The organism is Paraburkholderia sp. BCC1884 (assembly GCF_900996225.1).
Lineage (GTDB): Bacteria > Pseudomonadota > Gammaproteobacteria > Burkholderiales > Burkholderiaceae > Paraburkholderia.
The window spans coordinates 1-57,671 of the sequence record NZ_CAAJGL010000156.1; the positions used below are offsets into that span (position 1 = coordinate 1).

Annotated in this window: 46 protein-coding genes (1 of these 46 running past the window's edge); 18 read left to right on the top strand and 28 right to left on the bottom strand. The window is 63.4% G+C overall.

The window, feature by feature from the left end:
* Positions 1-344, bottom strand: a 344-nt coding sequence (locus tag FQ705_RS32570; RefSeq protein ID WP_313955694.1) for a citrate/2-methylcitrate synthase, incomplete at its 3' end; no start/stop codon positions are given.
* Positions 345-560: 216 nt separating this feature from the next.
* Here FQ705_RS32570 and prpR point away from each other — a divergent pair.
* The 4 genes from prpR (at position 561) to FQ705_RS32590 (ending at position 6,284) form a co-directional block, all read left to right on the top strand.
* Positions 561-2,522, top strand: a complete 1,962-nt coding sequence (gene prpR / locus FQ705_RS32575) for a propionate catabolism operon regulatory protein PrpR (RefSeq protein ID WP_144148959.1) — start codon at positions 561-563, stop codon at positions 2,520-2,522.
* A gap of 95 nt (positions 2,523-2,617) precedes the next feature.
* Positions 2,618-3,712, top strand: coding sequence for a tartrate dehydrogenase (locus tag FQ705_RS32580; RefSeq protein WP_144148961.1), 1,095 nt, complete (start codon positions 2,618-2,620; stop codon positions 3,710-3,712).
* Positions 3,713-3,767: 55 nt separating this feature from the next.
* Entirely contained in the window at positions 3,768-4,757 is a 990-nt protein-coding gene (locus FQ705_RS32585) for a M14 family metallopeptidase (RefSeq protein ID WP_144148963.1), read from the top strand.
* Between the two features lie 168 nt (positions 4,758-4,925).
* Positions 4,926-6,284: an MFS transporter gene (locus FQ705_RS32590; RefSeq protein WP_144148965.1), complete on the top strand. Its 1,359-nt coding sequence runs from the start codon at positions 4,926-4,928 to the stop codon at positions 6,282-6,284.
* 51 nt (positions 6,285-6,335) lie between these two features.
* Here FQ705_RS32590 and FQ705_RS32595 read toward each other — a convergent pair whose 3' ends face one another.
* The 3 genes from FQ705_RS32595 to FQ705_RS32605 are packed head-to-tail and all read right to left on the bottom strand — an operon-like array spanning position 6,336 to position 7,835.
* Positions 6,336-6,749 (bottom strand): hypothetical protein, encoded by a 414-nt coding sequence (locus FQ705_RS32595; protein WP_144148967.1) that lies wholly within the window; start codon positions 6,747-6,749, stop codon positions 6,336-6,338.
* Positions 6,736-7,314, bottom strand: coding sequence for a lysozyme (locus FQ705_RS32600; protein ID WP_144148969.1), 579 nt, complete (start codon positions 7,312-7,314; stop codon positions 6,736-6,738). Before FQ705_RS32600 ends, FQ705_RS32595 begins: the two co-directional genes overlap by 14 nt.
* Positions 7,314-7,835 carry a PAAR domain-containing protein gene (locus tag FQ705_RS32605; RefSeq protein WP_144148971.1) on the bottom strand — a complete coding sequence of 174 codons (522 nt, stop codon included), beginning with the start codon at positions 7,833-7,835 and terminating at the stop codon, positions 7,314-7,316. Before FQ705_RS32605 ends, FQ705_RS32600 begins: the two co-directional genes overlap by 1 nt.
* 374 nt (positions 7,836-8,209) lie before the next feature.
* Between FQ705_RS32605 and FQ705_RS32610 the strand changes: the two genes are divergently transcribed.
* On the top strand, positions 8,210-8,545 hold the full coding sequence (locus FQ705_RS32610) for a hypothetical protein (protein WP_144148973.1): 336 nt from the start codon (positions 8,210-8,212) through the stop codon (positions 8,543-8,545).
* A gap of 54 nt (positions 8,546-8,599) precedes the next feature.
* On the opposite strand, the gene FQ705_RS32615 is transcribed toward FQ705_RS32610, so the two are convergent.
* The 5 genes from FQ705_RS32615 to FQ705_RS32635 all read right to left on the bottom strand — a co-directional run bounded on the left by FQ705_RS32615 (position 8,600) and on the right by FQ705_RS32635 (position 14,962).
* The gene (locus FQ705_RS32615) at positions 8,600-10,564 is read right to left on the bottom strand and encodes a beta-galactosidase (RefSeq protein ID WP_144148975.1); all 1,965 of its coding nucleotides are present in this window, start codon (positions 10,562-10,564) and stop codon (positions 8,600-8,602) included.
* Between the two features lie 37 nt (positions 10,565-10,601).
* Positions 10,602-11,453, bottom strand: coding sequence for a carbohydrate ABC transporter permease (locus FQ705_RS32620; protein ID WP_144148977.1), 852 nt, complete (start codon positions 11,451-11,453; stop codon positions 10,602-10,604).
* 19 nt (positions 11,454-11,472) lie between these two features.
* Positions 11,473-12,378, bottom strand: coding sequence for a carbohydrate ABC transporter permease (locus FQ705_RS32625; RefSeq protein ID WP_144148979.1), 906 nt, complete (start codon positions 12,376-12,378; stop codon positions 11,473-11,475).
* A gap of 65 nt (positions 12,379-12,443) precedes the next feature.
* Entirely contained in the window at positions 12,444-13,697 is a 1,254-nt protein-coding gene (locus FQ705_RS32630) for an ABC transporter substrate-binding protein (RefSeq protein ID WP_144148981.1), read from the bottom strand.
* Between the two features lie 125 nt (positions 13,698-13,822).
* Positions 13,823-14,962 (bottom strand): ABC transporter ATP-binding protein, encoded by a 1,140-nt coding sequence (locus FQ705_RS32635; protein ID WP_144148983.1) that lies wholly within the window; start codon positions 14,960-14,962, stop codon positions 13,823-13,825.
* A 203-nt stretch (positions 14,963-15,165) separates the two neighbouring features.
* Between FQ705_RS32635 and FQ705_RS32640 the strand changes: the two genes are divergently transcribed.
* Both FQ705_RS32640 and FQ705_RS32645 read left to right on the top strand, forming a co-directional pair.
* Positions 15,166-16,182, top strand: coding sequence for a LacI family DNA-binding transcriptional regulator (locus FQ705_RS32640; protein WP_144148985.1), 1,017 nt, complete (start codon positions 15,166-15,168; stop codon positions 16,180-16,182).
* Positions 16,183-16,317: 135 nt separating this feature from the next.
* Entirely contained in the window at positions 16,318-17,238 is a 921-nt protein-coding gene (locus FQ705_RS32645) for a LysR family transcriptional regulator (protein ID WP_144148987.1), read from the top strand.
* Positions 17,239-17,241: 3 nt separating this feature from the next.
* Here the strand turns inward: FQ705_RS32645 and FQ705_RS32650 are convergent, their stop codons facing one another.
* The 12 genes from FQ705_RS32650 to FQ705_RS32705 all read right to left on the bottom strand — a co-directional run bounded on the left by FQ705_RS32650 (position 17,242) and on the right by FQ705_RS32705 (position 32,983).
* Positions 17,242-20,421: a winged helix-turn-helix domain-containing protein gene (locus FQ705_RS32650; RefSeq protein WP_144148989.1), complete on the bottom strand. Its 3,180-nt coding sequence runs from the start codon at positions 20,419-20,421 to the stop codon at positions 17,242-17,244.
* A gap of 237 nt (positions 20,422-20,658) precedes the next feature.
* The gene (locus tag FQ705_RS32655) at positions 20,659-21,189 is read right to left on the bottom strand and encodes a DUF3331 domain-containing protein (protein WP_144148991.1); all 531 of its coding nucleotides are present in this window, start codon (positions 21,187-21,189) and stop codon (positions 20,659-20,661) included.
* A 91-nt stretch (positions 21,190-21,280) separates the two neighbouring features.
* Entirely contained in the window at positions 21,281-22,270 is a 990-nt protein-coding gene (locus FQ705_RS32660; RefSeq protein WP_409934759.1) for an MBL fold metallo-hydrolase, read from the bottom strand.
* A gap of 77 nt (positions 22,271-22,347) precedes the next feature.
* Entirely contained in the window at positions 22,348-24,078 is a 1,731-nt protein-coding gene (locus tag FQ705_RS32665) for an FAD-dependent oxidoreductase (RefSeq protein ID WP_144148995.1), read from the bottom strand.
* 51 nt (positions 24,079-24,129) lie between these two features.
* Positions 24,130-25,725 (bottom strand): alginate export family protein, encoded by a 1,596-nt coding sequence (locus tag FQ705_RS32670; RefSeq protein WP_260854698.1) that lies wholly within the window; start codon positions 25,723-25,725, stop codon positions 24,130-24,132.
* Positions 25,715-26,665, bottom strand: coding sequence for a VOC family protein (locus FQ705_RS32675; RefSeq protein WP_144148997.1), 951 nt, complete (start codon positions 26,663-26,665; stop codon positions 25,715-25,717). Before FQ705_RS32675 ends, FQ705_RS32670 begins: the two co-directional genes overlap by 11 nt.
* A gap of 74 nt (positions 26,666-26,739) precedes the next feature.
* Positions 26,740-26,991: a DUF1427 family protein gene (locus FQ705_RS32680; RefSeq protein WP_144148999.1), complete on the bottom strand. Its 252-nt coding sequence runs from the start codon at positions 26,989-26,991 to the stop codon at positions 26,740-26,742.
* A 41-nt stretch (positions 26,992-27,032) separates the two neighbouring features.
* Positions 27,033-27,674: an HD domain-containing protein gene (locus tag FQ705_RS32685; RefSeq protein ID WP_144149001.1), complete on the bottom strand. Its 642-nt coding sequence runs from the start codon at positions 27,672-27,674 to the stop codon at positions 27,033-27,035.
* Between the two features lie 81 nt (positions 27,675-27,755).
* Positions 27,756-28,577: an alpha/beta fold hydrolase gene (locus FQ705_RS32690; protein WP_144149003.1), complete on the bottom strand. Its 822-nt coding sequence runs from the start codon at positions 28,575-28,577 to the stop codon at positions 27,756-27,758.
* Positions 28,578-28,716: 139 nt separating this feature from the next.
* Positions 28,717-30,186 (bottom strand): mechanosensitive ion channel family protein, encoded by a 1,470-nt coding sequence (locus tag FQ705_RS32695; RefSeq protein ID WP_144149005.1) that lies wholly within the window; start codon positions 30,184-30,186, stop codon positions 28,717-28,719.
* 62 nt (positions 30,187-30,248) lie between these two features.
* Positions 30,249-32,117: an amidohydrolase gene (locus FQ705_RS32700; RefSeq protein ID WP_144149007.1), complete on the bottom strand. Its 1,869-nt coding sequence runs from the start codon at positions 32,115-32,117 to the stop codon at positions 30,249-30,251.
* A 173-nt stretch (positions 32,118-32,290) separates the two neighbouring features.
* Positions 32,291-32,983: a hydrolase gene (locus FQ705_RS32705; protein ID WP_144149009.1), complete on the bottom strand. Its 693-nt coding sequence runs from the start codon at positions 32,981-32,983 to the stop codon at positions 32,291-32,293.
* A gap of 504 nt (positions 32,984-33,487) precedes the next feature.
* Here FQ705_RS32705 and FQ705_RS32710 point away from each other — a divergent pair.
* From FQ705_RS32710 to FQ705_RS32720, 3 genes are all read left to right on the top strand, one after another.
* Positions 33,488-34,309, top strand: a complete 822-nt coding sequence (locus tag FQ705_RS32710; protein WP_144149433.1) for an alpha/beta fold hydrolase — start codon at positions 33,488-33,490, stop codon at positions 34,307-34,309.
* A 393-nt stretch (positions 34,310-34,702) separates the two neighbouring features.
* Positions 34,703-35,620, top strand: coding sequence for a helix-turn-helix domain-containing protein (locus FQ705_RS32715; RefSeq protein WP_144149011.1), 918 nt, complete (start codon positions 34,703-34,705; stop codon positions 35,618-35,620).
* A 193-nt stretch (positions 35,621-35,813) separates the two neighbouring features.
* Positions 35,814-38,723, top strand: coding sequence for an ATP-binding protein (locus tag FQ705_RS32720; protein WP_144149014.1), 2,910 nt, complete (start codon positions 35,814-35,816; stop codon positions 38,721-38,723).
* A gap of 13 nt (positions 38,724-38,736) precedes the next feature.
* Here FQ705_RS32720 and FQ705_RS32725 read toward each other — a convergent pair whose 3' ends face one another.
* Both FQ705_RS32725 and gcvA read right to left on the bottom strand, forming a co-directional pair.
* On the bottom strand, positions 38,737-39,519 hold the full coding sequence (locus FQ705_RS32725; protein WP_144149016.1) for an SDR family oxidoreductase: 783 nt from the start codon (positions 39,517-39,519) through the stop codon (positions 38,737-38,739).
* 63 nt (positions 39,520-39,582) lie between these two features.
* Entirely contained in the window at positions 39,583-40,473 is an 891-nt protein-coding gene (gene gcvA / locus FQ705_RS32730; protein ID WP_144149018.1) for a transcriptional regulator GcvA, read from the bottom strand.
* A 135-nt stretch (positions 40,474-40,608) separates the two neighbouring features.
* Between gcvA and FQ705_RS32735 the strand changes: the two genes are divergently transcribed.
* The 7 genes from FQ705_RS32735 to FQ705_RS32765 all read left to right on the top strand — a co-directional run bounded on the left by FQ705_RS32735 (position 40,609) and on the right by FQ705_RS32765 (position 49,497).
* Complete coding sequence (locus FQ705_RS32735) at positions 40,609-41,454, top strand: transketolase (protein ID WP_144149020.1); 846 nt, start codon at positions 40,609-40,611, stop codon at positions 41,452-41,454.
* Positions 41,451-42,449 carry a transketolase family protein gene (locus FQ705_RS32740; RefSeq protein ID WP_144149022.1) on the top strand — a complete coding sequence of 333 codons (999 nt, stop codon included), beginning with the start codon at positions 41,451-41,453 and terminating at the stop codon, positions 42,447-42,449. The genes FQ705_RS32735 and FQ705_RS32740 overlap by 4 nt, the downstream gene beginning before the upstream one ends.
* A gap of 94 nt (positions 42,450-42,543) precedes the next feature.
* Positions 42,544-43,305 (top strand): SDR family NAD(P)-dependent oxidoreductase, encoded by a 762-nt coding sequence (locus FQ705_RS32745; RefSeq protein ID WP_144149024.1) that lies wholly within the window; start codon positions 42,544-42,546, stop codon positions 43,303-43,305.
* Positions 43,306-43,441: 136 nt separating this feature from the next.
* Entirely contained in the window at positions 43,442-44,485 is a 1,044-nt protein-coding gene (locus FQ705_RS32750) for a TRAP transporter substrate-binding protein (RefSeq protein ID WP_144149026.1), read from the top strand.
* A 4-nt stretch (positions 44,486-44,489) separates the two neighbouring features.
* Entirely contained in the window at positions 44,490-46,349 is a 1,860-nt protein-coding gene (locus FQ705_RS32755; RefSeq protein ID WP_144149028.1) for a TRAP transporter large permease subunit, read from the top strand.
* Positions 46,350-46,504: 155 nt separating this feature from the next.
* Positions 46,505-48,514, top strand: coding sequence for a transketolase (gene tkt, locus FQ705_RS32760; RefSeq protein ID WP_144149435.1), 2,010 nt, complete (start codon positions 46,505-46,507; stop codon positions 48,512-48,514).
* A 17-nt stretch (positions 48,515-48,531) separates the two neighbouring features.
* Positions 48,532-49,497 (top strand): D-2-hydroxyacid dehydrogenase, encoded by a 966-nt coding sequence (locus FQ705_RS32765; RefSeq protein WP_144149029.1) that lies wholly within the window; start codon positions 48,532-48,534, stop codon positions 49,495-49,497.
* A gap of 8 nt (positions 49,498-49,505) precedes the next feature.
* Here FQ705_RS32765 and FQ705_RS32770 read toward each other — a convergent pair whose 3' ends face one another.
* From FQ705_RS32770 to FQ705_RS32780, 3 genes are all read right to left on the bottom strand, one after another.
* Positions 49,506-51,404, bottom strand: a complete 1,899-nt coding sequence (locus FQ705_RS32770; protein ID WP_144149031.1) for a potassium transporter Kup — start codon at positions 51,402-51,404, stop codon at positions 49,506-49,508.
* Between the two features lie 130 nt (positions 51,405-51,534).
* Positions 51,535-52,908 carry a sensor histidine kinase gene (locus tag FQ705_RS32775; RefSeq protein WP_144149033.1) on the bottom strand — a complete coding sequence of 458 codons (1,374 nt, stop codon included), beginning with the start codon at positions 52,906-52,908 and terminating at the stop codon, positions 51,535-51,537.
* Positions 52,905-53,645: a response regulator gene (locus FQ705_RS32780; RefSeq protein WP_144149035.1), complete on the bottom strand. Its 741-nt coding sequence runs from the start codon at positions 53,643-53,645 to the stop codon at positions 52,905-52,907. Before FQ705_RS32780 ends, FQ705_RS32775 begins: the two co-directional genes overlap by 4 nt.
* Positions 53,646-54,111: 466 nt before the next feature.
* Here FQ705_RS32780 and FQ705_RS32785 point away from each other — a divergent pair, with 466 nt between their 5' ends.
* Positions 54,112-55,281 (top strand): porin, encoded by a 1,170-nt coding sequence (locus FQ705_RS32785; RefSeq protein ID WP_144149037.1) that lies wholly within the window; start codon positions 54,112-54,114, stop codon positions 55,279-55,281.
* Positions 55,282-55,352: 71 nt separating this feature from the next.
* On the opposite strand, the gene hemB is transcribed toward FQ705_RS32785, so the two are convergent.
* Complete coding sequence (hemB, locus tag FQ705_RS32790; RefSeq protein ID WP_144149039.1) at positions 55,353-56,327, bottom strand: porphobilinogen synthase; 975 nt, start codon at positions 56,325-56,327, stop codon at positions 55,353-55,355.
* 250 nt (positions 56,328-56,577) lie between these two features.
* Positions 56,578-57,671, bottom strand: the 3' portion of a protein-coding gene (locus tag FQ705_RS32795) for a TIGR00366 family protein (protein WP_144149041.1). 298 nt of this gene lie beyond the right edge of the window; the window shows 1,094 of its 1,392 coding nt (coding positions 299-1,392); the start codon falls outside the window, past its right edge — the gene reads right to left on this strand; the stop codon is at positions 56,578-56,580.

The following is a 57,671-nucleotide window of genomic DNA, read 5'->3' on the forward strand; positions in this document are numbered from 1 at the left end:
GAGACGCCGGTGCGCATCACGTCCATCGGATGCGCGGCGGCCGGAATCCATTCGAGCGCGGCTTTCACGTTGGCGGGCAGGCCGCGCATACCCTTGAGCTTCGCCTTGTACGCGCTCAGCTCGGCCTGCGTGGGCAGCTTTTCGTGGACCAGCAGATACGCAATCTCTTCGAATTCGCAGGCGCCCGCGATGTCGAGAATGTCGTAGCCACGGTAGTGCAGATCGTTGCCGGTCTTGCCGACCGTGCACAGCGCGGTGTTGCCCGCGGTCACGCCGGACAGGGCGACGGACTTCTTCGGTTTGAATGCGCCAGCGGCCGGCGTGCTGTTGTCTGCTTCGCTCATATCTTCGTCTCCAGAGGCATTGGGGGTGTTTTTGGACGATGCCTGAAATGCAAAGAACGGGCCAGCCGCGCGCCCCACGGCTAAGTGCCTGATTTGACAAAAAACATCCGTTCGGCAACTCGAGGAGTTAATTTCATAAATGAAATCACAATTTCACAATAGAAACCGAACCGCGCATAATGGAGGGACGTTCCACCCAAGCAGCGAGCGTCCGCCTTGAGCACCTCTCCTTTCGAACCCGTCCAGCGGCCGCGCATCTGGGCGATGAGCATCAGCCGCCTGCGCGATCTGTTTTTCGACATCGCAGGCGAATATGTCGAACGCGCCGATTTGCGCATCGTCTCGCATGGCTTCGAAGACGCCGTCCGCGAGATCGACTCGGCCGACGCAAGCCGCCCGGACGTCGTGATCGCCGGCGGCTCCAACGGCGCGTATCTGAAGACGCGCGTCCCCGTGCCGGTGGTGCGCATCAACGCGACCGGCTTCGACGTCATGCATGCACTGGCGCGCGCGCGCCGCGACGGCGCGAAAGTCGCGCTCGTCACGCACGGCAACACGCCCGACGAAGTGCGGCGCTTCATTTCCGCCTACGCCCTCGACGTGACGTTCGCCTCGTACGATTCGGCGCAGGACGCGGAGAGCGTGGTGCTCGACCTGCGCGATCGCGGCATCGACGTCGTAGTAGGGCCTGGCCTCGTCACCGATCTCGCCGCGAGCGCCGGCATGGGCGCCGTGTTTCTCTACTCGCGCGCGTCGATCCGCGCAGCCTTCGACACCGCGCTCGAAGTCGCGGAGGCCACCCGCCGCGAAACCGTGCGGCGTCAGCGGCTCGACAATCTGCTGCAGCATCTGCGCGACGGCGTCGTCGCGCTCGACGCGCAAGGGCGAGTCGAAGCGATGAACCAGCGGCTCGCCAGCGTGCTCGGCATCGACGCGTCGCGCGCCGTGGGCCGCGTCCTGCTCGATCTCGCCCCCGATCTCGCGGGCAGTCTGCCGGACGCAGACGGCGACAGCTTCTGCACGGTGCGCGGCGCGAGCTACGTCGTGCATCGCGGGCCGCTCGCCAGCAGCGGTGGCGCGGCCGGCACCGTGCTGACGTTTCAGGAATCGCGCGCCGTCGAACGGCTCGACCGTACCTTGCGCTCGCGTCAACGGGTCCAGCAGTTCAGCGCACGTTACCGGCTCGACGATATCGTCGGCGCGTCGGAATCGATCGGACGGGTGCGTACGCTCGTCACGCGCTATGCACGCTCCGACGCCACCGTGCTGATCCTCGGCGAAAGCGGCACGGGCAAGGAGATGGTCGCGCAGAGCATGCATCAACTGAGCACGCGGCGCGACTTCGCCTTCGTCGCCATCAATTGCGGCGCCTTTCCCGAGGCATTACTGGAAAGCGAATTGTTCGGCTACGAGGAAGGCGCCTTCACCGGCGCGCGCAAGGGCGGCAAGGCGGGGCTGATCGAAGTGGCGCATCGCGGCACGCTGTTTCTCGACGAGATCGGCGAGATGCCGCTGTCGCTGCAAAGCCGCTTATTGCGCGTGCTGCAGGAACGCGAGGTGGTTCGGCTGGGTTCGACGGAACCGACGCGGGTCGATATCCGGGTCGTCGCGGCAACACATCGCGCGCTGACCGAAGGGATCGAAGCGGGCCGCTTTCGCGCTGACCTTTACTATCGGTTAAATATTCTGAGCATTGCGTTGCCGCCGCTGCGCGAGCGCTCTGCCGACCTGTTGCCGCTCGCCGTGGAACTGCTGCTGCAAGCCGCCTCGCGTGACCCGAGACTTGCCGCGCGCCTGCCCGACGCAGCCGCCGCCGAACGCGTGCTGGCCAGTCTGAACGAACCGTTCAAGCATTACGCCTGGCCCGGCAACGTGCGTGAATTGCAGAACGTGATCGAACGGATTGCCGTCGAACTCGCCGATGCCGACACGCCGGCCGACGCAGCGAGCGGCGCGGTCTTCATCCGCGAGATGCTGCGCGGCGTGGCGCCCGAAATCGCCGAGCCGCCGGCACGCGCCAGGAAAACCGCCCTCACTTTGCGCGAGCGCAGTCGTCATGTGGAAGCCGACGAAATCCGTGCCGCGCTTGCCGCTCATGACGGCGACCGTGATGCGGTGTGCGACGCACTCGGCATCAGCAAGACGACCTTATGGCGCAAGCTCAACGCCGCGCAATAACGCGGCCTCGCAGCGGCCAAAGCGACCCGCTACGAGCAGCAGGACTACACTCGTCGTGATTGAATCGACGAACGTCCCCACCAAGGAGCAGGAACATGTCGAAGACCTATCGGATCGCGGTCATTCCCGGCGACGGCATCGGTGTCGAAGTCATGCCCGAAGCGCTGCGCGCGCTCGACGCGGTGCAACGGCGCTTCGGCCTCGAACTGGAATACGAGCACATCGAGTGGGCGAGTTGCGACTACTACGCGAAACACGGCAAGATGATGCCGGACGACTGGAAGGCTCAACTCCAATCCGCCGACGCGATCCTGTTCGGCGCGGTAGGCTGGCCCGACACCGTGCCCGACCATATTTCCCTATGGGGCTCGCTGCTGAAATTCCGCCGCGAGTTCGACCAGTACATCAATCTGCGACCCGCACGCCTGTTCGCCGGCGTGCCCTCGCCGCTCGCCGGACGCAAGGCCGGCGACATCGACTTCTGGATCGTGCGTGAGAACACCGAAGGCGAATATTCGTCGGTGGGCGGCGTGATGTTCGAAGGCACGGAACGCGAATTCGTCCTGCAGGAATCGGTGTTCACACGACATGGCAGCGAACGCGTGCTGAAGTTCGCGTTCGATCTCGCGCAACGCCGCGAGCGCAAGAAAATCACGGTGGCCACCAAGAGCAACGGCATCGCGATCAGCATGCCGTGGTGGGACAAATGCGCGGCCGGCGTCGCCGCGCAGTATCCCGATGTGGCCTGGGACAAACAGCACATCGACATTCTGTGCGCGCGCTTCGTGCTGAACCCGGATCGCTTCGACGTAGTGGTCGCCACCAATCTGTTCGGCGACATCCTCTCCGATCTCGGGCCGGCCTGCACCGGCACGATCGGTCTCGCGCCCTCCGCGAATCTCAATCCCGAGCGCAGGTTTCCGTCGCTATTCGAACCGGTGCACGGTTCGGCGCCCGACATCGCCGGCAAGAACATCGCCAATCCGGTTGCGATGATCTGGTCGGCCGCGATGATGCTCGATTTCCTCGGCAATCATGCGGGCAAGGAGCGCGAGGCGCACGACGCGATTCTCGCGGCAATCGAAGCCACGTTACTCGCAGGCCCGCATACCGGGGACCTCGGCGGCAAGGCGAGCACGACGGAAGTGGGCGAGGCCATTGCCGCCAGACTCACGACTTCGATCGCCTGAGCCGGGCCACCCCCGCCTGCCGTTCAACTCTCTTACGCTGCCAGGACTTACTCGCATGAGCATGGATGCCTACCCCATCGAAGTCGCCTTCCCCGATATCACGATGCACGAACATTCGTCGTCGGGTGTTGCTTATGTCCACACGTTCGACTCGGGGACGCCCGGCCCGCACGTGATGATCAATGCGCTGACGCACGGCAATGAAGTGTGCGGCGCGATCGTCGTGGACCAACTGCTGCGCGGCGGGCTCAAGCCACGGCGCGGGCGTCTGACCTTGTCGTTTGCCAACGTGGCCGCTTACGGGCGCTTCGATCCCGCGAAGCCCGATGCCGCCCGTTTCGTCGATCAGGATTTCAATCGCGTGTGGACCGCGAAAGTGCTCGACGATACCTCGCTCATGTCGAGCGAACTGACGCGCGCCCGCGCGATGCGGCCCGTGATCGACAGCGTCGATCTTCTGCTCGATCTGCATTCGATGCACGAGAAGAGCAAGCCCTTGATCGTCGCGGGGCCGCTGCAGAAAGGGATCGACCTCTCCGTGCAAGTGGGCACGCCCGCCACGGTCATCTGCGACGAGGGCCATCCCGAAGGACGCCGTATGCGCGACTACGAAGGCTTCGGCGACCCGTCCAATATGGAGAAGAACGCCTTGCTGATCGAATGCGGCCAGCACTGGGAGCAAAGTGCGGTTGCCGTGGCTCGCGACACCACTGCGCGTTTCCTGCTGCTCAGCGGTGTCATCGACGAAGCCGATCTGCCGCCGGACTGGCTCGCGCCATTACCGCCGGTTCAGCACATCGTGCGCGTGACGCAGCCAGTGGTGGCGACCAGCATGGATTTCCGCTTCGCGGCACCCTACACCGGCCTCGAAATTTTCGCCGACGCCGGCAGTGTGATCGGCTGGTCGAACGGCGAAGCGGTGGTCACGCCCTACGACGATTGCATGCTCGTCATGCCTTCCTTGCGACAGTTGCGCCCGGGCGTCACCGTGGTGCGATTGGGCAAGATCGAACAGACCGTGACCCGCGCCAGCACCGGCGGATAAGGCCGCGATTCGCGCCAACACCATCCGTCGATGTGCATCCGCCACAGGCGCGGGTAATCCCGCGTTGACCCTTCATTGTCGATTTACTTACAGTGACGTCGGTTCGCACACAGAATCATGGTTCTACATACGAACAAAACTGCATTTTTTTGCAGTCAGGAGACGACAATGAACCGCAGCACCGCTGTGAACGTTCAAACCTTCATCAACGAGCACCCCTTTTCGCCGTTCCAGTGGCTGATCTTCTTCATGTGTTTCGTCATCGTCCTGTTCGACGGTTTTGACACGGCGGCGATCGGCTTCATTGCGCCTTCGTTGATTGCCGAATGGGGCATCACCAAACCGGCGCTCGCGCCGGTATTGAGCGCGGCGCTGTTCGGCCTCGCCTGTGGCGCGCTCGGGTCGGGACCGCTATCCGACAAGCTCGGGCGTCGCTCGATGCTGCTGGGTTCGGTGCTGCTGTTCGGCGTCGCCTGCCTCGGCTCGGCCTTCTCGGGCAGCATCGAACAATTGACCGTGCTGCGCTTCATCACCGGCGTCGGCCTCGGCGCGGCCATGCCGAACGCCGTGACGATGATGGGCGAATACTGTCCGGATCGCCGTCGCGCGACCGTGATCAACCTGATGTTCTGCGGCTTTCCGCTCGGCGCCGCGTTCGGAGGGTTTCTCGCCGCGTGGATGATTCCGCATTTCGGCTGGCGCAGCGTGCTACTGCTCGGCGGCATCACGCCGCTTCTGTTGCTGATTCTGTTGCTGATCAAGATGCCCGAATCGGTTCGCTACCTGGTCGCCAATCGCGCGAGCATAGAACGGATTCGCGCGGCGCTTGCGCGCATTTCGCACGAAGCGGCGCAAGCGGGCACCTTCGTCATGACGGAGACTGCGCCGCAGACTGGCGGCAAGGGTTTGGGCGTGGTGTTGTCGCGTTCGTACATCGTCGGGTCGGTGATGCTGTGGGTCGCCTACTTCATGGGCCTCGTGATTTTCTACGCGTCGATCAACTGGATGCCGATTCTGCTAAAGGACGCCGGGCTCACGCCGCAACGCGCGACGCTGATTTCCGCGCTGTTTCCGCTGGGCGGCGTCGGTGCCGTGCTGTGCGGGATGCTGATGGACCGCTTCAACGCGAACCGGATCATTGCGGCATGTTATGCGTTGACCGCCGTGAGCGTGTACTTCATCGGCCAGGCGGTGGGCAACGTGGGCGCGCTGGTGTTCAGCGTGTTCGTCGCCGGTGTGTTGATGAACACCGCGCAATCGTCGATGCCGGCGCTCGCCGCCGCGTTCTATCCGACCGAAGGTCGCGGCACGGGGGTGGCGTGGATGCTGGGAATTGGGCGCTTTGGCGGGATTGCGGGATCGTTTCTGGTGGCTGAACTGACGCGCCGTCATTTCACGTTCGCCGGCATCTTTGCGATGGTGGCGGTGGCAGGGTTGCTCTCGTGCGTGGCGTTGCTGATCAAGCAGGCGGCGCGGCCACATGTCGCTGCGTCGGGGGCGGCGAAAGCGGAGTCGTTTGGGCATTGAGGGGGGAGGAGCAAGGGCTTTAGCGTCAATGCCCTCCTCGACTGCCGCCCGCTATTCTCTCGTGCTGTCGAGCATGGCGCGCAGAAATTTATTCTCCTGTTTTCGTAGATCAAAAACACACTCTGCATAAATGCCGGGGTACATCGTTCCATCGGGAGCAGGGTCCCAGGACGCCTCGGCATCTCTTGCCAGTTTGCAGAATTTCTCTGCTTGGTCCTGGGCTGACATGTATTCGTTCAAGAGACGCAGATGTTCGTTCCCTCCCGGGATCGTCTTGCGAATCTTGTTGTAAATGCTCTTATTTTCCGCAACGACGTCGTTCGCAAGGCCGCCGTAACAGTCCGCATCCGACAGTCCACCGCCCAAATGCTTCAGGCAGATCGGATCTGTTCTGGCGTTCGCGGGCCCAACTGCAAGCAGAGTCATACTTGCAGAGAACAATACCAACAGCTTAATGCGACGCATCGTAGACTCCAGAGACAAACAGCCGCGCCTCCGCAAACCGCCTGTTTCGCAAGTTTGGATTGTTGTGCGTGCGGTGCTGATGGATAAAGTCGAACATTGAATCGTATGCCCCCGCATTTATTCTCTCCATGATTCCGACCGCACCATTGCCTGCCCCACAGTTGTAAATGACGCTAACCAACGCATCGTATTCGAATTGATAGAGAGGCACTCTCGCATCCCGGTTTATCGCATTTTCCGCTCTCGCTATGTCCACCTTCATCAGCCCACGCGCGCGTTCGAGGTCGATAGTTTCTCCGAGCGCAATGCGGTCATTAGGGACAATCAGATGTCCGGCCCCGACCGTAGGATAACCGCGGTTATCACGGTATGCCTTCAAAATGTACCCGTCGGTGACTACTTGCCCTTGAAAATTGATTCCATTGAGCGTTCCTGACTCCCATACACCCAGAAAAACCAATGCTTCCGTGGAAACACGCCATGGCTTTGACCGTCGTCGGGTGTATGCCGTTACGCATGATTCGGGAAAGGTGTTGGTGGTTGCAATGCAAAGTGGTGTAGGCATTAAAAATCCAGATGGCCGAGCGATATCGAAATAGGCTGCGCTTCGCTTGTGGAATAGCGAGCTGTACGGCCGTGCAAGTCCGTGATGCCATGTCGCAATGCCCCGGATAGTAGTCTCACGGTGTAGTGCGTATCAGCTAAGGGATTGTCGTTGCCGTCGCACAAGACGAACTGCTCGTCGTAAGCAGGCGACGGGTTCTGAGAAGTGCCAAGATTTGCGACCACTAAATCGGGTCGGCCTTCGTCGGATTCGAAAAACACACCCGGGTCGCGCCCGACAATGACTCTGTTCTCGCCGCAAGGACACGCTACCTGATCGCCGTCGAGAACAACGAGCCGACCCATCTCGGTCATCCTGTAGGCGGTTCCGATAATTTCGTATGCGCCGGTGCAATTTCCACAAGTTGCCTTGTCTCCGCTCAGGGCAATTTTTTTACCCCCGTCATGAATTGTCGATGACTCAGCGATAACTACGCCGCCTGTAGTTGTCGGGTCACCATGCCGTACCGCTGCTCTACGCATGACTAAACCTGCATTGCGTATGTCGCGGCGTTATATGGCGCACCGTAGCGTCCATCTGTTTTGTCATTCAACCGTCCCCCTGGTGTTCGATTTTCCCGAGACGACGCAGGTCACGCTTTCAGGCAACTCGCAGCGTGAGCGGCATCGCAAGACGGATCATCGTCGCTCGACACCGCTAACGCTGATAGGAGAAATTTGAAAAGCAGAAGGGAATCTTCTGAGGTTTCAGGTCGTCTGATTGATGAGTCCGGCGACGAAAAAAGCGTGGCGGAGCACTTCCCGATAAACTACGCCGTTATTTCCGCGTCGGCATGCCGCGCAGTGTGCCCGCCCGCTCTCGCACCGACGCCCAAACGAACCCAGGACTTCAGGTCATGAAACGCGCAGTTATCTCCGCCATACTCACCATGGCGTGCTTCGCTCAACCGGCCGCCCAGGCCGTGGCGCAAACCGTCAACAATCAATGTTTCGCGCTCGGCGACATCGCCGGCCAGGTAGCTTCATGGCGCGCGCACAAAAAGACCAAAGCGCAGGCGCTCGATCAAGCCGCGAAATACTATAAAGACTCGGCCGACCAGCAAGCGGTCAATGCCATCATCGAGAAAATCTACGCACCCGGCGCACCCCACATGACGCCCGATCAGGCCAGCATGGCGATCACGCAGGACTGTGCGAACCAGCATCAAACGCAGGCGCCCGCCGCACAGTAGCGCCCGCTGGATGCTCAAATGATTTTGCGCACAGGCGCATGGGCGAACAGGCGTTCAGCCGTTGCGCCACACGCACACGTCACCGGTGTGCAACTGAGCGCCGCCGAGCACGAAGCGCGCATCGGCAGGCGCCGGAGCCTGCGCTTGCTGTGGGCCGAAATTGAACGCAAAGGTCAATTCACCACGACGTCGAATGCGTACCCCATCGGGAAGCAGTTGCGTGTCGATACCCGCTTGCCGCGCGGCCTGTTGCAGGACCTCGCGATGCAACGCATGCGACAACCATCCCGCCACATAACGAAGCTTGCCGTGCGCGAGAATCGCCGGCCAGGTATCGTCGAACTGTGCGGCGACACGCGTGTCGCCGTTAGCGCGAACGTGCTCGCGCCAATGCATCGCCACACCGTGAGTGTCACCCACTGACAGCGCGGGCGCGAGCGTCGGGCGAAGCGATTCGATTTCGAGTACCTGCATCGGCAGAACCCGCTGCAACGCGCCGGGCGGCAGATTGCCCGGAATGGCAAACGCGTCGGTCTTTGACCCGCTGCGCGGCCCAAATACCCACTGCGCACTACTGCGTTCGATCTGATCCACGAGCGCATCGTCGATAACAGCAAGACTCGGCACGACCACCAATCGATACGCAGACAGATCCGCGCTGCGCGACACGATATCGACATCGAGCCCAAGCTCGCGCAGCGATTCGTAATAGTCGAACACCAGCGTCTGATAGTCGAACGTTTTGCCGTGCCGCTGGATCTCGAACATCCACTGCGTCTCGTAGTCGAACACGATCGCCACCGACGCAGGCGACGGCGCCCCCAACGCCGAGAGCGCCGCACTTGCCGCAATCTCACGCGCCGCCTGCTGCACTTCCAGTCCGCCCGGCGACAATTCGTTGTTGGGCAGATTCAGACCTGAATGCATCTGCTCCTGCGCATACGGACACTGACGCCAACGGAAATACGACACCAGCTCCGCGCCGTGCGCGAACGCTTCATACGCCCACAGCCTGACCATGCCCTTCGCCGGCACCGGATTCCACGGCGCCCAGTTGACCGGTCCCGCCTGCTGCTCCATTACCCAGAAACGCCCCCGCCCAATAGCACGGTAGCGATCATGATCGAAGGCAGACACATCGGGATGCGCGGTGCGTGCATAGCGCGCCTTCTGCTCCTCGGGCAGCGCGATCGATTCGGTACGCGCAATCGGATAGCTGTCCCATGCCGCCACATCGAGCGCGTCGCCGTCGGCAAAACGGTAGTGATCGAAGGTCGTGAAAAAGCCCATGAAGTTATGCAGGATGTCCGCGTCGGGCGCATGGCGCCGCAGCACCTCGACCTGCCCGGCATGAAAGCTCGCTACCTCGTCCGACACGAAGCGCCGGAAGTCCAGCAGATGAATCGGATTGGCATCGGTCGGCGTCAAATTCGGCAGACCGATCGCCTCGAACGACGGATACTCCATGCTCCAGAACACGTTGCCCCAGATTTCGTTCAACGCCTCTATCGTTTCGTAGCGATGGCGCAGCCATCGATGAAACCGCGCAAGCGCGGCGTCGGAATAACTCGGCACCGTATCGTGGCAGCCGAGTTCGTTATCCGTCTGCCACGCTACGATTGAAGGATGGCGCCCATAGCGCTCCACCATCGCGGTGACGATGCGCACGCATTCGCGCCGATATGTCTCGCTCGAAACGTCGTAATGGCGCCGCGAGCCGAAGTTCCACCGTGTGCCGTCGGCGCGCACCGGCAGCACCTCCGGACAGGCATCGATCAGCCACTTCGGCGGCGACGCGGTCGGCGTGCCCAGCACGATCTTCAGCCCGGCAGCGGCCAATGTCGCGACCGCTTCGTCGAGCCACTCCCACACGAATTCGCCGGCGCGCGGCTCCATGCGGCTCCACGCGAATTCGGCGATCCGCACATGCGTGATGCCGAGTTCGACCATCCGCTTTGCGTCGTCGGCCCACATCGTGCGGGGCCACTGTTCCGGGTAATAGCAAACACCAAGTTGCATGAACGTATCTCGTGAGTAGTTGAAGACAGGCAGGCGTTCAGCCTTTGCTCGCCCCGAAAGTCAGGCCGGCGACAAAATGCCTCTGCATCAGAAAAAACATCAACACCGAAGGCAGCGCGGCCAGCACCGAGCCCGCCGCGACCAGGTTCCACGCCGTGGTCCATTGCCCTTTGAGTGCGGCGACGCCGACGGTGATCGGTGCGGCGTCATCGCCTTGCGTGAGGCACAGCGCCCAGAAGTAGTCGTTCCATACGAACGTGAAGACGAGAATGCCGAGCGCAGCAAGCGCGGGCCGGATCAACGGCAAAACAATGCGCCAGTAGACGGTCCATTCGCTCGCGCCTTCCACACGCGCCGCTTCGATCATCTCGAACGGCAATTGCTTGATGAAGTTGCGCAGAAACAGCGTGCAAAAGCCGGTTTGAAACGACACGTGAAAAATCACCAGCGCCCACACGCTATTGAACAGGCCGACTTTCAGCGCCATGTCGCGCACGGGGATCATCAGAATTTGAACCGGCACGAAATTGCCGGCCACGAATGCGAACAACACCACCGTATTACCCGGAAAGCGATAAGTCGCCAGCGCAAAGCCGGCCATGGAGGCCAGCACGATCGCGCCGAGCACCGACGGCACCGTGATCAACACGCTATTGGTGAAGTAATGCAGCATCGGCGTTTGCGTAAGCGCCGTGCCGTAGTTTTCGATCAGGGCAAAATGTTCCGGCCAGCCCCAGTAATCGCCTCGCGAGAGTTCATCGGACGAGCGGATCGACGTGACGAGCACGGCCAGCATCGGCAACAGCCAGATCAGCAGGGCAATGGGCAACGACACTTTGTACAGCGTGCGGTTGAGCGGTTTCCAGCGTTCGACGGGAAGCGGATACATGGCAGGTGTCTCCTGGCAATCAGGTTTCTTCGCGCAACATGCGGCGCAGATGGAACACGATGTAGACGAGCATGATGGCGAACAGCACGACGGCGATCGCCGCGGAATATCCCTCGCGGTAGTACTTGATAGCCTGGTCGTACATGTAATAGGCAAGCACGGTGGAACTGTCGAATGGGCCACCGCCGCTCATCACCGCGATCAGGTCGAAGCTGCGCAGCGCGCCGATCACCGTCAGCACGATCGCCATGAAAGTGGCGGGCCGCAGTTGCGGCAGGATCACATGCCACAACAGACGCACACCCTTCGCGCCTTCCATGCGCGCCGCCTCGACCACTTCGGGATTGATGCCGGTGAGGCCGGTGAGATACAACACCATGCAGAACGGCGTCTGCGGCCACAACGCGGCGAACACGATGCCGAAGGTCACCGTATGCGGATCGCCGAGCACGGGAATGCCGTGACCGACGATCAAGCGCAACAGGCCGAAGCCCGGATCGTAGAACCAGCTGAACACGAGCCCGACCACCACGCCGGAGAGCACGAACGGCGCGAAGAACAGCGACTTCACGACCCGCATGCCGCGGACATGCTGGTTCAGATACAACGCAAACAGCAGGCCGAGCGGCGGCGCCAGCAGAAACAGCGCGAGCCAGATCAGGTTGTTCTTGAGCGCCGTGTAAAACGTATCGGCATGAAACAGTTCGATGTAGTTGCCGAAGCCCGCAAACGTCTTCGGCGTCATGCCGTCCCAGTTGTAGAAGCTGAGCGAGATGCTGCTGATAATCGGGTAGATCACGCACAGGCAGAACAGCGTACAACCCGGCAACAGGAAGAAAAGCGCGGCGCGATGCTGATGACGGCGCGTCGTCGAGACGTGACGGTGCCGCGCCGCGGGTAAGCGGCGCGCTGCGGATTGAAACATGGATCGGGCCTCGTCGAAGATCGAAGGCAAGCGCCGGCCGCCAGAGCGAGCCGGCGCTCCGGGATTTACTTCTGATAGATGCGCTTGCGGGTCGCCTCGAGGCGCGTGAGCACGGCGTCGAGTTGCGACGGATCGCTATAGAACTGCTGCATCGCTTTCATGCCTTCGTCGGCCATTTCTTTCTGCATGTCGCGATCGTAGAACTGCGCGATGCCGCCCTTGGTGTTCGCGAGGGTCTGGAAGCCCACCTTCGAAATTGCGTCTTCAGGTTCGGCTGCCTGACTGTTCGACGGCAGTTGGCCCCAGCCATGCGCGAGATCCGCGTTGATTTGCGGCGTTTCCATGAAGGCCAGCAGCTTGCGGGCATCGGCTTTGTTCTTTGCTTTCGCGGGAATCAGCAGCACGTTGACCGGACCGTCTTCGGCCATCGGCACGTTGGCGTCGATCACCGGGAAGCGGAAGAAGCCGGTTTGCGGTTTGAGTGTCGCCGGAATGCTCGCCGAGAAGAATGTGCCCATCAGCATCATCGAGGCCTTGCCGTTCACGAGAAACGGCGCGATCGAATCGAGGTCGTACGACAGTGCGTTGTCGATGAAATAGTGATCGTCGATCAGCGTTTTCCATGCAGCGTAGACCTTCTTCACGCGCGGATCGGTGTACGGAATTTCGCCCGCCATCAATTGCTGATGGAACGCGTTGCCGTTGATACGCAGATCGAGATAGTCGAACCACGCGGCCAGCGTCCAGCTATCGCGCGCGGCCACGGCGATCGGCGCCACGCCGCTGGCCTTCAACTTCTTGCAGGCGTCGAGAAATTCATCCCACGTTTTCGGCTCGCTCTTAATGCCGGCCTTCTCGAACAGGTCCTTGCGATAGAAGAACCCATAAGCGTCGTAGCCGAGCGGCGCCGCGTACTGTTTGCCCTTATAGGTGGACGCCTCCTTGACCGACGCGTACTGTTGCGTCCAGCCATTTTTCGTCCAGTCCGACGAGAGGTCTTCGAGCAGACCGCGTTGTGCGTAATACGCCATGCGTTCGCCGTCGTGCCATGACACGACGTCGGGCGGATCGGTGGCCAGCCAGCCGCTCATCTGCACCTTGTACGCTTCTTCGGTGATGTAGGTCACTTTGAGGTCGATGTCGGGGTTGGCTTTCTTGAACTTGTCGAACGCGTCCTGCCAGGTCGAACGCTGGTTGCCACGCGCTGAAACGTTGACGTTCAGCGTGGCGGCGTCGGCCATGGCACTACCGAGTACGCCCGCAACCAGAGCGGCTGCAAGCGACGCGTAGGCAAAACGGCGAAGGCGAAGCGCAATCATCTTGTGTCTCCTTGATACCTTGTTGGCTGACAGCGAGCGGCTGGCAGCGGTGTAACCCGCTCTGTGGCGGAATTCGGTCTGGTGAATCAGTCAATACCTGTGCAGCTCAGTTCCTCGTAGCAGGCTCAGGCGGCGACGCGCTCGGGCTCGAAGGTACTGCGCCGCAATGCCATTCCATCCGCGTCGAACAGATGACACGCAGCAGGCGGAACATGAATGCGAAGGCGCTCGCCCGCGCCGATCGGCGTATCGCCCGCGGCCTTCGCGACGAGCGAGCCTGCCGCATGATCCGCGTGAATATAGCTGTGCTCGCCGAGCCGCTCCGACAATACCGTCGTGGTTTGAATGGATTGCTCGTCGCCGTCGAGACGCAGATGTTCGGGCCGCACGCCGAGCGTAACCGGCTGCCCCCGTTGCAGTCGCTGGCCGTCGACGTGCGCGATCAATTTTTCGTCGCTGGTCGGTAACGTGACCGTCACGTGGTGCGGCTCGATCGAATCGACTACGGCGTCGATGAAATTCATGCGCGGCGAACCGATGAAGCCCGCCACGAAACGCGACTTGGGATGGTGATACAACTCCAGCGGCGCGCCGCTCTGCGCAATGCTGCCGAAACGCTCCGCGTCAGCACCGGCATGCAACAGCACGATGCGATCGGCGAGCGTCATCGCTTCGACCTGATCGTGCGTCACATAGACCACGCTCGCATTGGCAAAGCGCTGATGCAGACGCGCGATCTCCACGCGAGTCTGCCCGCGCAGCGCAGCGTCGAGATTCGACAGCGGCTCGTCGAACAGAAACACACCGGGCTCGCGCACGATCGCGCGGCCGATCGCCACGCGCTGACGCTGTCCACCCGACAGCGCCTTCGGATAACGGTCGAGATAGTCGTCCAGTTGCAGAATGCGCGCGGCTTCCCGCACCTTCCGTTCGATCACGTCCTTGGGTTGCTTCGCGAGCTTCAGACCGAACGCCATGTTGTCGAACACGGTCATGTGCGGAAACAGCGCGTAGCTCTGAAACACCATCGCCACACCGCGTCCGGCAGCGGGCACGTCGTTCATGAGACGCCCGCCGATCTGCAACTCGCCTTCGCTCAAATCTTCGAGCCCGGCGATCATGCGCAGCAAGGTCGACTTGCCACAACCGGAAGGGCCGAGAAACACGCAGAACTCGTGCTGCCCGATGTCGAGATTCACGCGCCGGATCACCGGCGGATGGTCGCCATACGACTTCTGCACGTTCGTCAAACGAATTGCCGCCATGCTGCCTCCGTCGATTTAACCGCTTAAATTTTTGAAAAAAATTACCGGCCGGCTCTTGTGCGGCAGGCATTTAATCGCTTAAATTCGAGGTCGAGGGAAAAAGTCATGGCAGGTGTCTCCGGTATGTTTTCCAGCAAGTTATCAACCTCGCCGACGGCTTGCAACATTTGAATCGCATTCCCTAAATATGGGATAAGAAGAACATGGTCACCCTGTCCGAAGTGGCGAAGCGTGCGCACGTTACCGCCGCCACCGTCTCCAACGTGCTGCGCAATCGCGAGAAAGTGCGGCCCGAAACTGCCGACCGCGTGCTCAAGGCGATCGCGGAACTCGGCTATCGGCCGAACCTGAACGCGCGTGCGTTGGCCGAGGGTCGCTCGTCGACACTTGCCCTGATGCTGTCGAATATCTCGAACCCGTTCTACCCCGAGTTCGTGCTGGCCGCCGAACGCGCCGCGCGCAAAGCGGGCTACTTCCTGATGGTCTGCAACACCGACGACGACGCCGAGATCGGCCGCGCCTATCTGAACCAGATCGCGGGCACGCTCGCGGACGGCGTTCTCGTGATGAACACGGACATCGCGATCAACGACCTGTGTGCCTCCGCGACTCACAGCGCGCCGATTCTGCTCGCGATGTGGGAACACCCGGAGACGCCACCTGCCCTGCCCTGCATCGCCGTGGATTTCGCGCGGGCCGGCGAGCTGGCCGCGCATCATCTGCTCGAACTCGGCCATCGCGAGATCGGCCTGCTGATCGGCGACGGTTGCGGCGGCTTGCAGGATGCGCGCTCCAACGGTTTTCGCGCGGCGATGCGCGCAGCGGGTATCGAAGCCGACGCCGCCGCGGTCTTGCAGATTCGCGATTCGATCGACGCCGGTTACGCCGCCTGCATGCAATTGATGGCGAATCGCCCGCACCTCACGGCGATCTTCGCCACCAACGATCTGCTGGCGATCGGCGCCGCCCAGGCGTTGATCACCTTGGGCCGCGCGGTGCCCTCCGATGTCTCGGTGATCGGCATCACCGACATTCAACTGGCGCACCAGGTGCACCCTGCGCTGACCACCGTCGCGATCCAGACGACGTCGATTGCGGAGTTGTCGGTGGAGAGTCTGATCCGGTTGATTCAGGCACCTGGCCAGCAAGCGTCGATGGTGCTCGCGCCACCGCCTCAGCTGGTAGTGCGGGCCTCGACAGGACCGCGACGCAGCCATTGAACCTGGCCCTGTCGCAACACGTGGATGACCTACGAGCGAGGGAAAATTTTCACCTCCATTCAGGTCATCGCGCACGGCACGAAATCCAGTATCCTGACCGTTCCACTGTCCCCCGACGGCTCAGGCTCTGTTCACATGAATCTATCTTTCGAAGTCCTGCAAGCGCTCGATGCAATCGACCGCACCGGCACGTTCGCGAGTGCGGCTGAAACGCTGCACAAGGTGCCCTCGTCGTTGTCGTATCTGGTCCAGAAGCTCGAGCTCGACCTCGACGTCAAACTGTTCGACCGCACGGGCCGACGCGCCACGCTTACGCACGCGGGCCGCGTGGTCGTCGAAGAAGGACGCCGTCTGCTGCAGGCAGCGGAAGATCTCGAATGCAAGGCAAAGCGGGTGCAAAGCGGCTGGGAGTCCGAGCTGCACGTCGCGATCGACGAAATCATTCCTTTCGAGCTGCTTTGGCACCACGTCGAGGCGTTTTACGATCTGAAGCTGGACACGCGGCTGTGTGTATCGAAAGAAGTGCTCGGTGGGTCGTGGGACGCGTTGTTGACGCGCCGCGCCGATCTGATCGTCGGCGCAGCGGGCGAACCGCCGCCCATTCCGAATCTGGTCGCGCGGCCGATCGGCTCGCTGCGTCACGTGTTCGTGGTGGCGCCGGACCATCCGCTCGCCAGCGCACGCGAGCCGCTGATGATGGACGAGGTCGCGCGCCATCGCGTGGTCGCGATCGGCGACACGTCACGCAAGCTCGCGCCGCGTACCATCGCGATCGCCCCCAATCAGGAAGTGCTCACGGTGCCCACGCTCGAGGCCAAACTCTCCGCACAGATCAGAGGGCTCGCGGCGGGCACGATCCCCGAGTGTCTCGCCCTCGAACCCATCAAGCGTGGCGAACTGGTCAGAAAGGAAGTGATCGGTATGCGTGACGTCACGCATTTCTATCTGGCGTGGCGCGACGACGAAGGTGGCAAGGCGCTGAACTGGTGGGTCGAACAACTGGACCAGCCGGACCTCATCGACAAGGTCGTGCAGCAGCGCATGGTGCACGGCTGAAGCTCAGCCTGGGCAGCGCTCGCCGATCTCTTCCGAAGGCGGCTCGCCGAATGGGCCGGCGACCTCGCCTGGCCACGCCGGTTTCGGCTTTCGCGCCGCTTCGCCGACGTGGCGGCCAGAGCTGGCATGACCTGCCCGTTGCGCCGGCGCGGCGGCCGACGCGCCGACCACTCGCAGCAGGCGCGTAGCGTCTTCGAAGTCGTCCCAGTCCAGCCCCTCGGTGAGCCGTTCGCACGCCGACTGCAACAGCAGCACGGCTTCGCCGCTACGGCCCCGCTCGTGCCAGAGGCGCGCAAGACTGGTCGCGGCGCGCAATTGCAACGAGCGGCAACCCTGCGCCAACGCCTCGTCGACGGCCGCGCTGAGACAGGCCTCGGCGTCCGTCGCCACATTGCCTGGCGGCGGCTTGCCCGCATAGCCCATCAAGAGCAATTCGCCGTGAACACGGCGCAGTTCGACGAGATACCAGTGGTCGCCGGTTTCATCGCATTGAGCAAGCGCCGCCACTACCGTCGCGAGCCCCTCTTCGCGTCGACCGGCGCGGCCGAGCATAAGACTGTACTGCGCGATCAGCATGGCGCGCGACGCACCGTATTCGAGCGCGTCGAGGTCGTCGAGTGCGGCGCGAAACGCTGCCAGGCGAGCGGGACCGGTTTCATCCAGCGAGTGCAGATATTCGTCGAAACAGCGACCGCACGCTTGCGAAACGCCGAGGCCCGCGCGCGCCGACACATCCTGCAGCAACGCAATCGCCTGCGCGGCGCGCGCCCGCTTGCCGGCGAATAGCGCCAGCGGGATTTCGGCTTCGACCAGCACATAACACGTGACGATGGCCTGTTCCTGACGGCAGGCTTCGGCCACGCACTGCGCCGCTATCTCGAGCGCCTGATCGCGCGCGCCTTGCAACCAGCGCAACCGCGCCAGCGTCGCGCGGCCGACCAGTCCCTGATCGATCGAGCGCCCGAGCGGCAGGCGATGTCGCAAGCCGTCGCTACGCTGCAGAAACTGACCGATCGACGCCTGCGCCTGCCGCTGATTGCCGACATAGTGCGAAGCGATGCCGAGCAGGCGGTCGGCGAGCACGGCATTGCTCGCGTCGCCCGTTTCCGCCGCGAGGGAGGCGAAGCGCTGTGCGAATGCAAGCGCGTTGCGCGCCGCACCGGACAACTGGCTCGCATTCCACATGCCCCACAGCGCGCGCGCTTCGAAGGTCGACTCGCCCAGCGCGATCGCGAGCGCCAGCACTTCGGCCCAGGTACCCAGCGTTTCCCGGGTCGGCCCGTTGACATACACGAGCGCCGAACCCAGCGCCGCCAGCAGTTGCATGCGCACGCGCAGATAGCGGCCCGAACTCGATCCTTGATGGTTGGCCGCGACGATGTCGAGCGCGCGCCGCGCCCACGCGCAGCATTCGTCGACCAGCGAAAGTTCATAGAGCAGCGCGACGACTTTCACCGCCAGCGTCTCGCCGAGCACAGGGTCGCCTTTCGGCGACAGCGCCCAGGACAGCGCCGCGCGCAAATCATCGAGCAGATCGCGCATGCGCTGATGCCAGCGGTCGGTGTCCGTCTGTGCGGTCCACGTGCCGCTGGCCGTGTCGCGCTCGACCAGACTCGCGAAATAGCGCGCGTGATTGAGCATGACGAGGCGCCGTTCGGCATTGTCCTCGAGTTTCTGGATGGCGTACGCGCGCGTGGTTTCGAGCAGACGATAACTGGCCTTGCTCGATTCCATGCGCGCCACGACTAATGACTTCTCGACCAGTCCCGAGATCGCGGCGATCACCTCGGCTTCGCCCAATGCGTCGCCACCCGCGATTGCAATGGCCGCCTCCATCGTGAAGCTGCTGACGAACACACCGAGCCGGCGCAGCGTCATGCGCTCGGTGTCGTCGAGCAACGCGTGACTCCAGTCGAGTGTCGCCTTCAAGGTCTGATGGCGCGGCAAAGCCGTGCGGTTGCCGCCCGTCAGCATATTGAAGCGATCGTCGAGATGGTCCGCGAGCGTCTCGATGCCGAGGATCGCCGCACGCGCCGCCGCCAGTTCGATGGCTAGCGGAATCCCATCGAGCCGGCGACACACCATGCCGGTCAGGTGAATGCTGTGTTCATCGGATGAAAAGCGTGCGTCCATGGCTCGCGCACGCGCCAGAAACAGCTGGACGGCGCTGCGTTGCAGAACGTCTTCGCTTTGATCGTCGTGGCCGGGCACCTCGAGCGACGCGACCCAATACAGGCTCTCGTCCACCACGCGCAGCGGCTCGCGGCTGGTCGCGAGAATGCGCAGCGCGGGGTTGACGTTCAGCAAGGTCTCCGCCAATTCGGCGACGGGGCCAAGCACCTGCTCGCAGTTGTCGAGTACGAACAGCATGCGTTGCTCGCCAAGCTCGCGCCGTATGCGCGCAAGCGTGAACTGGCCACTGGCCGCGCTCATGCCGATGCTGCTGGCAAACGCCGCCAGCACGCTGGCGGCGTCCTCGGCGGAGGCGAGCGACACGAGATAGACGCCGTCGGGAAAGTGTGCAAGCAGACTCCGCGCGACTTCGGTCGCCAGCCGGGTCTTGCCGATTCCGCCTGAGCCGATCAGGGTGACCAGCCGCGCCGATGCGAGGGTGAGCGCGAGATCGCGCATCGCCCGGTCGCGTCCGATCAGAGGTTGAAAATTGGCGGGCAGATTGTTGGGGATGGAGTGGCCGGGCATGCGCTCGACCATGCCACTGGGCATGCTTTCGCGTGGCATGCTTTCGCGCGGCATGCTTTCGCGCGGCTTATTGTCGAGAGACTTGCTCTCGCGCGGCTGAGTCTCACGCGGCGGACTTTCGCGAAGCGGACTCTCGCGAAGCGGACTCTCGCGAAGCGGACTCTCGCGTAGCGAGTCGGCATCAATGCCGGACGTCTCGCGCAAAACAAACCGGTAGCCCCGGCCCGACACCGTCTGTATCAGTTCGCGGTGCGTGCCCAGCATCTTGCGCAGGGCCGACATGTGCACCTGTAGATTGTTCTCTTCGACAATCGTGTCGGGCCACACCTGGTTGAGCAGTTCGTCTTTCGACACCAGGCCGCCTTTCGCGGCGATCAGCACGGTGAGTATGTCGAAGGCACGGCCGCCAAGCCGCACGAGTTGTCCATCGAGAAACAATTCTCGACTGGCGAGATCAACCTGAAGTGGGCCGATGCGAGTCATTGCCAGAGTATCCAGGGCGCAGCGGGTGGAAAAACCACTGAGTACCGACCGCTCAGCGTTGAGTCCCCGAAGTCTAGACCAATGGCGATTGGGCATGCGCGGAAAAAACTGAACCGATTGTTCAAATTTTTTGTACTAAGCCCCTTTGCCCCAAGGCCGTTCCAGGCGGCTGCGTCGCCGCACCGAGCCTCCCGCGCGAGGCTTTGTCGAGCGAGGCTTTCTTTAGCGAGCCTCTCTTTAGCGCACGTCGCCGTGCCATGCGACAGCAGCCATCACTTCGATCACGGAGGCGAGAATCATCGCGCCGGCGTTCGCCGGCACCGCGCTGCGCACTCTCGGTTTGTAGATCGCATCGTCGCGGCGGATCGGCGCGCCGCTCACCGCGCAGCGTCCCTTCACACGCGCACGGCAACTGATCCACACCTGATCGACATAACGGCAACGAGTGGCGTCCTGCCACAGCACGGCAATCGACGATTCGGACAGGCGCTCGATCACTTCGATCTGCACGTGAAGCGACGGCATCTGCATGGCAGCGCGATTGACCGGCCGCTTCAGATACGCCTCACCCTCGGCTTCGCTGCGATAACCGGCCAGCAGCCGGTTGATTACGTGGTCCCAGACCGGGGCGCGGCCGGCATCGAGTGCATCGCGCGTATCGAGCAAAGGTGCCGCGTTGTCGCGCGGCGAGCAGTAACTCTCGTGATGCATCCGCGCTTCCTGCCGAACCGCATCCGGACGTTGCTTCAAGGGCGTTTCGATCTGCATCGTGCTTCTCCTGAAGGACTTGCGCCTTGCCGCGAAGGCCGCCGCGCGGCCCCGCTATTCGTCGTGCGTCGACAAGCCGTGCGCGTGATGGTCATGGCCCCGGTACCGCCGAGTAGTTGACCGGCACCCATTCATACTGATTGCCGTTCTTTCTGATGTGCCCGAGGCCCGGGAAAGCAATATGCGCCGCCCCGATCAGATAACCCTTCTGCGCCGCGAGATTGAAGGCCATGCGGCGCGAGCGTTGCGCATCCGTGGCACTGGTGTCGTATTCGACCGAAGCCTTCGGATTGCGCAACTGGATCGCCGCCACATGCACGATATCGCCCCACACCAGCAGGTCTTTGCCGTCGCTCTCCACGAGATAGCCGGTGTGGCCCGGCGTATGGCCGGGCAACGCGACCGCGCGGATACCGGACTCGAGTTCGGGTTCGCCGGTGAAAGGCACGAAGCGTCCAGCCGCTTTATAAGGCGCCACGGTGGCGATGGCCGCGTCGAAGAACGTGCTCAGAAAAGCCGGGGCCGTGGTCTTGTTCGCCGGATTCAGCCAATAGTCGGCTTCGGTCTGGCTGACGCGCACTACTGCATTCGGAAATGCCATCGCGCCGTTCGTTACGATGCCGCCGACATGATCCTTGTGCAGATGCGTGAGCAGCACCTCGTCGATCTGCTCCGGCTGATAGCCCGAAGCACGGAGATTGGCGAGCAGCTTGCCGCAGCAGTCGCCATACAACACGCCCGCGCCGGTATCGATCAGGATCAGCTTCGAGCCCGTGTTGATCAGAAAGGCATTGATGGAGCCTTGCACCGGCGTCTGCAGAAAGTCACGCGTCAGATCGCGGGCGATCTCGGCCTTCGGGATGTCCTGCACCACCGTGTCGATCGGAAACGGATGCGTGCCGTCGGACAGCGCAGTCACTTCGAAACTGCCCAGCATGATCCGGTAAAAGCCCGGCGCCTGCGTTTTGACCTGCGGCGCGGCGGCCCACGCCGCCCCGCTCCAGACGCTCGCCACAACGCTCAATACGAGCATGCACCGCGTCAGCGCCTGCATGACCCATTTGCGTTGAATCCCTTTCATCATCTGATTGCCTCGATCTTGCCGTGTTGATGGAAAAAGCATAGCGGCCGATCGCTCGGCACACCCGCTAATTTTTCTTAAACGTCCTGAGTGGATAGCGTGGCCAGTTCGCTCAGATACGCGTGAATCTGCGCGACCACCGCCGCGCCGTCGCCGACCGCTGCGGCCACACGCTTGGCGGATTCCGAGCGCACGTCGCCGACCGCGAACATGCCCGGCACGCTGGTTTCCAGCGGAAAGCGCGCCCGTGCATTGGCGTGGCCATGTTCGCTGCGCGCAAAGCCGGTCACCACGAAGCCGCGGTTGTCGAGTTCCACGCCGCTCGATCCGAGCCAATCCGTCTTCGGGTCCGCGCCGATGAAGAGGAACAGATGGCGCGAAGCCAGCACTTCATCGCGGCCTTCGTCCTCGTGGCGCACATGCAGATGCGTGAGGCCGGCCTCGTCGCCTTCGAGCGAACGCAGCGTGCAGGCATTGCAGAGCGTGACGTTGGGCAGCGAGGCGATCCGGTCGATCAGGTACTTCGACATGCTCGCGCTCAGGTCCTTGCCGCGAATCAGCACACGAATGCTGCGCGCGAAGTTGGCGAGGAACACGACCGCCTGGCCCGCGGAATTGCCGCCGCCCATCAGCACGACGTCCTGGTCCTTGACGAGCTTCGCTTCGATTGTCGACGCCCAATAGTACGTACCGCGTCCTTCGAAACTCTCGAAGCCGGCCACCGTCGGCTGGCGATACGCTGCGCCGCTGGCGACCACCACCGTGCGCGCGTTGATCGACTGGCCGTCGAACAGCGTCAGCACGAAACGGTCTTCGTCACGCGTCACACAGGTGACCTTGCCGGGAATCGCCAGATGCGCGCCGAACTTTTGCGCCTGCTGAAACGCGCGCGCGGCCAGCGCCTGGCCCGAAATGCCGGTCGGAAAGCCCAGATAATTTTCGATGCGCGAACTGGCGCCGGCCTGCCCGCCTGGCGCGCGCTGATCGAACACCGCCACGGACAGGCCTTCGGTCGCCGCATACACGGCGGCCGCGAGTCCCGCCGGTCCCGCGCCGACGATCGCCACATCGTAGACATGCGAGCGCTCGAAAGTCGGCACGAGTCCGAGGCAGGACGCGAGTTGCGCCTCGTCCGGCGCGCGCAGCACATGACCGTTCGGGCAGAACACGAGCGGAAAATCGCCGGGCCCGGTGGTGATGCCGCCCAGCAGCGTGACGGCCTCGGGATCGGTTCGCGCGTCGATCACCATGGCCGGATAGGCATTGCGGCGCAGGAAACCTTGCAAGGCGACGAGGCGCGCATCGTCGCCGTTGCCGACGATGATTGGCCCGAGCCGCTGTTCGATCAACCCGAGCCGCCGCAGAATCAGTGCACGCATGATGTGCTCGCCCAGTTGCGCATCGGCGACGATCAACGCGCGCAAGCGGTCCGGCTCGATCACGAGCGTTTCTACATCGGTCAGCGCGACGCCGTCGATCAGCGCGGGCTTGCCGGAGAGTTGCGCCATCTCCGCCATGAAGTGACCGTCTTCGTGTTCGGTGACGAGCGTCGAGCGGCCGAAGCTGTCGCGCGAAAAGATCCGCACCCGTCCTTGCAGCAACACGAACAGGCCGAGCGCGACCTCGCCGGTCTGGAAGATCATCTCGCCGGCCTTGAACGACATCGGCATGGCGAAGCGTCGCAGGCTCTGGATTTCCGCAGCCGACAGGCGCGGGAACATCTGATGCTGGCGGTATTCCAGCGAAGAAAACGGCAGCTCGAGTTCGGACGGAGCAACCGCGCCGAACGATTCTTCTGGCGTACGCATATCAAAGACCTCTCTAATCCATCGGACGGGTGGCAGGCGCGCAGCCGCCTGCTACCAGCCGAATTTCAGTTCCGCGCCGACATAGTCGGCGTTGCGCGCACCCAGCGCGCGCAGCGAGGGCCCGACCTGAAAATGCACGGCTTCGAGCGCCGCGGCGAGATTCGCCGTCACTGCATAATCGGCACGAAGCTGCGTATAGAAGCCGGTCCAGCGACTGCCGTGGCCAGCCGTCCCCGGCACGACGGCCGAGCCTTGCTGGTACACCGCATCGGCGGTGGTTTCGCGCCATTGAAGACCGACGCCCGCGAGCAGCGAGAGCTTGCTGTTCGGTTTGACGATCAGCGTGGGCTTCACGTGAATCAGGTTGGCGTAGCCGGTGTAGCCCGCCAGCGCGAAGTAGTAGCCATTCGGAAAAAGCGGGTTGAAGGTACCGATCCGGCCATCGCCGGGATGGCTGTCGCCCGAGGCGGCGTCCACCTGAATGCCCAGACGCGGCGTCCACGGCACCGAGGCCAGCGTGTAGCCGGCGAGCGAACCCACCGCCCATGCGCCGATCGTCTTGCTGCCGACATGCCCCGACTGATACATCCCTTCCATGTCCCAGTCGATGTGATTGACCGAGCCCGCGTAGCGCGTATCGAACACGTCGCGATGCTCGTCGCCGGCCGCGTCGAGGAAATGCGCGTTGTTGCGGTTGTAGCGCGAGTAATACGCCGACAGGTCGCCCGGCCCGATGTTCTTGTGCTCCACCCGCACGCCGCTGAAGGTCAGGTCGCGATTGGAGACGTCGTCGAAATCCGAGTTGTCGCGGTATTGCACGGGCTGTGATGCGTAGGCGATCCAGCGCCATGGGCCGGTTTCATAGTCGGCCCAGATCGCGTCGAAGGCCTGCCGCACGTTCGGGCCGTCGCGCACGGACACGAAGCGCTGCAAGTCGAACGCCATCTCCTGACGGCCGACGCGGAATTTCACGGTGCCCGGTCCCAGCGGTTCGGTGATCGCGACAAACGCCTGACGCAGGTCGAGCGGGTTCTTGTCGACCGGCGAGACGTTGTCCTTGCCGTAAGGCTGCGCGCTCTCGAACTGCGTGAAGATCTGCACGTGCGGGCCGAGGTGCACATCGGCATGCACTTCCAGCCGCTGCAGCAGGTAGGTGTCGTCATGGCCCGAACCGAGACCGAAGAGCGGCGCGTCGTTGATCTCCAGCCGCTCGCGCAGAATCATGCCGAGCGAAATGTAGGCATCGGGGTTGCCGAACAGCGGGATATATTTCAGCGAATCGAGCGGCTTTTTCGGCACGCACGGATTGGCGAGCACCGACCAGTTTTCCTGCCAGCGATTGAACATGATGGCCGGACGCGCACAGGACGTGTCCGCCACGGCGGGCACGGTCGGGCCGGACGTCACGATCGCCGGGGCGGTGGTCGTGCCGGTCGTGCTGATCGTGCTGGTGTCGTCGGCGCTGCCGAGTGCGGTGTCCGCCGCCGAGGCGGGCAGCGCAGCCGCCAGCCCCGTGCTGAGCAGCAAGGCACGCGCGGCGCGCAGCGCCGAGCCTTGCCCTGGCCGCCCACGCGACTTCAGTGCGCGCAAGGCGTTCAACCGCCTGGGAAGTACGGGCGGCTTCGCGGCGGCGGCGTTACTCGCCATCGTGCACTTCGGCGATATAACCGCCCGGGAATTCGAGCACCGCCGTCTTGCCGGACTCGCTGCTATACGGCGCGTACAACACCTTCGCGCCAGCCGCTTGCGCACGCTCGAGCGTCTGCGCCAGGTCGTCGACGCCGTAGCCCGTGGTCTCACGTCCGAACGGGAACGGCAGCTTGCCGTCCGTCACGAACACGACCATGCGGCCGAAGCCCGAATTGATGCGGATCTCGCGGATCGTCTCGCCCGGACGGCCGATCACCCCGGCATCCGCACGCGGATTGTCCGACACCACCTTACCGTGCGAGAAGTGCACCCAGCGGCGCACGAAGTTGTTCGCTTCGTAGCGCGACACATACACGCGGTTGTCCGGCACGCTGTGCAGCGGCGCGTAGTCCGGCGCCTTGGTGTGCCAGTACAGCTGCATCGTCAGACCGCCCGGCCACTGGATCACCGCGTCCTTGCCGATCGGATCGTCGAAGCTGTCGACCAGCACGTCGGCGCCGGCCGCACGCGCCGCCTTGATGGCCTGATCGATATTCGTGACCAGATAGCCGGTGCGTTCATTGCCGAACGGAGATGGAATCGGCGTCTCGAAGCCGAACACCGACAGCATGCCGACCGGCGTCTGCACGTATTGCGAGGCCGTCTTGCTCGGCGTCGGCGTGACGGTGAACACCGCTCGCGGCGACGCCTTGCCGCCGAAGGTGGCGATGAAGCTGTTGACGAAGGCGTCGAGGTCGGCGTCGGCCACATACACGTGAGTGGTGTCGTACTGCGGGCCGACCGAGACATCGGGCTGCCGCGCGGACATTGCCGCTTTGCCGGTCGGAACTTCGGGCGGCCCGGCATCGGCATACGCCGACACGGCCGGCGCGAGGCCGACCAGGAGCGCCGCGCACAGGACGGCGAGCGGACGAAGGCGCTGAAGCGAAGAGAACATGTGATTACCCACTAGTGTTAGCAAGAGTTGAAATCTGGTACGCGCCATGAAAGCACCGCGCGGACAGCAAACGGTCAGCCGCCCTCTTTGGTGGCGCCGGGCGTGGCCGGCTTGGGCGCGGCGGCGCCCTTGAGCGGGTCCGCAACCTGCACCGTCGATGTCTGCGCGAACAGCTGCGCCTTGACGACCGGGATGGCGTGCTCGCCGAGCACCATGCCGAGCAGACCGGCCAGCGCGATCAGCGGCGGCGCCGGCGACTGCACCTTGAGCAGCCAGTAGAGCAGTCCGACGCCGAAGCCGACGCCCAATGAAATGATGTAGCCCATTCTGATTTCCTTTTGATACCCGTCATACGCGGCAAGCCGCGTCAAGTCGGCCAGTCCGAACCCAGCACCAACCCGCAGAAATTCAGGCGGCGGTAGTTCGGATCCCAGCGGTCCAGCACATCGGCATTGATGGTGCCGAACGTCGTTTCCGGCCGATTCGCCATACCCAGCGCGTAGGCCTCGATGATCTGTTTCTTGAAGGTGGATTCACGCGGAAACGCCTGCACCACGTCGTCGCGCTGTTGCGCGGTGAAGTCGTGATAGCCCGCGCCGCGCACGTCCATCTGAATCCCCGCGCTCATCAGCGCCACCAGCGGCGTCATGTGTTCCGGCACACCCGGTGTGGTGTGCAGCGCAATCGCCGCCCAGACTTCCTTGATGGCACTGGCGGATGCGCCTTGCTGAAGCATGAAGTCGCGCGCCTCGTTCGCACCGTCCACTTCGAAGCGGTGCGGCGAACGCGCATACCGTGCATCCAGCCCGGCGTTGTGAAACAGCGCGCCGACATAAAGCAGTTCCGCGTCGAACTCGCACTGTTCGCGATGACCCGTCAGCGCACCGAACAGAAACGCCCGCAGCGCGTGATGGAACATCAATTCGGACTGCGTTGCGCGGATCCGCCCGGTCGCGGCCCGTGCCATCGGTCCGTCGGGAAACTCGATGCCGGCAATGCTTTGTTTCATGTCACCGCCTCCCTCTCGGACTGGCGCTACGGGGTATCTATGGCCCGGCCATCCGGCCGGACCTCGCGATCGTGCGAACCTTCAGGAGCGCGCGAATTCCAGCATGTCCTGATTGAGCCGATCCTTGTGCGTGAAGTAGACGGCATGCGGCGCCCCTTCATAAACCAGAAACCTCGCGCCCTCGATCAAGGCGGCAGCCGCTTTGCCGGTTGCGTCGAAATTCACCACGGCGTCGCCGTTGCCGTGCACCACCAATGTGGGCACGTCGAATTTAGCGAGGTCCGGTCTGAAATCGGTTTCGGCGAAAGCCTTGACGCAGTCGTACGTGCCTTTGAAGCCACCTTGAAGTCCCATGCCGAGCGTCCAGTCGAGCATCTGCTGGCTCACGTTCGAACCGGGCAGTTTGCTACCGGTGAAGACCGGGCCGAATTCATCGAGGAACTTCGCGCGGTCGTTCAGCAGGCCTGCGCGGATACCGTCGAAGATCGCCGGGTCCATGCCTTCGGGATGATCTTCGCGGCGCATCATCAGCGGCGTGACGGCGCTGATCAGCATGGCCTTGGCGATGCGCGCCGTGCCGAATCGGCCGATATAACGCGCTACTTCGCCGCCGCCCATCGAGAAGCCGCCGAGAATCACGTCCTTGAGATCGAGCGCTTCGATCAGTTCGTGCACGTCGCCGGCGAAGGTGTCGTAGTCGTAGCCCGTCCAAGGCTGGGACGAACGGCCGAAACCGCGGCGGTCGTGTGCAATCACACGAAAACCGTGCTCGGCGAGGAACATCATCTGGTAATCCCACATGTCGGCGCTCAGCGGCCAGCCGGAATTCAGAACGATCGGTTGACCCGTGCCCCAGTCCTTGTAGTACAGCTCAGTCCCGTCGGAAGTGATGAAAGTGCTCACGTGAAACTCCTGATAGATCGCGCGGGTCGAGGCAGCAAGAGCATTGCCGACTGTCCCACACAGCGTAGCGAGTTAACCCAATAAAGGCCTTGGGGGATTCTTAAAAAGACTTAATCGACGGACGCACTTTCATTCCCGATCACAGCGCGAGGTCATGAAGACGCCGTACGCCATCGCGGATCCACTGGAACAGGCCGCCCGCGTTCCCGTCCGTTTCGGCTGGCGTGGCGAGCAGCAGTTTTTCGTCTTCGTGATGCTCCGAGAGCAGCCGGCACATCTCGTGCGCGACCTCGGGGTGTCGCGTGAGGATCGGCGTCAACGCGGCCTTGTCGAGCCGCAACACGACCACGCGAGTCAGCGCGCTGACCGTCACCGTGCTTCTGACGCCGGCGAGAATGCCGGACTGGCCGATCGAATCGCCCGGCGCGAGCCGCCGCAGTTCGACCGCGCTGCCGTCTTTCGGCACGGAGACCTTCGCTACGCCGCGCGCCAGAATGTGCAACTCATGGCCGCTGACGTCGGCGCCGTCGTAGATCGTTTCGTCGGCATCGAACTCGTGACGCGTGAGCTGCGGCGCGAGTTCGCCGATCTCGTGGTCGTCGAGCGCCTGGAAAATCAGCACGTTGCGCAGCAGGCGTTGCTGCTCGTCGCTACCGGCCAAGGTGGGATCGGCCACGGACAAGGGATGCAGCACGACTCCGCGCGACAGCAAATGCCGGTGCGCGAGATCGAACAGTTCGTTGCGCACCTCGACCTTCTTGCTGAGGGAATCGACATAGCAGACGATCTCGTACTCGATCGCGTCGTTGGTCGCACGGCGCACGCTGACGAGCGGCTTCGGATCGGTCAGCACGTTTTCCGAACTGGCCGCGGCATTGACGAGCGCCTGCAACACGGTGGCGGGACGCACCGACGGTTTGATCGGCAGCATCACGCTGATACCGTGAGTGTGCGAAGGTTGATTGGCGTTGACGATATTGGTGCGCGCCGCCACGCTATTGGGGATCACGACGATATTGCCCTGCCCGTTGAGCAGGCTCGTCGCGCGCCAGTTGCTTTCCACCACCTTGCCTTCCACTTCGCCGATGGTGATCCAGTCGCCGATGCGAAACGGTTCGGTGGCATTGAGCACCACGCCGGAAAACACGTCGTTCAAGGTGCTCTGGATCGCGAGTCCGAGTACGACGGCGAGCGCGCCGGAGGTCGCAAGCAAACCGCGCACCGGCAACTCCAGCACGAAAGCGATGGCACCCACCGCGGCCGCCAGAAACACCAGCGCGCCGAACACGTCCTGAAAGAGCCGCTCCTTGTGCCACGTTTCCGGCAGCACCGCGCGATCGAGCAGAATCGTCACGAGCCGCGCGCCTTGCAACCACCACACCACTTCCAGCACCTGCGCAAGCAGGTGCCGCAGCGGCTCGTCCGGCCAGGGCGCCGCGCGCAGCGGATTCATGCCCTTGCTGAACAGCACGAGGCTCGACAGACCGAACATCAGCGCCCGCAACGCGAGGCGCATCGGCTCGGTCTTGCGATCCATGAACCGCCATGCAAGGAAATCGAGGACCAGGATGCCTAGCCCGTACAACACGCCATCGTTCAGGGTCGGCATGAAGGTCCTCGTTCGCCTGGAAGCAGGAAGCCGCCAGATTCAGAGCGCGATAGCTGCAACACTCAGAACGCGAAGCAGCTGCATCCCAGGGCGCCCCAGAAGCCGTTCGAATCGCTGACCGGCACGTTCTTGCGCCATGCCCAGCCGTGCGCATGCGCATGCACGCCACACAGATTCACGCAGCCGTCCACGCAGGCCACTGCGGTCGGTTTGTAGCGGCTATAGCCGCCGAATTCCGCCACCGGCGACCACGACGGGCTGACCGGCAGATCGGCCGGCGCGAGCGGCTTGAAGTCGCCGTCCGCATAGACCACCTTGCCGCCCACCACGGTCATGACCGATTCGAGGTACTTGATGTGGCTTTCGTCGACCGTGAAGTAGTCGTCGCTCAGCACCGCGAAGTCCGCGAACTGACCCGGCACCAGCGCGCCCTTGCGTTCTTCCTCGTTCGAGAACCATGCGCTGCCCACCGTATAGCGGCGCAAGGCTTCCATACGATCGAGCTTGTTCTCGCTCGAATACATCGACGTGCCGCCCACCGTCTTGCCCGACACCATCCAGTACAGCGACACGAACGGGTTGAAAGAGGCGACGCGCGTTGCGTCGGTGCCGGCGCCGACCGGCAGGCCTGCGTCGAGCATGTGACGGATCGGCGGCGTGCGCTTGACGGCTTCTTCACCGTATTGCTGGATGAAGTACTCGCCCTGATACGCCATGCGGTGCTGGATCGCGATCCCGCCGCCGAGCGCGCGCACGCGGTCGATATTCTTCTGCGTGATGGTTTCGCAATGGTCGAAGAACCAGCGCAGTCCGTTGAACGGAATCTCGGCGTTCACGCGTTCGAACACATTCAGAAAGCGTTCGATCGATTCGTTGTACGTGGCATGCAGACGGAACGGCCAGCGATTGGCCACCAGCAGTTTGACGACCGCTTCGAGTTCGTCTTCGAGCGTGTCCGGCAGGTCGGGGCGCGGCTCCAGAAAGTCTTCGAAGTCGGCGGCCGAGAACACCAGCATTTCGCCCGCGCCGTTCACGCGCAGGAAATCGTCGCCTTCGCCGGGCCGGGTCATCTTCACCCACTTCGCGAAGTCTTCGATCTCCTTTTTGGCGTTCTGCGTGAACAGGTTGTACGCGATGCGCACGGTCAATTCACTGTTCTTCGCCATCTCCATGATGACGGCGTAGTCGTCGGGATAGGCCTGGTAGCCGCCACCCGCGTCGATCGCGCTCGTCACGCCGAGACGATTCAGCTCGCGCATGAAATGACGCGTGGAATTGCGCTGATCTTCCAGCCCGAGCTTCGGACCCTTCGAGAGCGTCGAGTACAGGAGACCGGCGTTCGGCCGGGCAATCAGCATGCCGGTCGGATTGCCGCGCTTGTCGCGCTGGATCTCGCCGCCCGGAGGATTGGGGGTGTCTTTGGTGTAGCCGACGGCGCGCAAGGCTGCGCCGTTCAGCAAGGCGCTGTCGTACAGATGCAGGATGAACACCGGCGTGTCCGGCGCGATCGCATTGATTTCATCGAGCGTCGGGGCGCGACGTTCGGCAAACTGGAATTCGTTCCAGCCGCCCACCACGCGCACCCATTGCGGCGCCGGGGTGCGGGCCACCTGCTTGCGCAGCATCTCGAGCGCGTCCGCCAGCGACGGCACGCCGTCCCAGCGCAACTCCATATTGAAGTTCAGGCCGCCGCGAATGATGTGCAGATGCGAGTCGTTCAGACCCGGAATGACCGTGCGGCCTTTGAGGTCGATCTGCCGGGTGGCCTCGTTCACGTGACGCATCACGGCATCGCGCGAACCCGCGGCGACGATGCGCCCGTTCGCCACGGCGACCGAGTCGGCGAAAGAACGCTTGTCGTCCTGCGTGGCAATCTTGCCGTTGAAAAAGACAACTTCGGCCGGCGTCGGCGCGGAAGTGTTGGAAGTCATGGCGATCCTCATTAGGAGCGCTCCGGTTGGCACGCGCGGAGCTAGTCACGGACAGCGGCCGCTCGTCGCGTGCCGCATCCATGAGGTATTCAGAAGCAGAGTGAAGCCCACATGCGGAATTCGAGACTCGATGTCTCGCCCTCGAATTCCGCGCGATGTGTTGAATGCGCTGCTTACTTCACCTTCGCCGGCACCGGTGCCAGGATTTCGTGCTGCTGAGCGGTACGCTGGGGCGCCTTGTGCACCATCGTGTACGCATAGTCGACGCCCATGCCGTATGCGCCCGAGTGTTCCTTGGCGATCTTCATCACGGCGTCATACGTCTCCTTGTGCGCCCAGTCGCGTTGCCATTCGAGCAGCACCTGTTGCCACGTGACCGGCACCACGCCGGCCTGAATCATGCGTTGCATCGCGTAGTCATGGGCTTCTTTCGAGGTGCCGCCGGAGGCGTCGGCGACCATGTAGATCTCGTAGTCGCCTTCGTCCATCGCGCACAGCGAGAAGGTGTTGTTGCAGACTTCGGTCCACAGACCCGCCACGACCACCTTCTTGCGACCGGCGGCAGCCAGCGAATCACGGACCTTCTGGTCGTCCCACGAATTCATCGACGTGCGTTCCAGCACCTTGTGATCCGGGAACACGTCCAGCAATTCGGGGTACGAATAGCCCGAGAAGCTCTCCGATTCCACCGACGTGATCGTGGTCGGAATGTTGAACACCTTCGCCGCCTTGGCGAGGCCGACGACGTTGTTCTTCAGCGCCTGGCGATCCATCGACTGGACACCGAAAGCCATTTGCGGTTGCTGGTCGATAAAGATGATCTGCGAGTTGGCAGGCGTCAGGACTTCGAGTTTCGGATTTGACATGGCGAGGTACGTCCTAATGAGTAAGTTGACCGGGGAAAACAAGCCGTGCTTGTTCGAAGCCCGGCGTGAAGAACTGAGACCCAGTCTAGCCATGCCGCCTGCCAGAGTCCTTGTCGAACTCCTTAAACCTTCTTAAAAAAATTGTGATCCCAGCCAGCAATGGAATAACGGCGCAGACGAGCGTGAAAATCACCAGCCTTCAGAAGAATTAAGCAATCTGAAGTTCTATACAGGCGTGCTCACCGTACGATTGAAGTCAGCGACATCGTGGCGGGCTTCGTCGCGCCCCGGCGTCCAATACCATCAAAAGACTGGAGAAAAAACTTGGCTAATCCATCGGGAATCACCTCGGCAAATCGCCGGCAACTACTGGTCGCGGGAGCCGGTGCAGCCGGCGCGGCGGTCGCCGCAATGGCCGCCCCGAGCGTGGCAATGGCGGCAGCGGCAGCGAGCGGTAGCGCCCATGCGGGCAATTCATCTCACTCACACGGAGAACAGCACACGATGAACACGGTTACGGTAAAAGACGGCACGCGGATCTATTTCAAGGACTGGGGCACCGGCACGCCGGTCGTCTTCTCGCACGGCTGGCCGCTCGATGCCGACGCGTGGGACGCGCAGATGCTGTTTCTGGTGCAGAAGGGCTACCGCGTCGTTGCGCACGACCGCCGCGGCCATGGCCGTTCGGACCAGCCGTCGTTCGGCAACGACATGGATACGTACGCGGACGATCTCGCCGCGGTCATCAACCACCTCGACCTGAAAGGCGCGATGCTGGTCGGCCATTCCACGGGCGGCGGCGAAATCGTGCACTACATCGCCCGTCATGGCTCCGCGCGGGTGGCGAAGGCCGTGCTGATCAGCGCCGTGCCGCCGCAAATGATCAAGACCGAAAACAACCCGAATGGCTTGCCGATGTCCGTGTTCGACGGCATCCGCGCGAGCACGGCGGCCAATCGCTCGCAGTTCTTCAAGGACCTGGCGGTGCCGTTCTACGGCTTCAACCGTCCCAATGCGAAAATCTCGCAAGGCACCATCGACGAGTTCTGGCGCGAAGGCATGCTCGGTTCGATCCTTGGCCAGTACGAATGTATCAAGCAGTTCTCCGAAGTGGACTACACGCCCGACCTGAAGAAGGTCGACGTGCCCACGCTCGTTCTGCACGGTGACGACGACCAGATCGTGCCGATCGACGACGCCGGCCGCCTGTCGGCGAAGCTGGTGAAGAACGCCACGCTGAAGGTCTACCCGGGCGCGCCGCACGGCATGTGCACGACCGAGGCGGACAAGGTCAACGCCGATCTACTCGCGTTCCTGCAGAGCTGATGCGCGGCAGGGCGGCGCGTGCCCATGAAACTACCGCCGCCCTGTCATTTATCTGTCTCACCTTTTTCCGGCTTTGTTGCCCGGCACAATTTCCCGGCCTTATTTTTTTGCGCTTTAATGCCGTTATCATGGTCCGGCCCACGTCGCCACGGCAGTTCGACGGGCTCGTTTTAAAATCCTCTGTTGAAATAGCCGCCAGGATTATCAAGCGATAACATATTGCGCCAAATGGCCGGATTTCATTCCAGATATAAAACAGACGAAATATTTAACTCAAAGACATACTGATTGCAGCCGATTAAGCCATAATGGCGCCCCTCGGCCCAACTTATAAGTTCGGGGTAAATGACGACACGCAGTGGACTGCAGCGCGACGAACCGAGGTGATGAACCATGTTCAACGACACACAGACATCCGCCGCCACGGCCGCACGATCGAAAGACTCATTAGGGTGTCTGTCGAGCCATCTCGGCCGGGACCTGGAACTCGATTCGGGCGAATTCAAGTTTTATCGCAAATCCACTCGCGACGATCAAACGAGCGCGGTCGCCATGCACGGCTCGGAACGAGGTTTTCTGATCGGTGTCGCGCTGGAAACCGGCCATCGCCGGCGGATTTTCTCGCAACACCGCTGGACCACCCACGACTTCGAACGGGACTGCATTTACATCCGCGACTTCGCGGACGACTATAAAGCCGACCTGCAAGGTGGCTTCGATTTCGTGCTGATCGAACTCTCGCGCGCGTTCATCACGAACGCTTCCTATGAGCGCAGCGGGTCGAGCTCCCCGAGGCTGTCGCCGCTGGCGGGCCCGAAAGACCCGGTGCTCGGCCACCTCGCGCAGATCCTGTCGCTCACGCTGGATCGTCAGAGCGAGGCGAGTGCGCTCTTCGTCGAGCAATTGGGCGTGACGATCGGCACTCACCTGCTGGATCGCTACGGTGAAACGCCTGGCCACGCCGACGGCGCGGGGCGCCGCTTGTCGAATCTGCAGGAAGCACGCGCCAAAGAGATGCTGCTTTCGAAATCGCAAGGCAACGTGTCGATCGAAGAGATCGCCAGCGCGTGCAACCTGTCGCGCAGCTACTTCATTCGCGCCTTTCGCGAAACCACGCGTCGCACGCCGCATCAGTGGCTACTCGAAAAACGCATCGATCGGGCCCGCGAGATGCTCAAACATTCGGACTATTCCCTGTCCGAAATCGCCATCGCCTGCGGCTTCTCGGACCAGAGCCATTTCACGCGGACTTTCTCGCAACTGATCGGCACGCCGCCCGGCAACTGGCGCCGTCAGGCCGGCCGCGCCTGACCGCACGAATAGACTTTCCTACAAAGCATCGCACTAACCGACAAGACACAAGGGGACCAGTCGAGGTACTTTCCATTACCTCGACGATGACCGTTCGAGCGTGCAGTCGCCGCGCGAGAACTGGCAGTCATCAGGCGGCGATCCGGCGGCGCCGTCGCCCTATTACGCTCCTTGTCCGGAACTTGAAAACGACATGATTGAATTAGGCCGCTTTCAAATCGATCTGGAAATGCGCACGTTGCAGCGGGACGGCGAGCCGGTGCACGTCGGCTCACGCGCCTTCGATATTCTTGCCGTGGTCGTGTCCGCGGGCGGCCGTCTCGTCACGAAAGACGAATTGATGAATGCGGTGTGGCCGCAAACCATCGTCGAAGAAAACAATATTCAGGTGCATCTCTCGGCGCTGCGCAAAATACTCGGCGCGGACCGCAATCTGATTCTGACCGTGCCGGGCCGCGGTTATCAGCTGGTGACCCGGCAGCCCAAGACCACGCCGGAGCGCGCCGACACCACCCAGCCTGCCACCTTGCGCCGTCCGTTGCCGTCGCCCAAAACCCAGCTGGTCGGGCGCGACGCCACCGTCCGGCAGATCCGTGCCCTGCTCAAGCATTCGCGCGTTCTCACGCTGGTAGGTGCGGGCGGCATCGGCAAAACCAGTCTCGCGATCGAAACCGCCCGTCAGGCCTCGGCGGACTATCCCGAGCCGGCCTGTTTCGTGGAACTGGCCACGCTCATCAGCGCCGCCGGCGTGCTGGGCGCCATCGCGCAAAGCTGCGGTCTGGCCGTCGAGACGCCCTGCGCCGAGCAGATCGCCGCGGCCTTCGCGCCCGTGCCCACCTTGCTGGTGCTCGACAACGCCGAACACGTAGCCGACCACGTCGCGGAAATCGTCGAGGTGCTGGTGGCGAGAACCCATTCCCTGCGTGTGCTCGTGACCAGCCGCGAGCCGCTGCGCATCATGGCCGAGACACTGCTGCGGGTCGATCCGCTCAACGTACCGGCGCCCTATTCCAGTGACGCGGAAATCTTGCAGCAGTCCGCCGTCAATCTGTTTCTTCTGCGCTCGCACTCCTTGCAGCGCGAAGTGGCCGCGGACAGCGCGGAGCTGCAACTGGTCGGCGAAATCTGCCGGCGGCTCGACGGCCTGCCTCTGGCGATCGAACTGGCGGCCGCGCGCGTCGCGACGCTCGGCGTCGAAGGCGTGCACCGCCGGCTCGACGACCGGATGGCGATTCTCGCGGGCGGCTACCGGACCGCGCTGCCGCGCCATCAGACCTTGCGTGCCACCTTCGACTGGAGCTACGCGCTGCTGGACCCGGGGGCGCGCTCGCTGTTCAGGCGCATCGGCGTATTTGGCGGCGTATTCACCTTCGAGGCGATGTGCGCAGTGGTGTGCGACCCGCTGCTGACGGTGGCGAGCGCGATCAACGGCATCAGTGAATTACTGGCCAAATCGCTCGTCAATATCGAGTTCGATGGTCCGGTCGCGAAGTACCGGCTGACCGAGTCCACCCGCGCCTACGCCCTCGACAAGCTGCAGGCCGAGGGCGAGCGGCGCGAACTGGCGGCGCGCCACGCGCGTTTTTTGTCCACCTGCTTCCAGACACGCTTGACCCAACTGGTCGACGGCCGCACCCGCGTTGCCGCCCTCGACCACACCCTCGACGACGCCCGCGACGCCTGCGACTGGGCCTTCTCCGCCGACGGCAACCCGCGCCTCGGGATCGAACTCGCCTCCAACCTGACCAGCGCGCTCTTCGACGAAGGTCTGTTCGCCGAGTGCTGCACGCGCGCCGCCCAGGCGGTCGAGGTGCTCGACCGCCTGCCCGACGCCGCTGTGGACCCCGGCACGGAAATGCGTGTGCGCGCCGCATTGGCCTCCGCTTTGCCCTACGTCCACGGATCGATTTCGAAAGCGGCCAACTTGTGGCAGACCGTCTTCGCGATGGCGCTCACCTGCGGCGACGTGGACTTCCACGCCCGCGCGCTGTGGGGCCAATGGCACACGATGATTTCGCTCGGCGCCATCCACGAATCCATGACCTACGCGCAGCGCTTCCAGCAACTGGCGCGGGACCAGGCCAATCCATGGCACACGGTGTTCGCCGACCAGCTGGTGGCGATTTCGCAGCACTGTCTCGGTCGCCATGTCGAGGCGCGGCGCGCCTTGCTGGACGCACGCGAACGCTTTGCGCAACTCGAACACACTGCGCCCAATGGCGGCAAGCTCGCCGTCAATCCGTTGGTCTATTGCAATGGGACGCTGGCGCGCATCGCGTGGCTGCAAGGCAAGCCCGAGGAAGCCCGGCAAGTCGTCGACGATCTGATGGCGCGGGTTCAGCCCGACGTGCTCGAGCCGTCGCTCACGCACATGCTCGGCACGGTGGCTGCGCCGCTCGCGCTGATGTCCGGCGACCTTGGCCGCGCCGCCACGTATCTGGAGATCATGCGTTCACAGGCCGCGCTGCATCACCTCGATGTCTGGCGCGACTACTGCGATTGCCTTTCGGCTTACCGCGATCTGCTCAGTGGCCAGACCGAGCGCGCGCTGCCGCGGCTGAAGGCGGCGCTCGACAGCCTGAGGTCGCGTGGCTTCCGGCGGCTGATCACGCCGTATATCGTTGGCTATGCGGACGGGCTCTCGGCCACGGGGCGCACCGAGGAGGCCGGCGCCCTGCTTGAGCAAACGCTGGCCGTCTGCGAGCGCAACGGCGAAATGTTCTTCGTGCCGGAAATCTGGCGCGCCATGGGCGTCGCCGCGCATGCCGAGGTCAACCAGCGAGCGAATCCCGGTGAATCGTGCGAGGAATCACTGACACGCGCGTCCACGTGCTTTGCCAGGGCGGTGGAGTTGTCGCGCGCCCAGGGCGCACTCATGTGGGAACTGCGTGCCTCGATGGCCAACGCGCGGCATCTATGCGACCAGGGCCGCGCCGACGAGGCGCTCGATCTGCTCGAACGCCTCGCCTTGCACTTCGACACGCCGGCCGGCACCGCCGACATCCGGGCGCTGTTCGAGATGATCGACGCCCTGCGCTCGCGGCAAGGCCAGCACCTCAGCGCACGCAAGTGGAAAAGCCTGCTCGACCCGCTCGCGATGTGAACGCATCGCCACGTCAGAGCACGGCGAGCCAGCCACCGTCCACGTAAATGATCTGGCCGTTCACATAGCTCGACGCCGCCGAAGCCAGATACACCGCCGTGCCCACCAGTTCCTCCGGTTTGCCCCAGCGCTGCGACGGATTGCTGCTTTTGACCCACGCGTCGAAGGCGGCGTTGTCGATCAACGCCTGGTTCATGTCGGTGAGGATGTAGCCTGGGCCGATCGCATTCGCCTGGATATTCGCCGCCGCCCACTCGGCGCTCATCGCGCGAGTCAGCATCTTGACGCCGCCTTTCGCTGCCGTGTACGCGCCGACCGTCGCGCGGGCACCCTCGCTCGTCAGCGAACCGATATTGATGATCTTGCCGCCCGTGCCTCGCCCGATCATGCGCCGCGCCGCCTGCTTAGCAACGATGAAGGCGCTCGTGAGGTTGGTGTCGATCACGCGCTGCCAGTCGCTCAGTTCGAGCTCCACGAGCGGTTTGCGAAACTGGATGCCGGCGTTGTTGATCAGAATGTCGACCTGCACGCCCTTCGTGTCCCATTGCTCGAATGCTTCGGCAACGGCTGCTTCGTCGGTCACATCGAACGCCCGGCCTTGGGCTTCGAGGCCTTGTGCGCCAAGACGGCCGACAGCTTGCTCGACGGTGTCGGCGCGCGTGCCGTTCACGATCACGCGTGCGCCGGCATGGGCCAGGCCTTCCGCGAGCGAGAAGCCAATGCCGCGCGCCGACCCGGTGACGAGCGCCGTGCGGCCGCTCAGATCGAATAACGATGTCCTGCGTGTGTCCTGCATCAGCACCACTCCTTGTAATCGACGACGAAGGTAACGACGCGGGCGGGCGGCGCCCTGGCCACCCTAGCGCTCGAGTTCGACGAACAGCCAGTCCTGGAAGCTGCGCAGCTTCGGCAAATCGGCGCGCGACTTCAGCAGGTTCAGCGTATAGCCATGCACGGTGAGACCGTCCAGTCCAAACGGTGCGACCAGCTGGCCGGTCTCCAGTTCACGTTGCGCCAGCAACAGGCTTTCGAGGCACACGCCGAGACCGTCGACGGCCGCACTCAGCGCCATGAACGAGCGATCGAATCGCGGGCCGCGCCCGATATCCACGCGCGTCCTGCGATGCAGCCGCATCCAGTCGCGCCAGCCCACGAGACAGCCTTCGCTGTGAATCAACGCATGGTGCTGCAAGTCCGCCACGCTGTGCAGCGGATAGTCGCCCGCCATCAATGCGGGCGCGCAGAGCGGCACGATCGTCTCGGGCGGCAAGTCGAGCACCAGCGTGCCGGCGGGTTGCAGCTTGCGCGGCCCGTAGCGGATGTCGATATCGACCGCCTCCGAAATCAGATCCACTGCCGCCGACGACGCGTTCAGGCGCACGTCGATATCCGGATGCGCGGCGCTGAAGCGGGCGATGCGCGGCATCAGCCACTGCGTCGCAAAGCTCGGCGTGCAATGAATCGTGAGGATGTCGCTCTTCGCGACGCGACCGATTTCGCGCGTGGCCAGATCGATGCGCGCGAACGCCGAGGTGATTTCCTCTGCGTAATGCCGCCCCGAGTCGGTCAACAGCACCGTGCGATGCAGCCGATGGAACAGACGAATGCTCAATTGCTCTTCGAGCAGCTTGATCTGATGGCTGATCGCCGAGGGCGTGACGAACAGTTCCTCTGCTGCGAGCGCGAACGACGAAAGCCGCGCGGCTGCTTCGAAAGCCTGTATCGACTTGAGAGAGACGCGATTGTGCATGGCAGCAACAAGATGAATTCAATTCAACTATCGGCCATCTTAATTCGTTTGAGCGCGCGTGAGCAGCGGATTACGCTTGATTCACTGGCGGCGACATCAAAAAGCCGCGCATCGAGATCCCTCAGGAGACAGACAGTGAAAATCAGCGAACCCGTCCTACACGCCGAACTCGCGGAGCACGCCTATCAGATTCGCCGCAACGCGCTGCGCATGGGCGAGGTACAGGGCCAAGGCTATATCGGCCAGGCGCTCGACATCGCCGACGTGCTCGCCGTCGCCTACTTCCACGCAATGCGCTATCGCGCCGACGATCCCGACTGGGAAGGCCGCGACCGCTTCCTGCTGTCCAACGGCCACTACGCGATCGCGCTGTACGCGGCGCTGATCGAGGCCGGCATCATCGCCGACGAAGAACTGGAAACCTACGGCAGCGACGACAGCCGTCTGCCGATGTCGGGCATGGCGAGCTACACGCCCGGCATGGAGATGTCCGGCGGTTCGCTAGGCCAGGGTCTGACGATCGCCGTGGGCCGCTGCCTCGGACTCAAACGCAAGAACTCGCAGGCCACCGTCTACACGCTCTTTTCGGACGGCGAACTCGACGAAGGCGCGGTGTGGGAAGGCCTGATGTCCGCCGCGCATTGGCAACTGGACAACCTGATCGCGATGGTCGACGTCAACAATCAGCAGGCCGACGGGCCTTCCTCGAAAGTGATGGCGTTCGAACCGCTGGTGGAGAAGCTGCAGGCGTTCGGCTGGTTCGTGCAGCGCGTGGACGGCAACGATCTCGCAGCCGTGGTGGCCGCGTTCGAGGCGGCGCGCGCTCACCTCGTCGCGCAACCGCGCATCATCGTCTGCGATACGCGCATGGGTTGTGGCGTGCCGTTTCTCGAAGCGCGCGAGAAGAACCACTTTATCCGCGTCGACGCGCACGAGTGGCAACTCGCACTGCAAGCACTGGAAGCCGGGAGAACCGTATGAGCGCCGCCGCCCCGAAAGCCCGCCTGAAAACTTCGGCGATGATCGCCTCGATTGCCGGCGAAGGACAGATCACGCGCTCCGCGCCGTTCGGTCATGCGCTGGTCGAACTGGCGCGGCACCGGCCCGAGGTGGTCGGCATGACCGCCGATCTCGGCAAATACACCGACCTGCATCTGTTCGCCAAGGAATACCCCGAGCGGTTCTATCAGATGGGCATGGCCGAGCAACTGCTGATGGGCGCCGCCGCCGGCATGGCGCACGAAGGCGCTCAGCCCTTCGTCACCACCTACGCGGTGTTCGCCGCGCGCCGTGCCTACGACTTCATTCATCAGGCGATTGCCGAGGACAACCTCGACGTCAAGATGGTTTGCGCGTTGCCCGGCCTCACGACCGGCTACGGCCCGAGCCACCAGGCCGCAGAAGACCTCGCCCTGTTCCGCGCGATGCCCAACCTCACGGTGATCGATCCGTGTGACGCGCTCGAAATCGAACAGATGGTGCCCGCGATGGCCGATCATCGCGGCCCGGTCTACGCCCGCCTGTTGCGCGGCAACGTGCCGGTCGTGCTCGACGAATACGACTATCAGTTCGAAATCGGCAAAGCGAAGCTGCTGCGCGATGGCGCCGAAGTGCTGATCGTCTCCTCCGGGATCATGACCATGCGTGCGCTGGAAACGGCCAAGGCGCTGGCCGCCGATCGCGTCGACGTAGGCGTGCTGCATGTGCCGACCATCAAGCCGCTCGACACCGTCACGCTGCTGCGCGAAGCGCGCCGCCCGGGCCGCCTGGTGGTCGTCGCGGAAAACCATACGGTGATCGGCGGACTCGGCGAAGCGGTGGCCACCGTGCTGCTGACCAATGGCGTCACGCCGCCGTTCCGGCAGATCGGTTTGCCCGACGCGTTTCTCGACGCCGGCGCGCTGCCCACGCTGCACGACCGCTACGGCATTTCCACCGAAGCGATGTGCGACACGATCAAAGGCTGGTTGCGTTAAACGCGCGATTGACAGCAAAAACCGGAACCTAACGTAGTCACCCATAGCCAACCACGCTGCACACCATAAGCTTCATATTCAGGAGATCCGCATCATGTCAGAGTCACGTCTTCTCGAGGGCAAGGTCGCCGTCATTTCAGGCGGTGCGTCGCCGCGCGGTATCGGCATGGCGACCGCGCGCATGTTCGCGGCGCAAGGCGCGCGGATTGCCATCTTCGATCTGGACGAACAAGCCGCGGTGGAAGCCGCTGCGTCCATCGGTCCACAACATCGCGGCTATGCCTGCAACGTCACCGATCGCGGCGCCTGCCAGGCGGCAGTGGAGCGCACGGTCGCCGATTTCGGATCGATCGATATCCTGATCAATAACGCGGGCATCACCCAGGCCGTCAAGCTGCTCGATATCGACGCCGACAGCTGGGACCGCATTCTCGATGTCAATCTGCGCGGCGTGCTGTATCTCTCGCAAGCGGTCGTGCCGCAGATGAAGAAACAGCACAGCGGCTCGATCGGTTGCATGTCGTCGGTCTCGGCGCAGCGCGGCGGCGGCATCCTCGGCGGTCCGCACTATTCGGCAGCCAAGGCCGGCGTGCTGGGTCTCGCCAAAGCGATGGCGCGCGAACTCGGCAACGACGGCATCCGCGTGAATTGCGTGACGCCGGGGCTGATCCAGACCGACATCAACGCAGGCAAGATCAGCGACGACAAACGCACCGAAATTCTCGCCGGCATTCCGCTCGATCGTTTGGGTGTGCCCGACGATGTGGCGGGGGCCTTCCTGTTTCTCGCTTCGCCGCTGTCGTCGTATATCACCGGCGCGGTGATCGACGTGAACGGCGGCATGCTGATTCACTGACGCATTCCGGCAGGACGGGCCGTCGCCCGGGAGGACGTCGACGGCGATGAAGAGGCGGGCCAGCACGGCGAACGACACGTGCGGCCGCTTCAGCTTCAAAACTATAAAACGACCGACCATATTGGAGGCAGACACCATGACTACCCGTTCGAACGCCCCGCAGGGCATCAGCCGCCGCACCTTCCTGAAAGCCGGCGCAACGCTGTCCGCCGCCGTGCCTTTGTGGAGCGTCTCGCGACGCGCCATGGCCGCGCCCGAGTTTTCATACAAGCTCGCCACCGGCCAGGACCCGACGCACCCGGTGAACATCCGCGCGCAGGAGGCGATCAATCACATTCGCGAGGCGACCAACGGCCGCCTCGACATCAAGCTGTTTCCACAAAACCAGCTCGGCTCGGACACCGACCTGCTCTCGCAGGTGCGCAACGGCGGCGTGGAATTCTTCAACCAGGCTTCATCGATTCTGGCGACGCTCACGCCGGCGGCCGGTATCGTCAACACGGGCTTTGCGTTCAAGGATTACGACGCGGTCTGGAAAGCGATGGACGGCGATCTCGGCAACTACATTCGCGCGCAGATCGCCAAGTCGGGCATCGTCTCGGTCAGCAAGGTCTGGGACAACGGTTTCCGGCAGATCAGTTCGTCCACTCGCGCATTGCACACGCCGGCCGATCTGAAGGGCTTCAAGATTCGCGTGCCGCAAGCGCCGATGCTCACCTCGCTGTTCAAGGCGCTCGACGCCGGCCCCGCGCCGATCAATTTCAACGAGTTGTATTCGGCGCTGCAAACGGGCGTGGTGGAAGGCCAGGAGAATCCGCTGCCGATCATCGCCACCGCCAAGCTGTACGAAGTGCAGAAGTACATCAGTCTCACCTCGCATGTGTGGGACGGATACTGGATTCTCGGCAACCGCGCGGCATGGGAACGACTGCCGGCGGATATCCGCGCGATCGTCACGCGCGAATTCGAAAAGGCCGCCGTCCTGCAACGCGCCGACATCGCGAAGCTGAGCAGTTCCTTGCGCGACGATCTGAAAGCCAAGGGCATTACCTTCATCGACGTCGACCGCGAGTCCTTCCGCGGTGCGTTGGCCAAAACCAGTTTCTATCGCGACTGGAAAGGCAAATACGGCGACGAAGCCTGGGGCATGCTCGAGAAGTCAGTCGGAAAACTGGGGTAACGCGATGATCACGATCTCCTATTCGCACGAAGCACAGCACCGCTTTGCCTGCGCGCTCGACTCCGCGCTCGGGCATCTGGTGGAGATTCCCGCGGCCTTGCTGGTGCTCGCGGAAATCTTCGTGCTGCTGGCCGGCGTGACGAGCCGCTATCTGCTGCACGCGCCGCTGGTCTGGTCCGACGAACTGGCCTCCATGCTGTTTCTGTGGCTTGCCATGCTCGGCGCGGTGATCGCCTTGCGACGCGGCGAACATATGCGGATGACGGCGCTGGTCGGCATGGCGCCGCCGCGCGTGCGCGCGTTTCTCGACGTGGTGGCGATCGCCGCGCCGATCGCGTTTCTCGTCATGGTGATCGGCCCGGCCATCAGTTTCGCGCAAGACGAGTCGTTCATCACCACGCCCGCGCTCGAACTGTCGAATTCGTGGCGCGCGGCCGCTTTGCCGATCGGCTCGGCGCTCATGCTGCTGGTCGCCGTGGTGCGGCTCGCACGCGTCGGCAACTGGCGGCTCGTGCTGGGCGCCGTAGCTACCGTCGGCGCGTTGGTGGGGATCTTCATCGCACTCGGTCCGCTGTTGCGCGATCTCGGCAATATCAATCTGCTGATCTTCTTCGTGGGCCTCGTGGCGCTCGGCGTGCTGAGCGGCGTGCCCATCGCGTTTTCGTTTGGCCTGGCCACCTTCGGCTATCTCGCCCTGACCACCACGACGCCGATGCCGGTCGTGGTCGGCCGGATGGACGAAGGCATGTCGCATCTGATCCTGCTTTCAGTGCCGCTCTTCGTGTTTCTCGGCCAGCTGATCGAAATGACCGGCATGGCCGCGGCCATGATCGCGTTTCTCGCGAGCCTGCTGGGCCATGTGCGCGGCGGCCTCTCGTATGTGCTGGTCGGCGCGATGTATCTGGTGTCGGGCATTTCGGGCTCGAAGGCCGCGGATATGGCCGCAGTCGCGCCGGTTCTGTTCCCTGAAATGAAAGCGCGCGGCGCGAAACCCGGCGACCTCGTCGCCTTGCTCGCCGCCACCGGCGCGCAGACCGAAACGATTCCGCCGAGCCTCGTGCTCATCACGCTCGGCTCGGTGACCGGCGTGTCGATCTCGGCGCTTTTCACCGGTGGCATGCTGCCAGGGATCGTGCTGGCCTTCACGCTGTGCATCGTCGTGCAATGGCGTTATCGGCGCGAAGACATGTCGAGCGTCAAGCGCGCGAGCCGGGGCGAGATTCTGCGCAAGCTCGTGATCGCGTTCCCTGCTCTCGCCTTGCCGTTCGTGATTCGCGCGGCGGTCGTCGAAGGCATCGCCACGGCGACCGAGGTTTCCACCATCGGTATCGCCTATGCGGTGCTGGCGGGCCTGCTGATCTATCGACGCTTCGAGTGGAAGCGCCTCAAGCCGATGCTGATCGACACCGCGACGCTGTCCGGCGCGATCCTGCTGATCATCGGCGCGGCGACCGCCATGGCGTGGGCGTTGACGCAATCCGGTTTCTCCGGCCAGCTCGCACAGACCCTGGGCGCCTTGCCCGGCGGCGCAGCCATGTTCATGGCGGCCTCGATCTGCGTGTTCGTGATTCTCGGCAGCGTGCTCGAAGGCATTCCGGCCATCGTGCTGTTCGGGCCGCTCATGTTTCCGATCGCGCGGGCCATGCATATCCACGACGTGCATTACGCGATGGTCGTGATCCTCTCGATGGGCGTGGGCCTCTTCGCGCCGCCGTTCGGCGTGGGCTACTACTCTGCCTGCGCGGTCAGCCGTATTCATCCGGACGAAGGCATGAAGCCGATTCTCGGCTACATCGCCGCGTTGATGGTGGGGCTGATCGTGGTGGCCGCGGTGCCGTGGATCTCGACCGGGTTCCTGCATTGAACCGCTGAGGCGTGCCCCTCGCCGTCGCGCCCGAGTCATTTCGCTTGTCCGATTGATTTTTGATTGCCGCCGCCCCGCTTCGCCGGGACGGCGTCGAGGAGCCTTTTGCCATGTCCACGACCGAAGCGCAGCCTGTCGCGCCTACTGCTTCAGAAATGCCTGCCGCTTCCCATGCCATCCCGACAGCGCAGCCATCCGCCACCTTGCCGCTCGCCGACGCGATCCGTTTTCTCTCCATCGACGCGATTCTGCGCGCCGGCGAAGGTCATCAAGGCGTGCCGCTCGGCATGGCCGAAATCGCGACCGCGCTGTTCACGCGGCACCTCAAGTTCAATCCCGCCGATCCGACCTGGCCCGACCGCGACCGCTTCGTGCTGTCCAACGGACACGGCTCGCTGCTGCTGTACGCGCTGCTATATCTCACCGGCTATGACGCGATCGGCCTGGAGCAGATCAGGAGCTTTCGCGAACTCGGCTCGCATTGCGCGGGGCACCCCGAATATGACCCGGCGCACGGTATCGAAGCCACCACGGGCCCGCTGGGTCAGGGCATTGCCAACGCGTTCGGCATGGCCGTCGCGGAGGCGTATCTCGCCGCAAAATTCGGCCGCGAACTGGTCGATCACTACACGTACGCGTTCGTCGGCGATGGCTGTCTGCAGGAAGGTATCGGCCAGGAAATGATTTCGCTCGCCGGGCATCTGCAACTAGGCAAACTGATCCTCTGCTGGGACGACAACCAGATCACCGACGATGGCAGCACCGCGCTCTCGATCAGCGAAGACGTCGCCGCGCGCTTTCGCGTGGCCGGCTGGCACGTCGTCGAAGTCGACGGGCACGATCTCGAAGCGGTGTCGGCGGCACTGACGATTGCCCGCGCGGACCCGCGCCCTTCGATGATCGCCTGCAGGACCGTGATCGGCCGCGGCATCGCGCGCCTGCAAGGGCAGCGTGGCGGCCATAGCGGCAAACTGTTCCAGGCCGATGCGGACGCCGCCCGCGACCAGCTCGGCTGGCCGCATGCCGCCTTCGACGTGCCCGCCGCGATTCTCGATGCGTGGCGCGCAGCCGGACGCCGCAGCGATTCCTCTTATCGTGCATGGCAAGCGCGGCTCGCAGCATTGCCGCCGACGCAACGCGCCGAATTCGAGCGCGTGCAATGCGGCCAACTGCCGGCAGGCTGGCACGACGTGCTCGACGATTACCGCAAGCTCGCCCTCGCGCGCGACGAACCGCAACCGGGCATCGCAATCTCCGGCGAAATCAGCGACCTGCTCGCACCGCTGTTGCCGGAACGCATGGTCGGTTGCGCCGATCTCGAAGCACCGACGGGCCACAAGCGCCAGTTGCACGCTTTCACCGCAGACGATCGCAGCGGCGCCTACGTCCACTGCGGCGTACGCGAACATGTGATGGGTGCGATGGCGAACGGCATGGCCGCGCATGGCGGCGTGATCGCGACGAGCGTCACCTATCTGGCCTTCTCCGACTACCAGCGCCCCGCCATGCGCATGGCCGCGCTGATGGGCCTGCCGGTGCACTACGTGTTCAGCCACGATTCGATCGGCGTCGGCAAAAACGGCCCGACGCATCAACCCGTCGAGATACTCGCTTCGTTGCGCGCCATGCCGAACATGCGCGTACTGCGTCCCGCCGATGCCGTCGAAGCCGCCGAATGCTGGGCGCTCGCGCTCGAACATCGGCGCGGTCCGAGCACGCTCGTATTCGCGCGTCAGGCGTTGCCGCTGGTGCGGCGCGAATACAGCGCGGAGTCCCTGTCGCGACGCGGCGCCTACGTGCTTGCGCAGGCCGACCAGGGCGCGCGCGCGGTGACCTTGCTCGCAACCGGTTCCGAAGTCGCGCTGGCTTTGGCGGCACGTCGTCAGTTGCAGGAGGAAGGCATTCCGACCGCCGTCGTCTCCATGCCGTGCTGGGAAATTTTCGACGAACAGGACGCCGCCTATCGCGCCGCCGTGCTCGGCCCCGGCACGGTGCGCGTCGGCGTGGAAGCCGCGCTGCGTTTCGGTTGGGACCGTTATCTCGGCGAACGCGGCGGCTTCGTCGGCATGACGGGCTTCGGGGCGTCGGCCTCCGCAGAAACGCTGTACGACCATTTCGGCATCACGGCGGCGCATATCGTCGCCGAAGCGAAACGGCATCTGTAAATCACCAGGACAGCACCATGCATAAGATCGTTTTTCTCGACCGCTCCACGCTTGCGCCGCAGATCGTTTTACGCGAGCCGCGTTTCGAACATCAGCTGATCGAACATGAGCGCACCGCGCCGGACCAGATACTCAAGCGCCTCGCGGGCGCCACGATCGCGATCACCAACAAGGTCGCGCTGACGGGCGAGATACTCGAACAGTTGCCCGAACTGAAACTCGTCGCGGTAGCCGCGACCGGCACGGATTGCGTCGACAAGGCGGCCTGCCAGCGGCTAGGCATTGCCGTGAGCAATATTCGCGGCTATGCGATCAACACCGTGCCCGAACACACCTTCGCTTTGATCCTCGCGCTGCGGCGCAATCTGGTGGCCTATCGCGACGACGTGATCGCCGGCGAGTGGCAGCGTTCGGGACAGTTCTGCTTTTTCACGCATCCGATTCACGATCTGGCCGGCACGCGCCTGGGCATCATCGGCGAAGGGGTGTTGGGGCAACGCGTGGCGGAAATCGCCAAGGCCTTCGGCATGCAGCCGATGTTCGCCGCCCACAAAGGCCGCGAAGGGCTGGGCCCGTTGTACACGCCGTGGGACGAAGTGCTGGCGACCAGTGACATCATCACCGTGCACAGCCCGCTCACACCGCACACGCGCAACATGCTCGCGATGCCCGAGTTTCGCGCAATGAAGCAGCGGCCCTTGATCATCAACACGGCGCGCGGTGGCCTGGTCGATGAACGCGCGTTGGTACAGGCGCTCGACGAAGGCCTGATCAGCGGCGCCGGTTTCGACGTAACAGCGAGTGAGCCGCCCGCCGACGACAATCCGCTGCTGCGCGCAGCGGGCCGGCCAAACGTGATTCTGACGCCGCATGTCGCGTGGGCTTCGGACGAAGCCCAGCAGAGCCTCGCCGATCAGTTGATGGACAACATCGAGCATTTCGTCGACGGTGCGCCGACGAATCTCGTGCACGGCGCGTACTGAAGCGCGCGCTAGATGTTGATCTGGCCGCCCATTTCCACCACGCGATTGGCGGGCAGACTGTAGTACTCGGCGGCTTGCGCCCCGTTGCGCGCGAGGAACGCGAACAGCTTCTCGCGCCACAACGGCATCGCCTTGCTCACGCCGGTGGCGAGCACGGTGTCGCGGGCGAGGAAGAACGAGGTGTCGGCGGTTTCATAGTGCCACTCGGGCATCTGTTTCTGCGCCAGTTCCAGAATGCGCGGCACGTTGGGAATCTCCGTGAAGCCGTGGCGCACCGTGATGGCGTAACAGCCGTGGCCGAGATTTTCGACCACGGCTTTCTGTTCGTCCGGCACGTGAGGGACATTGTCCGTCGTGCCCGCCATGAAAATGTTGAACTGATGCATGACGCCGTTGTGCTTCAGATTGTGCAGAAACGCGCTCGGCGCCATGCCGGCCACTCCGCCGGGAAACACAGCGGTGCCGTTCACGCGCGGCGGCGAATGGGAGCCGTCGCACAGCGAGTGAATCAATGGCGCGAGCGGCAGGTTGTCGCTGCGCATGCGCTCCATGAGCGTCTCGCGCCCTTTGTGCCACGTAGTCATCACGGTGAAGAGCACGCCGCCCGCAAGAAGCGGAAACCAGCCGCCCTCGAACACCTTGCTGACGTTACTCGACACGAATACGGCATCGACCAGCACGAGCGGCACGATCACGCTCGCACTCGCGAGCGGTCGCCAGTGCCACAGGCTGTGCGTGATGAAGTACATCAGCAAGGTCGTGAGCAGCATGGTCGACGCCACCGCAATGCCGTACGCGGCCGCGAGGTTGTCGGAAGATTTGAAGAACACGACGAGAAACACCACCGCCGCGTACAACGAGACATTGATGAACGGCACATACACCTGGCCGATTTCGTGCGACGACGTATGCACCACCGGAATGCGCGGCAGAAAGCCCAGTTGCACGGCCTGCTTGGTCATCGAGAAGGCGCCCGAGATCACCGCCTGCGAGGCGATGATGGTCGCCGCGGTGGCGAGCAGCACGAGTGGGATCAACGCCCAGCCAGGTGCGGATTGGAAGAACGGCTGCGCCACGGCAGCGGGACGTTCGAGCACCAGCGCCGCCTGGCCGAAGTAATTCATCACGAGGCTCGGCAGCACGAGCAGTAGCCAGGCGAGCCGGATCGGCTTTTTGCCGAAGTGGCCCATGTCGGCATAAAGCGCCTCGCCTCCCGTCAAGGCCAGAAACACCGAACCCAGCACGATGAACGCCGTGCCCGGCGCGTGCGCGACGAAGACCGCCGCGTAGAACGGCGACACGGCCTTCAGGATCGAAACGTGCGTGACGATATGCGACACGCCGAGCGCCGCGAGCGTGACGAACCAGACGATCATGATCGGGCCGAATACCTTGCCGACCGCACCCGTGCCGCGCTTTTGCAACTTGAAGAGGCCGGTGAGAATCACCAGCGAGATCGGCACGATCCACTCGGTGAGATGAGGATCGACGAGGGTCACGCCTTCAACCGCGGAAATCACGGAGATGGCCGGCGTGATCATCGAGTCGCCGTAGAACATCGCCGCGCCGAACACCCCAAGGGTCAACAGCACGTGGCGCAGTTTTTCCGGGGCCACGCCCGAGGCCAGTGCCGTGAGCGCGAGAATGCCGCCTTCGCCCTCGTTGTCGGCACGCATCACGAAGCTCACATACTTCAACGTGACGACGACGACGATCGCCCACAGAATCAGCGAGACGATGCCGAACACGTTCGTCTGCGTGATGCCGCCTGCCGCCTTGAGGCATTCGCGCAGCGTGTAGAGCGGGCTGGTGCCGATGTCGCCGAAAACGACGCCGATGGCCCCGAGCACCAGGTTGGGGGCAGCTTTGGTGGCGGCAGAAGACGAGGGAATCGCGGAGGAAGACATAGGCCTGTCGTAAGCTGACGAAAGAGCAACGGCGGTGGGAGGGCAAGGCTCGAGCTTGCCGAATCCTACCGTGGCTTCCTTTCAGAAGGCCGCGCGAAGCTGACGCGCGGCCTTCAGCGAGCAGTTCTGCTCACGCCGACGGATCGACGTGCGTCTGCTTACGTTGGCTTATGACAGGTGTACTCGAATTGCGCAAAGTCAATCGCGCCTCCAGTCCGCCGCCCACGCGGTTATGAAGCGTAAGCGTAGCATCCATTGCAAGCGCCAGTTGCCGGGCGATGGCGAGACCGAGTCCGGTGCCGCCCGTACTGCGATTGCGTGACGCTTCGAGCCGGTAGAACGGCTGAAACACCGCTTCGAGCGACTCTGCCGGTATGCCTGGCCCCCGGTCCGACACGACGATGGTCGCCTGTGCATCGGAGGATGCCGAGACCGCGACCTCGATCTGCGCCGCGCCGCCAAACTTCAGCGCATTGTCCACGAGGTTGCCGACGATGCGGCGCAACGCCTGCGGACGCGTCATCATCGGCGCGCCGAACTGTCCCTGCAGGGACACCGCCTGCCCGGCGTCGACGTAGTCGCAAACCAGACTGTCGAACAGCGCGTCGGGATCGATGCGGCAAGGCACTTCGGTCGCACCATGTAGCGTGCGCGCGTACGTCACGCCCTCCTTCACCAGCGCTTCCATCTCCTGCAGATCCTGGCGCAGTTTCGCGCTGTCCGACTCGCTTTCCATCGTGTCGACGCGCAACCGCATGCGTGTGATCGGCGTTTGCAAATCGTGCGAAATCGCCGCGAGAATCTGCATGCGCTCGGCCATGTACATCGCCATGCGGTCCTGCATCGCATTGAACGCCCGCGCGGCTCGCGCGACTTCCGACGGCCCGTCTTCCGGCAGACGAACCGCTTTCAGATCGGGGCCCAGTGTGTCGGCCGCTACCGCCAGCGCCTGCAACGGACGCGTGGCGAGCCGCACCGCCAGCCAGCAGCACGCCACCAGCACCACCAGTTGCAGCAGCATCACGAGCGGCAGCCAGCCCGACAGCGGCGCGCCCGACATGGGATGCATGTCGATGGTCAAGGGCGTGCCGTCGTTGAGTTTCAGATGGACTTGCAGACGCTCACGATCGCCCGGCACCGCATTCACGGTGAGCGGATAGTTCGTGCCGATTCCCTCGGCAATGGAGTGCGCCACCCGCGCCGACAGACGCGCGTCGAGCGGGCCGCCGATGATGCCCGGCCCAAGAATGAACTCGTAGCTGCGCCGCGCGAGGCGCGGCAACCACTGCGCGCGTTCGTCGGCCGGCAAATGGTCGAGCAGCGCGACCGAGCTGGCCACCTCGCGCTCGATGTAACCCATCATCACATTGGTCATGGTCTGGTCGCGTTCGGTCAACGTGAGCCAGAACGACAAGGCCTGCGCCAGTGCGAGACCGATGAACAGAATCACCGTGAGCCGCGCGAACAAGGTGCGCGGCCAGTGCAGCCAGGCGCGCGGGTTCATGGCGCGTCCGCGATCACGCTGACTCCTGCGGAAAACACGTAGCCTTCGCTGCGCAAGGTCTTGATGTAACGCGGTTCGCGCGCGACATCGCGCAAGCGTTGCCGCAGGCGGCTCACCATCAGGTCGATCGAACGGTCGAACTGATCGGCCTGGCGTCCCTGCGTCAGATTGAGCAACTGGTCGCGCGTGAGGACTCGTTGCGGGTTATCCAGAAACACGCGCAACAGACGGTACTCGGCGCCGCTCAACGCGACCATGGTGCCTTCGGCATCGAGCAGATGGCGCGCGGTGGTGTCGAGCCGCCAGTCGCCGAAACTCAGCATCTGCACGGACTCGTCGACCTGCATGCCGGGCGGCAGCATGCGCGCGCGTCGCAGAACCGAGCGGATGCGCGCCAGCAATTCGCGCACCGCAAAAGGCTTGGGCAGGTAGTCGTCGGCACCCATTTCCAGACCGAGGATGCGGTCGGCTTCCTCGTTGCGCGCCGTGAGCATCAGCACGGGCACCGCGCGAAACTTGCCGGCACGCAGTTCGCGGCACAGCACCAGGCCGTCCTCGCCCGGCATCATCAGATCGAGGACGATCAGGTCCGGCGCGCCGCTCTCGAGCACCGCGCGCATCTGCCGCCCGTTAGCGGCGAGCGAGACGCGTATGGCATTTTTCTCGAGGTAGCCGGCGATCAGCTCGCGAATGCCGCGGTCGTCGTCGACGATCAGTATGTGGTCGGTCGTGTCCATCGAAGGGTCATCTCTTTTGACGTTTCATCTGCATCCGGCCGACGGACGTGCCGTCGGCGAGGCCGGCATCCAGCGTATACGGATCGCCCCCTTCGAGGCAACCGACGCAGGGCGCGGCGTCTGCGGGAGAAGGACCGCCGAATGGTGCGCCCGCATCGACGCGCGGCTTACGGCCTGGCGCAGATCGTGCCCGCCGTCGTCGCGCCAGGGATTCGAGCCCCAATTGAATAACGCGACGTCGAGCCAGGCGTCGCGACCGATTCGCCCTGCGATTTCTTTTACGCCTTCCACTCGTCAGACTTTCGACTAGACTGGATTCAGCCGGATTTCATCATGGACCGCGGCATCGCCTTGTCGTGGTCGCTATCGCATCACCCAATCTGTCGTGCTTCAGCGCATTTTTTTTTGATTCCGCTACTTTTGCATGAGCGCCGCGTCGGGCCGCGCCATCAATCTGGAGAACACAATGAAATGGAGCAAGCCTTGCCTGGTCTCGCTCGCCGCCTGTGCGGCCGCCGGATCCGCGCATGCCCAAAGCAGCGTCACGCTGTACGGAACGATCGATACATCCATCACCTTCGTCCACAATGCGACCGCGACCGGGCAAAACCTGTGGTCGCTCGGCAACAGTAGCGGCGGCGATCTGTCCGGCACACGTTGGGGCTTGAAAGGCCAGGAAGATCTCGGTGGTGGACTGAAAGCCATTTTCCAGTTGGAAAACGGTTTTAATCCGACAACCGGCGCATTGGGACAGGGTGGCCGCGAATTCGGCCGTCAGGCGTATGTAGGCCTCGCGAGCGACCAGTTCGGCACGTTCACGCTCGGGCGCCAATACGACCCGCTGGTCGACCTCGTCCAGGGGCTGACGGGCGATAACTACTTCGGCAGCACCTTCGCGACCGTCGGCGACGTCGACAACTACGACAACAGCTCACGCACGAGCAATGCCATCAAATACGTCTCGCCGGTGTTTTCGGGCCTGCAGATCGAAGGCATGTATGCGCTTGGCGGCGTGGCCGGTCAGACCGGTTCGGGCCAGACGTGGTCGGCCGCGGCTGCGTACACCGCTGGGCCGTTCTCTCTCGCAGCAGGCTATTTCGTCGCCGATAACGCATCCGTGACGACGCCGCTGCGGACCACCTGGGGCGGCACCTCGGACGGCACGTTCGACGGCTCGCTGGTCAACCTCGGGTATCAGACGGCGAAGTCGATCAACATCGCGCGGGTGGCCGGGCAATACGTGGCGGGGCCGTTCACCTTCGGTCTGGGCTACAGCAACTCGCAGTACAAGTCCGACGCGCAATCCGCGTTCGACTCGACGGAGAAATTCAACACCGGGCAAGGCTTCGTGAACTATCAGGCGACGCCGGCACTGCTGGTCGGCGTGGGCTACAGCTATACGAAGTCGACGGGCGATACGGGCGCGACCTATCATCAGGTATCGCTCGGCGCCGACTACAACCTGTCGAAACGCACGGACGTCTATCTGGTCGGCGCGTGGCAGCATGCCAGCGGCGAAACGCTCAATGCGGACGGAACAGGTGTGGTGAGTGCGCAGGCATCCGTGGGCTCGTATGGCTATCCGGGCACGAATACGCAAGAACTGGTCAGTTTCGGCCTGCGTCACAAGTTCTGAACGGCAGCATTGCGCTCCAATGACAATTCAGGCCGCGAGAACTCGCGGCCTGAATTCCGTCATGCCTCGCGTCAGATGCCGTCGCGAGCGAAATCCATCGCAAAGTACGTGAGAATCAGATCCGCGCCCGCGCGCTTGATTGCGCCGACGGTTTCGCGGCTGACCCGATGCTCGTCGATCGCGCCTGCTGCCGCGCCGAATTTGATCATCGCGTATTCCCCGCTCACCTGATAGGCCGCCAGCGGCAAACGCGACGCTTCGCGAATGTCGCGGATAACGTCCAGATACGCGCCCGCCGGTTTAACCATCAGGCAGTCGGCTCCTTCCGCCTCGTCCAGCAACGACTCGCGCACGGCTTCGCGGCGATTCATCGGGTTCATCTGATAGGTTTTGCGGTCGCCTTCCAGCGTCGTGCCGCCCGCTTCCCGGAACGGCCCATACAACGACGAAGCAAACTTGGTCGAGTACGCCACGATCGACGTGTCGCTGTGGCCGGCTTCGTCCAGCGCGCGGCGGATCGCCTGCACCTGGCCGTCCATCGCAGCGGAAGGCGCGATCACATCCGCGCCGGCTCGCGCGGCCACCACCGCCTGCTTGCCGATATTGGCCAGCGTCGCGTCGTTGTCGACGGTATGGCCGTGCAGCACGCCACAGTGTCCATGCGAGGTGTATTCGCAAAAGCAGGTGTCGGACATCACCACCAGTTCGGGTGCGGTGTCTTTACAGATGCGCGCCATACGCGCCACGAGGCCGTTTTCATTCCACGTGTCGGCTCCGATCTCGTCTTTGTGATGCGAGATGCCGAAGGTCATCACCGCCCGGATGCCCGCGCGCGCGTAGCGCTCGATTTCGCCGGCGAGTTTCGATTCGGGAATGCGCAACACGCCGGGCATGCTGGTGATGACGCCAAAGTCGCTCACGCCCTCTTCGACGAAGATCGGCAAGACCAGATCGTTCAGATCGAACTCGGTCTCCTGAAACATCGTGCGCAGCGTGGACGATTGGCGAAGGCGTCGCGGACGGACCGCGGGAAACTGACTTGACACGAGGTGCTCCCTGCTTCGCTCCCGGCACGGCGCATTGCTTGACTCAGGCTCGCCGTGGAGACGACGGGCCGGACGCACTCTGCCGGAGAGCATCGTTACTGGAGGCCCGCAGCCATACGGCAACGGACATGGACTATGAAGCTGTGCTTGGGTTCGCGCGCGGTGCTCGCGACGATTCAGCGACCCACCACGCCAGCAAGCTCGCCGAGATCATACCGCTCTCACCCGGAGCCTGCTGGGCGCGGCCGCCTCACGGCACCAGCAGCAGCGCCGCGGCGTAGATCACCAGCGACACCAGAAACGTCACCGCCGTGTAGCCCATCACGCGCTGAATGCGAATGCCGGCAATGGCCACCACCGGCACGGCCCAGAACGGTTGCAGCATGTTCGAGACGTTTTCCGCCATGGCCACGCCCATCGCGGTGCGCGCAACTGACGCATGCAGACTCAGCGCGGCGGGCAACACGAACGGTCCCTGAACGGCCCAGTGACCGCCGGCGCTCGGCAAAAGCAGCGTGATGATCAACGAACTCAGATAGCTCCACAGCGGCAGCGTCAACGGCGTCGCCACCACCACGAAGGTCGAGGCGATCGTCGAGGCGAGACCGGTGCCCGTCATGATGCCCATGATGCCGCCGTAGATCGGATACTGGAGCAACATGGAGCCGGTCTGCCGCGCCGCATTGCGGATCGAGTTGGCGTAGGCGAGCGGCGTACGCTGCAACGCGAGGCCGACCAGCAGAAAGATCAGGATCGTCGTGTTGATATCGAGTTCGAAGCCTTTGGCGTGCCACGTCATGAACAGATAGCCGCAGCCCATTGCGAGCAGAACGAGCGTGCCGAAGATCGAGCGCTCCGCTCGGCCGGCGAACGACGACACCTCGGCGTTGCGCGAATGGGCATCGGGCTCCGCGCTGACCGTTTCCGGCCGCTCGCTGAACCGCTGCACGGCGTCGTCTTTCGGGTGCATCCAGATGAAGATGCCGGTCATGACGACCACCACCAGAATCGTCGGGACCAGCACGAACGGCGCGAAGACCGTTTGGCTCAACGGGATCACATGCCCGGTCGCCTTTTCCGCGAGATTGAGCGCATTGCCGGGCGACGCCTGCGAGAGTGCGATGGAACTCGACAAACCGCTATTGCAGACGGACCACGCCGAGTAGCTGCCCGCCACGAGCCATGCAAAATCCACGTTGACGCGCTTGGCGATTTCCCGCGATAGCAGCGCGCCGACGATCAATCCCAGCCCCCAGTTCAGCCACGCCGCCAGCGCAACGAATGGAAACACCAGCAACGCCGCGCGCGCGGGCGTTTTCACATTCGCGACCATCGCCTTCAGGC

Bases quoted from the DNA above. Each gene is read 5' to 3' on its own strand.
- FQ705_RS32580 (WP_144148961.1), top strand. From the start codon at position 2,618: ATGTCGAAGACCTATCGGATCGCGGTCATTCCCGGCGACGGCATCGGT.
- FQ705_RS32585 (WP_144148963.1), top strand. From the start codon at position 3,768: ATGAGCATGGATGCCTACCCCATCGAAGTCGCCTTCCCCGATATCACG.
- FQ705_RS32590 (WP_144148965.1), top strand. From the start codon at position 4,926: ATGAACCGCAGCACCGCTGTGAACGTTCAAACCTTCATCAACGAGCAC.
- FQ705_RS32595 (WP_144148967.1), bottom strand. From the start codon at position 6,749: ATGCGTCGCATTAAGCTGTTGGTATTGTTCTCTGCAAGTATGACTCTG.
- FQ705_RS32600 (WP_144148969.1), bottom strand. From the start codon at position 7,314: ATGCCTACACCACTTTGCATTGCAACCACCAACACCTTTCCCGAATCA.
- FQ705_RS32605 (WP_144148971.1), bottom strand. From the start codon at position 7,835: ATGCGTAGAGCAGCGGTACGGCATGGTGACCCGACAACTACAGGCGGC.
- FQ705_RS32610 (WP_144148973.1), top strand. From the start codon at position 8,210: ATGAAACGCGCAGTTATCTCCGCCATACTCACCATGGCGTGCTTCGCT.
- FQ705_RS32615 (WP_144148975.1), bottom strand. From the start codon at position 10,564: ATGCAACTTGGTGTTTGCTATTACCCGGAACAGTGGCCCCGCACGATG.
- FQ705_RS32620 (WP_144148977.1), bottom strand. From the start codon at position 11,453: ATGTATCCGCTTCCCGTCGAACGCTGGAAACCGCTCAACCGCACGCTG.
- FQ705_RS32625 (WP_144148979.1), bottom strand. From the start codon at position 12,378: ATGTTTCAATCCGCAGCGCGCCGCTTACCCGCGGCGCGGCACCGTCAC.
- FQ705_RS32630 (WP_144148981.1), bottom strand. From the start codon at position 13,697: ATGATTGCGCTTCGCCTTCGCCGTTTTGCCTACGCGTCGCTTGCAGCC.
- FQ705_RS32635 (WP_144148983.1), bottom strand. From the start codon at position 14,962: ATGGCGGCAATTCGTTTGACGAACGTGCAGAAGTCGTATGGCGACCAT.
- FQ705_RS32640 (WP_144148985.1), top strand. From the start codon at position 15,166: ATGGTCACCCTGTCCGAAGTGGCGAAGCGTGCGCACGTTACCGCCGCC.
- FQ705_RS32645 (WP_144148987.1), top strand. From the start codon at position 16,318: ATGAATCTATCTTTCGAAGTCCTGCAAGCGCTCGATGCAATCGACCGC.
- FQ705_RS32650 (WP_144148989.1), bottom strand. From the start codon at position 20,421: ATGACTCGCATCGGCCCACTTCAGGTTGATCTCGCCAGTCGAGAATTG.
- FQ705_RS32655 (WP_144148991.1), bottom strand. From the start codon at position 21,189: ATGCAGATCGAAACGCCCTTGAAGCAACGTCCGGATGCGGTTCGGCAG.
- FQ705_RS32660 (WP_409934759.1), bottom strand. From the start codon at position 22,270: ATGAAAGGGATTCAACGCAAATGGGTCATGCAGGCGCTGACGCGGTGC.
- FQ705_RS32665 (WP_144148995.1), bottom strand. From the start codon at position 24,078: ATGCGTACGCCAGAAGAATCGTTCGGCGCGGTTGCTCCGTCCGAACTC.
- FQ705_RS32670 (WP_260854698.1), bottom strand. From the start codon at position 25,725: ATGGCGAGTAACGCCGCCGCCGCGAAGCCGCCCGTACTTCCCAGGCGG.
- FQ705_RS32675 (WP_144148997.1), bottom strand. From the start codon at position 26,665: ATGTTCTCTTCGCTTCAGCGCCTTCGTCCGCTCGCCGTCCTGTGCGCG.
- FQ705_RS32680 (WP_144148999.1), bottom strand. From the start codon at position 26,991: ATGGGCTACATCATTTCATTGGGCGTCGGCTTCGGCGTCGGACTGCTC.
- FQ705_RS32685 (WP_144149001.1), bottom strand. From the start codon at position 27,674: ATGAAACAAAGCATTGCCGGCATCGAGTTTCCCGACGGACCGATGGCA.
- FQ705_RS32695 (WP_144149005.1), bottom strand. From the start codon at position 30,186: ATGCCGACCCTGAACGATGGCGTGTTGTACGGGCTAGGCATCCTGGTC.
- FQ705_RS32700 (WP_144149007.1), bottom strand. From the start codon at position 32,117: ATGACTTCCAACACTTCCGCGCCGACGCCGGCCGAAGTTGTCTTTTTC.
- FQ705_RS32705 (WP_144149009.1), bottom strand. From the start codon at position 32,983: ATGTCAAATCCGAAACTCGAAGTCCTGACGCCTGCCAACTCGCAGATC.
- FQ705_RS32710 (WP_144149433.1), top strand. From the start codon at position 33,488: ATGAACACGGTTACGGTAAAAGACGGCACGCGGATCTATTTCAAGGAC.
- FQ705_RS32715 (WP_144149011.1), top strand. From the start codon at position 34,703: ATGTTCAACGACACACAGACATCCGCCGCCACGGCCGCACGATCGAAA.
- FQ705_RS32720 (WP_144149014.1), top strand. From the start codon at position 35,814: ATGATTGAATTAGGCCGCTTTCAAATCGATCTGGAAATGCGCACGTTG.
- FQ705_RS32725 (WP_144149016.1), bottom strand. From the start codon at position 39,519: ATGCAGGACACACGCAGGACATCGTTATTCGATCTGAGCGGCCGCACG.
- gcvA (WP_144149018.1), bottom strand. From the start codon at position 40,473: ATGCACAATCGCGTCTCTCTCAAGTCGATACAGGCTTTCGAAGCAGCC.
- FQ705_RS32740 (WP_144149022.1), top strand. From the start codon at position 41,451: ATGAGCGCCGCCGCCCCGAAAGCCCGCCTGAAAACTTCGGCGATGATC.
- FQ705_RS32745 (WP_144149024.1), top strand. From the start codon at position 42,544: ATGTCAGAGTCACGTCTTCTCGAGGGCAAGGTCGCCGTCATTTCAGGC.
- FQ705_RS32750 (WP_144149026.1), top strand. From the start codon at position 43,442: ATGACTACCCGTTCGAACGCCCCGCAGGGCATCAGCCGCCGCACCTTC.
- FQ705_RS32755 (WP_144149028.1), top strand. From the start codon at position 44,490: ATGATCACGATCTCCTATTCGCACGAAGCACAGCACCGCTTTGCCTGC.
- tkt (WP_144149435.1), top strand. From the start codon at position 46,505: ATGCCTGCCGCTTCCCATGCCATCCCGACAGCGCAGCCATCCGCCACC.
- FQ705_RS32765 (WP_144149029.1), top strand. From the start codon at position 48,532: ATGCATAAGATCGTTTTTCTCGACCGCTCCACGCTTGCGCCGCAGATC.
- FQ705_RS32770 (WP_144149031.1), bottom strand. From the start codon at position 51,404: ATGTCTTCCTCCGCGATTCCCTCGTCTTCTGCCGCCACCAAAGCTGCC.
- FQ705_RS32775 (WP_144149033.1), bottom strand. From the start codon at position 52,908: ATGAACCCGCGCGCCTGGCTGCACTGGCCGCGCACCTTGTTCGCGCGG.
- FQ705_RS32780 (WP_144149035.1), bottom strand. From the start codon at position 53,645: ATGGACACGACCGACCACATACTGATCGTCGACGACGACCGCGGCATT.
- FQ705_RS32785 (WP_144149037.1), top strand. From the start codon at position 54,112: ATGAAATGGAGCAAGCCTTGCCTGGTCTCGCTCGCCGCCTGTGCGGCC.